This window comes from Quyinboa ferrireducens (genome assembly GCF_042436675.1).
Lineage (GTDB): Bacteria > Bacteroidota > Bacteroidia > Bacteroidales > UBA5342 > JBHJHP01.
Genome location: NZ_JBHMVA010000001.1, coordinates 519044 through 576714, shown reverse-complemented (window position 1 = coordinate 576714; position 57671 = coordinate 519044). Strand labels below are relative to the sequence as shown.

General features: G+C 41.0%; 40 protein-coding genes (1 of these 40 cut by a window edge). 17 read left to right on the top strand and 23 right to left on the bottom strand.

Translation table 11 applies throughout. The features are described 5' to 3' along the window. Nucleotides 1-276: 276 nt before the first annotated feature. From ACE01N_RS02130 to ACE01N_RS02120, 3 genes are all read left to right on the top strand, one after another. Entirely contained in the window at nucleotides 277-1638 is a 1362-nt protein-coding gene (locus ACE01N_RS02130; protein WP_380584345.1) for an NAD(P)/FAD-dependent oxidoreductase, read from the top strand. 173 nt (nucleotides 1639-1811) lie between these two features. After that, the gene (locus ACE01N_RS02125) at nucleotides 1812-2300 is read left to right on the top strand and encodes an RNA polymerase sigma factor (RefSeq protein ID WP_380584343.1); all 489 of its coding nucleotides are present in this window, start codon (nucleotides 1812-1814) and stop codon (nucleotides 2298-2300) included. 10 nt (nucleotides 2301-2310) lie between these two features. Then, a complete protein-coding gene (locus ACE01N_RS02120) occupies nucleotides 2311-2925 on the top strand; it encodes a hypothetical protein (RefSeq protein WP_380584341.1) in 615 nt (204 codons plus the stop codon). Nucleotides 2926-2929: 4 nt separating this feature from the next. On the opposite strand, the gene ACE01N_RS02115 is transcribed toward ACE01N_RS02120, so the two are convergent. Both ACE01N_RS02115 and ACE01N_RS02110 read right to left on the bottom strand, forming a co-directional pair. Further along, a complete protein-coding gene (locus tag ACE01N_RS02115; RefSeq protein ID WP_380584339.1) occupies nucleotides 2930-4288 on the bottom strand; it encodes an MATE family efflux transporter in 1359 nt (452 codons plus the stop codon). Continuing rightward, entirely contained in the window at nucleotides 4272-4748 is a 477-nt protein-coding gene (locus ACE01N_RS02110) for a MarR family winged helix-turn-helix transcriptional regulator (protein WP_380584337.1), read from the bottom strand. The genes ACE01N_RS02115 and ACE01N_RS02110 overlap by 17 nt, the downstream gene beginning before the upstream one ends. Before the next feature lie 573 nt (nucleotides 4749-5321). Here ACE01N_RS02110 and ACE01N_RS02105 point away from each other — a divergent pair. From ACE01N_RS02105 to ACE01N_RS02070, 8 genes are read left to right on the top strand one after another with little or no spacing between them, the layout of a single operon-like run. Further along, the gene (locus ACE01N_RS02105; RefSeq protein WP_380584335.1) at nucleotides 5322-7076 is read left to right on the top strand and encodes a hydroxysqualene dehydroxylase; all 1755 of its coding nucleotides are present in this window, start codon (nucleotides 5322-5324) and stop codon (nucleotides 7074-7076) included. Nucleotides 7077-7101: 25 nt separating this feature from the next. Further along, entirely contained in the window at nucleotides 7102-7785 is a 684-nt protein-coding gene (locus ACE01N_RS02100) for a transmembrane-type terpene cyclase (RefSeq protein ID WP_380584333.1), read from the top strand. Between the two features lie 15 nt (nucleotides 7786-7800). Further along, complete coding sequence (locus ACE01N_RS02095; protein WP_380584331.1) at nucleotides 7801-9264, top strand: sensor histidine kinase; 1464 nt, start codon at nucleotides 7801-7803, stop codon at nucleotides 9262-9264. A gap of 4 nt (nucleotides 9265-9268) precedes the next feature. Further along, on the top strand, nucleotides 9269-12958 hold the full coding sequence (locus ACE01N_RS02090) for a two-component regulator propeller domain-containing protein (protein WP_380584329.1): 3690 nt from the start codon (nucleotides 9269-9271) through the stop codon (nucleotides 12956-12958). Next, a complete protein-coding gene (locus ACE01N_RS02085; RefSeq protein ID WP_375719937.1) occupies nucleotides 12955-13329 on the top strand; it encodes a response regulator in 375 nt (124 codons plus the stop codon). The genes ACE01N_RS02090 and ACE01N_RS02085 overlap by 4 nt, the downstream gene beginning before the upstream one ends. A 1-nt stretch (nucleotide 13330) precedes the next feature. After that, nucleotides 13331-14371 carry an adenylate/guanylate cyclase domain-containing protein gene (locus tag ACE01N_RS02080; protein ID WP_380584327.1) on the top strand — a complete coding sequence of 347 codons (1041 nt, stop codon included), beginning with the start codon at nucleotides 13331-13333 and terminating at the stop codon, nucleotides 14369-14371. Next, nucleotides 14371-15336: a YitT family protein gene (locus ACE01N_RS02075; RefSeq protein WP_380584325.1), complete on the top strand. Its 966-nt coding sequence runs from the start codon at nucleotides 14371-14373 to the stop codon at nucleotides 15334-15336. The genes ACE01N_RS02080 and ACE01N_RS02075 overlap by 1 nt, the downstream gene beginning before the upstream one ends. Continuing rightward, nucleotides 15333-15914: an HD domain-containing protein gene (locus tag ACE01N_RS02070; RefSeq protein ID WP_380584323.1), complete on the top strand. Its 582-nt coding sequence runs from the start codon at nucleotides 15333-15335 to the stop codon at nucleotides 15912-15914. Before ACE01N_RS02075 ends, ACE01N_RS02070 begins: the two co-directional genes overlap by 4 nt. Before the next feature lie 4 nt (nucleotides 15915-15918). Here ACE01N_RS02070 and ACE01N_RS02065 read toward each other — a convergent pair whose 3' ends face one another. Next, nucleotides 15919-17685 carry an ABC transporter ATP-binding protein gene (locus tag ACE01N_RS02065; protein ID WP_380584321.1) on the bottom strand — a complete coding sequence of 589 codons (1767 nt, stop codon included), beginning with the start codon at nucleotides 17683-17685 and terminating at the stop codon, nucleotides 15919-15921. After that, nucleotides 17669-19417: an ABC transporter ATP-binding protein gene (locus tag ACE01N_RS02060; RefSeq protein WP_380584318.1), complete on the bottom strand. Its 1749-nt coding sequence runs from the start codon at nucleotides 19415-19417 to the stop codon at nucleotides 17669-17671. The genes ACE01N_RS02065 and ACE01N_RS02060 overlap by 17 nt, the downstream gene beginning before the upstream one ends. Nucleotides 19418-19701: 284 nt before the next feature. Between ACE01N_RS02060 and ACE01N_RS02055 the strand changes: the two genes are divergently transcribed. Continuing rightward, nucleotides 19702-20538 carry an SDR family NAD(P)-dependent oxidoreductase gene (locus tag ACE01N_RS02055; RefSeq protein WP_380584316.1) on the top strand — a complete coding sequence of 279 codons (837 nt, stop codon included), beginning with the start codon at nucleotides 19702-19704 and terminating at the stop codon, nucleotides 20536-20538. Here the strand turns inward: ACE01N_RS02055 and ACE01N_RS02050 are convergent, their stop codons facing one another. The 6 genes from ACE01N_RS02050 to ACE01N_RS02025 form a co-directional block, all read right to left on the bottom strand. Continuing rightward, on the bottom strand, nucleotides 20539-21525 hold the full coding sequence (locus tag ACE01N_RS02050) for an SDR family oxidoreductase (RefSeq protein ID WP_380584314.1): 987 nt from the start codon (nucleotides 21523-21525) through the stop codon (nucleotides 20539-20541). A gap of 15 nt (nucleotides 21526-21540) precedes the next feature. Next, nucleotides 21541-22254, bottom strand: a complete 714-nt coding sequence (locus ACE01N_RS02045; protein WP_380584312.1) for a CPBP family intramembrane glutamic endopeptidase — start codon at nucleotides 22252-22254, stop codon at nucleotides 21541-21543. Between the two features lie 133 nt (nucleotides 22255-22387). Then, nucleotides 22388-23767 (bottom strand): MGH1-like glycoside hydrolase domain-containing protein, encoded by a 1380-nt coding sequence (locus tag ACE01N_RS02040; RefSeq protein WP_380584310.1) that lies wholly within the window; start codon nucleotides 23765-23767, stop codon nucleotides 22388-22390. A gap of 8 nt (nucleotides 23768-23775) precedes the next feature. Continuing rightward, complete coding sequence (locus tag ACE01N_RS02035; protein ID WP_380584308.1) at nucleotides 23776-25965, bottom strand: glycoside hydrolase family 3 N-terminal domain-containing protein; 2190 nt, start codon at nucleotides 25963-25965, stop codon at nucleotides 23776-23778. Between the two features lie 104 nt (nucleotides 25966-26069). Beyond that, nucleotides 26070-26600 carry a DUF3124 domain-containing protein gene (locus ACE01N_RS02030; RefSeq protein WP_380584306.1) on the bottom strand — a complete coding sequence of 177 codons (531 nt, stop codon included), beginning with the start codon at nucleotides 26598-26600 and terminating at the stop codon, nucleotides 26070-26072. Nucleotides 26601-26740: 140 nt separating this feature from the next. After that, the gene (locus ACE01N_RS02025) at nucleotides 26741-29917 is read right to left on the bottom strand and encodes a BspA family leucine-rich repeat surface protein (protein WP_380584304.1); all 3177 of its coding nucleotides are present in this window, start codon (nucleotides 29915-29917) and stop codon (nucleotides 26741-26743) included. A gap of 437 nt (nucleotides 29918-30354) precedes the next feature. Between ACE01N_RS02025 and ACE01N_RS02020 the strand changes: the two genes are divergently transcribed. The 3 genes from ACE01N_RS02020 (at nucleotide 30355) to ACE01N_RS02010 (ending at nucleotide 33346) form a co-directional block, all read left to right on the top strand. Further along, nucleotides 30355-31350, top strand: coding sequence for a c-type cytochrome (locus ACE01N_RS02020; protein WP_380584302.1), 996 nt, complete (start codon nucleotides 30355-30357; stop codon nucleotides 31348-31350). Nucleotides 31351-31453: 103 nt separating this feature from the next. Then, complete coding sequence (locus ACE01N_RS02015; protein ID WP_380584300.1) at nucleotides 31454-32008, top strand: DUF4251 domain-containing protein; 555 nt, start codon at nucleotides 31454-31456, stop codon at nucleotides 32006-32008. A gap of 342 nt (nucleotides 32009-32350) precedes the next feature. Beyond that, nucleotides 32351-33346: a glycoside hydrolase family 43 protein gene (locus ACE01N_RS02010; RefSeq protein WP_380584298.1), complete on the top strand. Its 996-nt coding sequence runs from the start codon at nucleotides 32351-32353 to the stop codon at nucleotides 33344-33346. Nucleotides 33347-33430: 84 nt separating this feature from the next. Here ACE01N_RS02010 and ACE01N_RS02005 read toward each other — a convergent pair whose 3' ends face one another. The 5 genes from ACE01N_RS02005 to ACE01N_RS01985 form a co-directional block, all read right to left on the bottom strand. Continuing rightward, a complete protein-coding gene (locus ACE01N_RS02005) occupies nucleotides 33431-34690 on the bottom strand; it encodes a spondin domain-containing protein (protein WP_380584296.1) in 1260 nt (419 codons plus the stop codon). Nucleotides 34691-34831: 141 nt separating this feature from the next. Beyond that, a complete protein-coding gene (locus ACE01N_RS02000; protein WP_380584294.1) occupies nucleotides 34832-35779 on the bottom strand; it encodes a bifunctional methionine sulfoxide reductase B/A protein in 948 nt (315 codons plus the stop codon). A gap of 216 nt (nucleotides 35780-35995) precedes the next feature. Further along, nucleotides 35996-36988, bottom strand: a complete 993-nt coding sequence (locus ACE01N_RS01995) for a Gfo/Idh/MocA family protein (RefSeq protein WP_380584292.1) — start codon at nucleotides 36986-36988, stop codon at nucleotides 35996-35998. 26 nt (nucleotides 36989-37014) lie between these two features. Beyond that, entirely contained in the window at nucleotides 37015-37476 is a 462-nt protein-coding gene (locus ACE01N_RS01990) for a hypothetical protein (protein WP_380584290.1), read from the bottom strand. Nucleotides 37477-37605: 129 nt separating this feature from the next. Beyond that, on the bottom strand, nucleotides 37606-38406 hold the full coding sequence (locus ACE01N_RS01985) for a cation efflux transmembrane domain-containing protein (protein WP_380584288.1): 801 nt from the start codon (nucleotides 38404-38406) through the stop codon (nucleotides 37606-37608). Between the two features lie 224 nt (nucleotides 38407-38630). Here ACE01N_RS01985 and ACE01N_RS01980 point away from each other — a divergent pair, with 224 nt between their 5' ends. After that, nucleotides 38631-41522, top strand: a complete 2892-nt coding sequence (locus ACE01N_RS01980; protein ID WP_380584286.1) for a PAS domain S-box protein — start codon at nucleotides 38631-38633, stop codon at nucleotides 41520-41522. Between the two features lie 29 nt (nucleotides 41523-41551). On the opposite strand, the gene ACE01N_RS01975 is transcribed toward ACE01N_RS01980, so the two are convergent. The 8 genes from ACE01N_RS01975 to ACE01N_RS01940 all read right to left on the bottom strand — a co-directional run bounded on the left by ACE01N_RS01975 (nucleotide 41552) and on the right by ACE01N_RS01940 (nucleotide 55710). After that, nucleotides 41552-45076: a beta-L-arabinofuranosidase domain-containing protein gene (locus ACE01N_RS01975; RefSeq protein WP_380584284.1), complete on the bottom strand. Its 3525-nt coding sequence runs from the start codon at nucleotides 45074-45076 to the stop codon at nucleotides 41552-41554. A gap of 154 nt (nucleotides 45077-45230) precedes the next feature. Then, nucleotides 45231-47267, bottom strand: a complete 2037-nt coding sequence (locus tag ACE01N_RS01970) for an alpha-glucuronidase (protein ID WP_380584282.1) — start codon at nucleotides 47265-47267, stop codon at nucleotides 45231-45233. Between the two features lie 37 nt (nucleotides 47268-47304). Further along, nucleotides 47305-48456, bottom strand: coding sequence for an endo-1,4-beta-xylanase (locus tag ACE01N_RS01965; RefSeq protein ID WP_380584280.1), 1152 nt, complete (start codon nucleotides 48454-48456; stop codon nucleotides 47305-47307). A gap of 20 nt (nucleotides 48457-48476) precedes the next feature. Beyond that, nucleotides 48477-50657, bottom strand: coding sequence for a polysaccharide lyase family protein (locus tag ACE01N_RS01960; RefSeq protein WP_380584278.1), 2181 nt, complete (start codon nucleotides 50655-50657; stop codon nucleotides 48477-48479). A gap of 68 nt (nucleotides 50658-50725) precedes the next feature. Further along, nucleotides 50726-51148 (bottom strand): VOC family protein, encoded by a 423-nt coding sequence (locus ACE01N_RS01955; RefSeq protein WP_380584276.1) that lies wholly within the window; start codon nucleotides 51146-51148, stop codon nucleotides 50726-50728. A 33-nt stretch (nucleotides 51149-51181) separates the two neighbouring features. Then, the gene (locus ACE01N_RS01950; protein WP_380584274.1) at nucleotides 51182-52453 is read right to left on the bottom strand and encodes a DEAD/DEAH box helicase; all 1272 of its coding nucleotides are present in this window, start codon (nucleotides 52451-52453) and stop codon (nucleotides 51182-51184) included. A gap of 274 nt (nucleotides 52454-52727) precedes the next feature. Beyond that, a complete protein-coding gene (locus ACE01N_RS01945) occupies nucleotides 52728-54698 on the bottom strand; it encodes a DUF362 domain-containing protein (RefSeq protein WP_380584272.1) in 1971 nt (656 codons plus the stop codon). A gap of 76 nt (nucleotides 54699-54774) precedes the next feature. Continuing rightward, a complete protein-coding gene (locus ACE01N_RS01940; protein WP_380584270.1) occupies nucleotides 54775-55710 on the bottom strand; it encodes a permease in 936 nt (311 codons plus the stop codon). 191 nt (nucleotides 55711-55901) lie between these two features. Here ACE01N_RS01940 and ACE01N_RS01935 point away from each other — a divergent pair, with 191 nt between their 5' ends. After that, on the top strand, nucleotides 55902-57671 hold the 5' portion of the coding sequence (locus tag ACE01N_RS01935; protein ID WP_380584268.1) for a family 43 glycosylhydrolase. 2517 nt of this gene lie beyond the right edge of the window; only the first 1770 of its 4287 coding nucleotides appear in the window; its start codon is at nucleotides 55902-55904; its stop codon lies beyond the right edge, outside the window.

Sequence of the window (57671 nt, the reverse complement as noted above, 5' to 3'; positions counted from 1 at the left end):
TTAAAGTATTACAGCGTGTAAAAACTCCACAGTTGAGTTTTTATGTTGGTGTTCAGAGGCTATTACAAAACTTAATTAAATAAAAATTTCACTAATTATGACCTCTGAAATGAACCTATCCAAATAACTGTTGTTTTGTGATTGAACTTAAAAGGAAAAACGTAGTATGGTATTTGCAACATAAATAAAAAAACTCTTAATCATAGTTTCAACTTCCTCCCCACAGAAGATTGAATAAGTACTCAAGGATTATTTTTAACCATTAAATTTTTTAAAATGTCAGATCAACATCTGCTTTCCGTAAATATACCTGAATCAGATCTGCCAAGAGTTGTTATTATAGGTGGTGGCTTTGGGGGAATACGCATGGTTAAGCATCTTGATAACACAAAGTACCAGGTTGTTTTACTGGACCGATATAACTATCATACGTTTCAGCCATTGCTGTACCAGGTAGCCACCGCAGGACTAGAACCTGATTCTATTGCAGGTCCATTGCGTAAAGTAACCAAACACCATAAGAATACATATTTCAGGATGCTGAAAGTGAACCGCATTGATCCTGAAAATAAGACTTTGCAAACATCCGCCGGATCATTGCACTATGACTACCTTGTAGTGGCTACAGGCGCCAGAATAAATTATTTCGGAAACAAAAGTATCGCAGAGCATGGCTTCCCTGTAAAACAGGTAACACATGCACTTGATTTGCGAAGTCATATCTTTCAACAGTTCGAAAAATCAGAATTTCTTACCGATGCCAAGGAAAAAGAACGTTTGATGACTTTCGTGGTTGTTGGTGCCGGACCAACCGGTGTTGAGGTATGCGGGGCTTTGGCTGAACTCAAAAATAATGTGCTGCCCAAAGATTATCCTCAGCTGGACATGAACAGTATGCGTATTTTCCTTATCGAAGGTGAAGATTGTGTAATTCCTGCGATGTCCGGTAAATCGGGCAATACAGCGCGAAAATACCTTGAAAAAATGGGTGTACAGATTATCCTGAAATGCAGAACAACATCATACGACGGTAAAGTTGTGCATCTGGATAACGGACAAAAAATTGAATCTGAAACGCTTATCTGGGCGGCTGGTGTTCGCGGAAACCTGATAAAAGGATTTGGAGAAAACAGCGTCAGCAAAGGAAAAATTCACGTCGATGACACCAATCATGTATTCAGAAATTATGAAGAAAAAGAAACTTACGACTGCATCTTCGCTATTGGTGACATTGCATTTATGCACCATAAAAAGTACCCCGGAGGTCTTCCGGGATTAGCTCAACCAGCCATTCAGCAGGGAACACAACTGGCAAAAAATTTGAACAATTTAGCCAGGGGAAAGAAAATGAAAACCTTTAAATACCTTAATAAAGGCGTATTGGCCACGGTAGGACGGAATAAGGCCGTTGCCGATTTACCGGGAAACATTAAGCTAAGCGGTATGGTAGGCTGGATGATATGGATGGTTGTACACCTCTTATTTCTTATTGGTTTCAGAAGTAAGGCTGTTGTTTTTGCCAACTGGTCATGGAACTATATTACCTACGACAGAGGTATCCGTCTGATTCTACGACCTTCATCAAAGAAAAACGACACAGTAAGTAAAGAGATGATAGAGGAAATGCTTGAACGATAATATGTTACTATAATGATGAAAAAGGGAAGCCTGTCTTCCCTTTTTTTATTTCAGATATTTAACGGTATTTCCTGTTATACTTCAAATATGCCTTTTTACTTTTATATTTTTTTCGAAATTCTGTGATTTTGCAGATCAATTTTCGAATAATATAGTAAAACCAGATACTAACAGTGGATAAAGAAAAGTTCATCAGCATAATTGGCAACCACAAAAACCTTATCTATAAAATTTGTCGCACGTATTGTTCCGACGCTAATAAACGAAAGGATCTGGAGCAGGAAATTCTTATTCAGTTATGGAATGCATATCCAAAATTTGACGGTAGGGTTAAAATAACCACATGGCTTTATAAGGTTGCACTCAATACGGCTATTTCTTTCTACAGAATGGATATCAGATATACAAAAAACCTGATCTACTTTGACAGGACAGTTATCTCTGAAATTCCTGACACGCAAACCGTGCAAAACGATAATTCAGAACTGCTTTACAAATATATAGATCAGTTCTCTGAATTTGACAAAGCACTCATGTTGCTCTACCTGGATGACTTGTCGTATAAAGATATCGCAGGAATTCTGGGTATTACTGAGTCCAATGTAGGAACTAAACTAAACAGGATCAGGCAAACGTTAAAACATCAATTTAAAAAACTTTAATCAGGAAAAGATGGATCTGGAAGATTTAAAACAAAAATGGAGTGATCAGGAGAAGAAACTTAATAACGTACTTCGGTTCAACAAGGAATTATTAATGCAATTGAATCTGGAAAAGTCAGGTAGTAACATTCGTAAACCTCTGATAACGGAGATTATAAGTCTTGTAATAATGACAAGCACAATTATTCTGATTACCATCCTGTCTTTAAATCAGTTTAAATCACCCCAATTCAGCATCACTGGCTTTGTGTCCATAACTTTGTCAACCGTGTATCTTTTTTTCTCTGTAAGAAGATACCGCATGCTTGCCGGAATTGATTTTTACAATTCTGATATTATATCACTTCAGAAAGAACTGGTTATATTAAACTCTTTTATTCTAAGAGCCAGGAAAACAGAACTGACTCTTCTACCATTTTTCACCATAACATTGATGCCGGTAGTATTTATTGAATTGGCAGGAATTGATCTGTACAGGAATTTACTAATGTTTGGCATTGAAATCCTCATAATTCTTACGGTTGGTTATCTTGTGGGTGCCTGGATCAACCGCAAAGTATACGATGAAAAAATTAAAAAGACCGCAGCCCTACTGGATGAAATCCGACGGTATGAAGCTGAATAGTCACCTAAGCCGGCTGCGCAGCCAGTTCCAGTTTTCTGACCGTTTTACGGAGATAACTGTAAGACAGTAAGCCAACAAGGAGATTGGCGGTAAAACCTGCCCAGAACACACCTGTTATGCCAAGTATTTTTGAGCCAATCCACGCTAACGGAGCATAAAGTACCACCATTCTTACCACCGAAAATATGGCTGACGGATAGGGTTTATTGATCCCGTTAAAACTGGACGCACTCAACATAAGCAGTCCCTGAAATCCATAGCTTGAGCCAACAATATAGAAGTATTTGCGGGCTATATCGATCACCATTGCATTATCGGTGAATACCGACGCGATAAATTTACCGAAGAATACGAACAGAACAAAGACCAGAATGCCCCATGATATGGAAAATTTCATGGAATAACTGAGTGACTGAAAGATCCTCCCAAACTTATTCTTACTCACGTTCTGACCAATGAAGATGATCAGAACTGAGCCTAAAGAAACTATCACCATCAGGGCAAACATTTCAACACGTGATGCCACTCCAAAGGCAGCAACAGCTTCTTTGCCAAACCCGGCAATAATCTTGGTGATGAATCCAATGGATATAGGGGTTATCAGCATGCCGATTGCAGCCGGACCAGCTATGTACAATACGTTTCGCCAGGTTTTCAATATTTCTCTGATCTTTCCGAATTTAAGCGTCAGGAGTTTTTCTCTGCGGATCAGAACAATTAAAATAAATATCAGTCCAATACTCCTTCCTATTACCGTTGCCAGGGCAGCACCTTTTATACCCAAAGCGGGAACCGGCCCCCAGCCAAAAATCAGAATCGGATCCAGTATAACATTGGCAACTGCCGATGTGAGCATCAGCATGCCGGGTAAAAATGTGTCACCTGTAGCTCTTACGATGTTGTTTCCAATCATCGGAATCACCACAAACGGAACTCCAAAATACCACACTCCCATGTAATCTACAACATACCCCAGAATATCTTCACCAGCTCCCAGTGATCTGAAAACAGGCCGCATGGTGTTCAATCCTACAGTCACGAAAATTGCGACCACAATTACACCCAGCAATATGGAACGGCTTGCCATTAGCTTTACATTTTCCCGGCTCTCAGTGATAAAATTTCTGGATACCAGAGAACTTGTGCCTATTCCTATTCCCTGCGACAAACTGTTGATAAACATCACAATCGGAAAGCTGAAACTCATGGCAGCTAACTGTTTTACGCCGAGTTTACCTACAAAATAGGTATCCACAAGATTGAATATCACCATACCCATCATCCCAAATAACATGGGCCAGGTCAAGGTATATAATTGCTTTTTTATATTTCCTTCCGTTAGGTTTTTACTTCTCTTCTTCATTTCTGTTCAACTCTTCCATTGCTTTCTCAGCATTACAAATCAATTTCCCTATAAGAGAATATACCATTTCTGTCTCCTCTTTGCTGAATCCGTCCAGCAGTATTTTGCTCCACTCAGAAAAACGCGCATACAGTTCAGGCAGCAATGCTTCTGTCTTTTCTGTGATAAAAATATTACGTCCACGTGAATCATTCTCGTCCGGTTTACGCTCAATATATCCGTTTTTTTCAAGGATATTCAGTTGCGATGTGACTGAAGATTTATCCAGGTTAAAATATGTTACCAGCTCATTTTGGCTCAAACCATTGTTTCTACTGATAAAATTCAGGGTCAACACCTGTGCATGTCCAATAGAATAATCCCTGAATCTGTGCTTCAGATAACGGTGTGCCGATCGGGATAAAAACCCGATGTTTCTCCCTATAGATTTTCTGTTCTGCTCTTCTTTTGATCCAATCATGCTGCAAAATTACAATTTAGTTTGAATTCAAACTATTGTAAAATAAAAAACAACATAATGACTATATTGTTTTGATCGGTTCCATTTTACAAAAACAATACTGTTGCACGCACTCCGTTTCATAAACTGAGGCTATCCGATTCTTCAATGATCTGCTCTTATTGCTTTTTATAAAAAATTCACATATTTACATATTTGTTAAACAACTCTATACATCATAGTGTTATTAGGTGTAAGTGTTTCAATGTACTCTCATACTAAATGTTGATTCACTAAGCTTACCCCTTAAAGTAAAATTCTCCGGCTCAAATACGACCACTCTATTCTCTTTATGCATCGTATCATTCAATGTTTTTTGATGATTATGATCCTTGGGTTCAGTGCACTTATATTATTTAATCACTTTATTTTTCTGATTAATCAGGACCGGAAAAGGTCAGCTTAACCAGGTTGCATTGCAATTCAGCCGCTTCTGGATTTGCAGTTTAGTAAAGCTGCATTTATTACGATTTGGATACTTACATAAAGATGATTTAAAACCCATTCAATTTACTGTTAACTAATTAACGTTTTATGTCCGAAAAAGTCATTGTTTTAGGTGGTGGTGTAGCCGGTATGAGCGCCGCACATGAGCTGATAGAAAGAGGGTTCGAAGTAGAAGTCTATGAAAAACATCGCATATATCCGGGAGGAAAGGCCAGAAGTATAAATGTCCCCGGAACCAATAAACCCAATCCTGAGCTTTATCTGCCCGGAGAACACGGATTCAGGTTTTTTCCTGGTTTCTACAAGCATGTAACCGATACCATGAAACGGATTCCGTTTAAAAACAACAGCACCGGTGTTTTTGACAACCTGGTTGAAGTAAACCGGGTTGGCCTGTTAAGATCGGGGAAGGCTCCCATAATGGCAACGGTAAACTTCCCGAGATCCTTATCCGACCTGAAAGCGCTTATTCACAGCATGCATGCCAATACCGGACTAACATCTGAAGAGAAAACGTTTTTTGCACATAAAGTCTGGCAACTTATGACATCCTGTTATGACAGACGATTAAATGAATACGAAAAACTGGGATGGTGGGATTTTCTGGAAGCAGACAGGTTTTCAAAAACATACCAGGCCTTACTGGTTCAGGGTTTAACGCGTACCCTGGTTGCCGCCAATGCCAAAAAAGCCAGTACCAAAACGGGCGGCGATATTTTTCTGCAGCTCCTTTTTAATATGTCAAATCCGGGTATAAATACCGACCGCGTTTTAAACGGTCCAACGAACGATGTATGGATCAACCCATGGCTGGATTACCTTAAATCGAAAGGTGTGACCTATAATTTCAACTGGTCTGCTGTTGCACTGGATATGAAAGATGGAAAGATCAGTGGCGCATGGGTGGAAACCTATAAAAAAGGTGTCCCTCAGAAAAAGCTGGTGACGGGCGACTACTATATTTTAGCCACACCGGTTGAAGTTGCCTCCGGGCTTTTGTCGCCTGAGATACTTAAGGCTGATCCAACACTTGAGGGTGTTCAGAAGCTGGCACCGAGTGTCGCCTGGATGAACGGAATGCAGTTTTATCTATCGGAAGAGATTGACATTGTACATGGGCACTGTATTTACTCCGACTCGCCGTGGGCAATTACATCCATTTCACAATTACAGTTCTGGAATGATTTTGACATGACAGACCGGTATGACGGAAAGGTGAAAACGATTTTGTCCATTGACATCTCGGATTGGGAAGCAGACGGAATTTTAGAGTTCGATATCACAGATCCCAAAACCGGAAAGACAAAAAAAGGAAAAAAACCGGCCAGGGATTGTACCTATACAGAAATTATGGAAGATGTGTGGGCTCAATTGAAGCAAAGTCTGAATGTAGATGGGAAAGAGGTGCTGAGGGACGATCAGATTCTGCATTGGTATATTGACCATGATATCACAGTTGAACATCACAAGGATGACACCAACAAAGAGCCGTTGCTGGTAAATACCATCAATTCGTGGGATTTAAGACCCGAGGCCTACACCCGCATTCCGAACTTTTTCCTGGCATCAGATTATGTGCGAACATTTACAGATCTGGCAACGATGGAAGGAGCCAATGAAGCTGCTCGCCGGGCTGTTAATGCCATTCTGGAAACTACAGATTCAAAATCTGAGCTGTGTAAAGTGTGGAACCTCCATGAACCGGATATTTTATCTCATCTCCGGAACAGGGATCAAAAAAGATACAACCAGGGATTGCCATACCAGTTTCATTTACCATTCTGGGCAAAGCTTTTGGAAAAGATCATTATGTTTTTCAAAAATCTGTTCAGCAAAAATTAGCTATTGAGAATTAAAATTAAAAATCATGGCACAGCCAATTATAAATCTTGAAGATTACACCGTTTTGCAACACATCCTTTTTGCACTGGGATGTTTGCTTTGGGTTTTTACATACATCGTGGTTCTGAAAGTCATCAAAAAAAGTGCATTCATTGAGATCCCTCTGATTGCTGTTACGGCAAATTTTGCGTGGGAGTTTCTCTGGAGCTTTGTTTTCATGACAAATATGGGCCTTCTGTATGTCTGGGGTTACCGCATCTGGTTCTTTCTGGATTGTTTTATTGTATTTAACCTGTTCAGGTATGGTTTTAAACAAATTGAGCTTCCGTCCTTACGCAAAAGAGCAGTCCTGATTATTGCATCAGGAATCGCATCCTGGTTCCTTATCCTGTTTTTCTACATTAAAAACTACGATCATCCCATCAGTCACAATGGAGCTTATTCAGGTTATATACTTAATGTAATGATGAGCGCTATGTATGTTCCATTGTTACTTCGCCTGTCTCGCACTCAACCGTTCAATGTATGGGCGGCGTGGCTTAAAGGGGTTGGAACTTTGCTTATTTCAGCCTTTTGCTTTTTAAGGTACACCGATGGATTTTTGTTAAGCATGTGTGCCGTTACGACTATCCTGGACGCAACATACATTTATTTAATCATGAAACGCGGAAACCTTAATACGGCAACTGTAAATGAAGCAGTGATCTGATAAACAATGGTTAATATGAACTACAAAACCAGACTTGCACACACATTTGCCTATTCCAATCTGGATGAGGAAGAAATACAACGACGAAGTATATTGATATTACTTGTCGGGTTAACGTCTTTCTTTGGCCTGATATATTCGTTTATCTATGTATTTCTGGGCGTAAGCAAAGCCATGACGGCTATTATGTTCTACATTGGTTTTTCCATTGTAAATCTGCTAGTATATTATCTGACGAAAAAATATAACCTCTTCAGAAGTGCACAACTGATCGGCATCCTGTTATTTCCAACCCTGACCCATATTCTAAATGGTGGATTTGACCAAAGCAGTGTGGTGGTTCTGGCAGCTATGCTAAGCCCGCTTGGCGCCCTGATGTTTCACACCCCAAAAACCGCACGGTTATTCTTTTTCTTCTTTATTGCTGTGGTTTTTATTTCCACCGTGGTCGATATTTTTTATCCCTTACAACGAATAGAAATACCTAATCAGATTCGTATGGTATTCTATTTTTTCAATATCGCCATTATCACCTCCATCAGCTTTTTCCTCCTGCTGAAATTTGTATCAGACAACGAACGGTTTAAATCTATACTGAAAATAAAAAACAGAGAATTAACCAACGAAAAGATTAAAGTTGAAAAAGCGCTCAATGATCTGCAACTGACCCAAAAACAATTAATACATAATGAAAAGATGGCCTCGTTGGGTGAGCTGACCGCAGGCATTGCACATGAAATTCAGAATCCGCTCAACTTTGTCAATAATTTTTCTGAAGTGAGCCATGAATTAATTGATGAACTGAAGGAAGAGATGGAAAAGGGAAACCAGAAAGCAATAAATGAAATACTGCAAGATATCACCGGAAACCTTGAAAAAATAACGCATCATGGAAAGCGAGCCGAGGGCATAGTAAAAAGTATGCTGCAACATAGCCGTGGTAGCACAGGCCAGAAAAAACTGACTGACCTGAATACCCTGGCGGATGAATGCCTGCGCTTATCCTATCATGGATTACGGGCGAAGGACAAATCGTTTAATGCTGATTTCAAGCTGCATGCAGATGAGGCGCTTCCAGAACTTAATATCATTCCACAGGATATAGGTCGTGTATTGCTGAACCTGATAAATAATGCATTTTATGCTTGCACTGAGCGTAGTAGAAATGCAGTTAACGAAGCTTCAGCAAAGTCTGATGACGGATTTAGACCAAGTGTTATTGTGAGTACAAAAAAGCTGGGAAACAAGTTGGAAATTCGTGTGAAAGATAACGGGACTGGTATTCCTGATAATGTGAAAGATAAAATCTTTCAGCCATTTTTTACTACCAAACCAACAGGTCAGGGAACCGGATTGGGCCTGAGCCTGAGCTACGACATTATTACAAAAGGACACAATGGTTCTATTACATGTAACAGTAAACAGGATGAGGGAACAGAATTTATTGTTTCTCTGCCTTTGGATAACATTAAAAATTAAACAAATGAAAAAGAGCAGGACATATTTTTATATTGGAAGCATAGTGTTGATGTTGATCCCAACCGCTTGTTTAAAAAACAAATCTGTTCCCTTTCCTGAAAATGCGTCAGGTTTTACAGCTCCTGTTTCCACACCTTTTAACTACCCGGAACTAACGCCCATTGAATGGCAGGATGTCAGCAAGGATACTATACCTGTGGAAAAAATTTACCCTTTCGAATTGTATAAGCTGCCATCAAAAACATTTACTATAAACACCTTTAAACACGAAAAAGAACCGCTTAAAACGATACCACTCACATGGGATAAGCTACAACTTTATCCGTTTAATATGGATACAATAAAAAAGGATACGTTTAAAACCAAAACATTCCTGCTGCCAAAACCTGTGATTACAAAATCAAGCCTGCCAACCCAGTATCCCCGTTCAACATCAGGGATAATCCAGATGGGACTGGAAGAGGGCTTACCGGGTAACTACATCAGTGAAACTGTAATGGACAGCACCGGCAATATCTGGATTGCTACCGAAAGAGGACTGGCCTGCTATAAGGGGACCTTTTTTGAAACGTATCATTTTCTGCCTACACTGCCTAACGGCAATCCTGATTTCATTATAGACTTGAAAGCGGACCATGAAAATAATCTCTGGTTAATAACTTCGATCGGCAGTATGTATAAACTGAATCCATCTTTAGGCGTAGTTCAGCTTCTTAAACTGAATGTACCCTTTGCAAGACTTGATTTTGATGCCAACGGGATGCTATGGTTTACAGCCTTTGATGGTCAGGCTGGTGTTCTTGATATGAAAAGAAAAACTATTCAACGCTTTAGGTTTCCTGAATTGGGTAAAGAAAATAATTTTTACGTCGGTATCATAAAAGACCGGAATGACAACATCTGGATTGGAACCAGTGAAGACATCTTTATAATCAATAAAAATCATAGTGCTTATCGTATTTTAAACAAAAAGAACGGATTGGAAAATGCTACGGCATTTGATTTTTATGAGACAAAATCAGGCGATATCTGGATTAACTCATTTGCCAAAGGTGCATATTCCGTAACTGCAGACAGAAAGAATATCCGGATACTAAACAATCAGCAGGGCTTTTTTGATGCCAGTGCCCTGGATGTTGTGGAAGACCATACCGGGAAAATTTGGGTGATAGATAATGATACCATCTATGTCCATAATCCTGAAAAAAAACAACTAAAAAAAATACCCACGGGAGTCTTAATGTTTACCAGCAGAATACCCTGCAGCGCCTCAACAGACATGGATGGAAATTTATGGATTGGAACACCTCAGAACAAGATGCTGATTATTGACCCTGAAGGTGCCTTACCGGAACATCTGAATATGAACAACGGACTTGCCAGTAATGATGTCTGGGGCATTTTGGAGGATAATGACGGTCTGATGTGGCTTGGGACCTATAACGGCATAAATATTTATGATCCTGAAAGCAATACAATTAAACTCATTACAACAAACAATGGCATAGGAAATAACAGGAGATACCAGCTATATCTGTTGAAAGACGGAAGTATACTGGCAGGTGGAGGCAACGGGTTTGCAATATTTGATAAGAAAAACAAACACATGACAGAGTACAGTATGCCAGTTTTCATCTCTGCTGTATTCCAGCAACAGGACGGTTCAATATGGTTAGGATCAAATTTGGGTATCTATGTGTTCAATCCACAGGACAAATCAATTAAAAAAATGACCCGCTATAAAGATAAACTAATGGACCGGATATGGGGCTTTCTGGAAGACAAAAACGGGAAACTCTGGGTTGGCACAATATCAGGTATTTATGTGATAGATCCGGCCGAAGACCGTATCTCGAAATTTGAAAAAGAAGATGGGGCAATGCTTGAATATAATACAGCCATGCTGAGAACAGCATCAGATAAGCTGTGGATTGGCGGTTTGGGCCTTAAACTTATTGATACCGATAAAAAAACAATCACAAGTTTTACGGGTCACCAGGGGCTCTACCCTGAAACCATGTATGATCTGGCGGAATCAAACCGGAAAATTTACATCGGATCACAGGATGGATTGATCGTTGTGGAACCACCGGAATCATTTGACAGCACCGGGATATGGCATTTCTACAATTATGGTAAACGTGATGGATTCCCTTTCAACGACTACAATCAAATGGTTTCCACAACCACAAAAACCGGACAGATCTGGTGGGGTGTTTCTCCGCAAATGACTGTCATAAACCAGGAACCAACCATCAACAGAAACAAGCCAACTGTTTATATATCCGGAATCAGTATTATGGATCAGAAGCCTGATTTCTATGACCTCGTAAATAAAGAAAAAATATTCCGCCATATCGATACCTTATGGAATATTCAATCGAGTACTTTTTATTTAAAAACCAGTGAATTTTCTGACTCGGGTTATTATACTGAAAATAGCATAAAATGGGATAGCATTTCCCCTGATTTTCATTTGCCGGTTGGATTGAAACTTCCCTATAATCAGAATTCATTAAGTTTTTCTTTCACGAATCCGGAAATAAGAGGCAGGGATAAGATAATCTACCGGTATATTCTTGAGGGAGCAGACAAAGACTGGTCTAGGACAACTAATGAGCCTGTTTCGCGCAATTATTATAATCTTAAATTCGGCGATTATGTCTTCAAGGTAGCAACGCGGGGGTTTAACGGAGTATGGAGTAAGCCGGCAGTATATGAGTTTACAATCCTTCCGCCATGGTGGTTTACATGGCCGGCATATGGTCTTTATCTCCTCTTGTTCATTGGGCTTATCGTCATAATCGATAGAGTTCAGAGACGCCGCTTACTTAAGAAAGAAAGAGAAAGGTCGCGCGAAAAAGAGCTGGCTCAGGCAAAAGAAATTGAAAAAGCCTATAATGAACTCAAGGCAACGCAGGACCAGTTGGTACAGTCTGAAAAGATGGCCTCACTTGGAGAACTCACTGCTGGTATTGCACATGAGATACAGAATCCCCTGAACTTTGTCAATAATTTTTCAGAGGTAAACAAAGAACTCATTACTGAGATGAAGGAAGAGATTGACAATAAAAATTTTGATGAAGTTAAACTTTTGGCCAAAGACATTGAAGACAACGAAGGAAAAATTATTTCACATGGTAAACGGGCTGATGCCATCGTTAAAAACATGTTGCTGCACAGCCGTGGTAACAGCGGCCAAAAAGAATTAACTGATATAAACGCTTTGGCTGATGAATACCTTCGTCTCTCCTATCATGGATTGCGGGCCAAAGACAAATCATTTAACTCCGATTTCATGTTGGATGCTGATCCCGATATGCCTGAAGTAAAAATCGTTCCGCAGGATATTGGCAGGGTCCTGATTAATCTGATTAACAATGCATTCTTTGCGGTTACAGATAAAAAGAAAATGAGCCCGGAAGCTTATAAGCCGATGGTCACAGTAAGCACTAGATATAACGATAACAGGGCTGAAATCATCGTGAAGGATAATGGAAATGGTATTCCTGAAAGAGTCATTGAAAAAATTTTCCAGCCCTTTTTTACCACCAAACCTGCCGGTCAGGGTACCGGTCTTGGGCTAAGCATGAGTTATGATATCATAACAAAAGGGCATAAAGGAGAGATCAAAGTAAATTCAAAAGAAGGTGAAGGAACTGAGTTTATAATCATAATACCTGTATTAAAATGAGAAAGATACTAGTAGTAGACGATGAAAAGGATATTCAACCCTTGTTTCAGCAACGGTTCAGAAAGGAGATCAGGTCAGGTGAGATTGAATTTGTCTTTGCCTATTCAGGTGAAGAAGCACTTCAGCAAATAGAACATTACAGACATGAAGCCATATTAATTCTTTCGGATATCAATATGCCTGGCATGAGCGGACTGGAGTTGCTGGCAAAAATTAAGCAAAAAATGCATGAACCACCGCCAACAGTCATGATGATTACGGCGTACGGTGATGATGAAAACTACAGGAAAGCTATGGAACTGGGAGCAGATGACTTCCTGACCAAGCCGGTCGATTTTGGTTCATTGAAGGAAAAAATTAAAACATTGTAGTATGACAAAGATTTTAGTTGTAGACGACGAAACTGATTTGGAAATCCTGGTCAAGCAGAAGTTCAGGAAACAGATCAGAGACAAGGTATATGATTTTGTATTCGCAATAAATGGGGTGAAGGCACTGGAGCAGCTGAAAAATAATCCGGATGTCGACATTGTGCTGAGCGATATTAATATGCCGGAGATGGATGGGTTAACCCTGTTGAGCAAACTGGCAGAACAACATTCTGTGTTAAAGTCCGTCATCATATCTGCTTATGGTGATATGGACAATATTCGTACGGCCATGAACCGGGGAGCATTCGACTTTATCACCAAACCGGTCGATTTTAAGGACCTGGAGATAACCCTTGAGAAAACCATAAAACAGGTGACCCAGGTCAGAGAAACGTTACGGGCGATCAAAGAGAACAATATCCTGAAAATGTATGTAGATGAAACGGTGCTCAACTTCATGGATACCAAGGAATTTGAATCATCTATCATGACCAATGAGACCATTGAAGCAGCCGTGGCATTTATAGATATCTGCGGATTTACCTCGATCAGCGAAAATGAACAACCCGATACGGTAGTGGAATTGCTGAACAGTTATTTCGATATTATGGTAAAAGAAATCATCAGCCAGGGTGGATTTGTGGATAAATTCATTGGTGATGCCATCATGGCTGTCTTTCGCGGTGACTATCACATGGACCGGGCTATCGATGCTTGTCTGGCAGTAAGAAACAAAATAGCGGACCTACCGGAAATTTCCGAACATGTCACGTTTAAACCCAGCGTATCTATCGGCATCAACAGTGGTGAAATGGTCTCCGGAAACATTGGTTCATCCAGTCTTAAACGATTGGATTACACAGTTATCGGTGACACGGTAAATGTAGCACAGCGCTTGCAGGCATCAGCCGGGCCGGGACAGATTCTCATCAGCGAAAACTCATATGAAAAGATCAAGGAATTTTTTAACTGCAAACAAAATGGTGAACTCAGCCTGAAAAATAAAGCGAAAACGATGGTAACATACGAAGTGATAGAGTAATGCGTAAAAAAAATAAGACACAACTAAAAAGTAAGAAAAACCGTATCGACTGGAAATCCATATTCTCATTGCAGTCCATGCTAACAACCATTATCGGCGTATTTATTTCGGTGGTGGCATTAAAGGGCTTTATGATCCCCAATAAATTTCTGGATGGAGGTGTTACGGCAGTTTCCATATTATTTAACCTGGTATTTAAAATCAATTTCAGTATCTTACTGATTGTGATCAACCTGCCGTTTATTTACCTGGGATACAGAAAAATAGGTAAAACATTTGCTGTACAGTCCCTGATTGCCATTTTGCTGATGGCCACTTTGATGCTTGTACTGAATATACCTACGGTAACGCAGGACAAACTTTTGATTGCCGTATTTGGCGGATTCCTCATGGGCCTTGGCATTGGCCTGGTTATCCGTGGAGGTGGCGTTGTGGATGGGTTGGAGATCATTGCCCACTATACCAAACGAAAAGTTGGATTTACGACAAGCGAGATCATCATGTTGTTCAATTCCCTGGTCATATTGACCGCTGCCATTGAGTTCGGGATTGAACCGGCAATGTATTCCATTCTGGTGTACTATACCGCCATGAAGACATCAGATTATGTAGTAGACGGATTCGAGGAATTTACAGCGCTCACGATAATTTCGAAAGAATACGAGGAGGTAAAGAACCAGATTGTCAACGAATTCGGGAAAGCCATAACTGTATACAAAGGTGAACGGGGCTATTTACCCGGATCATACCATGTTAAGCACGATGTGGATATTGTTGTAACGGTTGTTACACGCCTTGAAATTCACCGCATCAAACAAGCCATCATGCAGATCGATCCCAATGCCTTCTTCTATGTAGAAAGCATAAAAGAGGTAAAAGGCGGATTCCTGGGAAAGAAAAAGATCAGACCCTTAGGAACAGTTAAAACAAGACGAACCAAAGCTGAAAAAGAAAATAACCCATGAAGAATATCGCAGGACTGAAACACTACATTACCCGGATGCTGGAAAATGAACTTTCTGATCTGTTAACCTATCACAGGGTTCACCATACCCTGAGTGTGCTGGATGTCTGTCAGCAATATATCGAACGCATGCATGTTCCGCCACCTGACGCATACCTGTTGCGAACTGCCGCTCTGATGCACGACACAGGTTACCTGGTAAGCAGCAAAAATCACGAAGAGGAAAGTGTACGAATTGCCCGGAATATCCTGCCGGAATGGAATTACAGTGATCCGGAGATTGCACGCATAAATGGCATGATCAGGGCAACCAGAATACCACAGAAACCATTAAATATACTGGAATGTATCTTATGCGATTCGGATCTGGACTACCTTGGAACCGATCGGTTTTATCCGGTGAGCCAAACGCTTTTTCGCGAACTGATGAATCTGAATGTTATCGGCTCAGAAAAGGAATGGGATGAAATGCAGATTACATTCCTGCAAAACCACAGCTACCATACGCCTTATGCAAAAAAACACAGGGAACCTGTTAAACAACAACATCTGGCAGAGCTGATCAAATTACACACCTAATCATTTAACTCGCCATATTACCGTGCATCAGCATATCAATGGCATCGTTAAGTGACCCTGCCCTTACTATTTCGCCGGTATTCACAAAGTAGATTACATCTGCATTGGCAATGGTATTCAGACGGTGGGCAATAATGACCTTAGTTGTGGTTTCAGGCAGCTTCTGAATAATTTCGTCCAGTAACTGCTCGGTAACCGTGTCGATGTTGGCCGTTGCCTCATCAAGAATCAGTAACTCGGGTTGACGAAGAATGGCTCGCATAAAAGCTATCAGCTGTTTTTGTCCCAGACTGATGCCATTATCCGACACATTTACATTGGTTTCCAGACCATCATCAAACCTTTTTAAAAGTTTTTCCAGACCGCTTTTTCTGAATATCTCAGCAAGCTCGCCGTTTTGCAGGTCTTTATATGCTTCGTTTCCATACAAAATGTTATCCCTGATAGTACCACTGAACATAAAGGGATCCTGCAGAATAAACCCTATCTTTTTCATCCGTTCAGATGGAGAATATGAACGAATATCTTTCCCGTCCAGTAAAACTTTCCCTGCGGTAGGATCGTACAATCTTGCGATAAGCGATGCGGTTGTTGTTTTCCCTCCTCCGGTAGGACCTACGAATGCATATGTTTTACCCTTCTTCAGATTAAAATTGATCTGATTTAATACTTTGGTTCCGTTTGGATAAGAAAAGGATACATCTTTAAATGTCAGCAAGGTTTCTGTTTTTTCCTCTTCTTCCGATTCTATTACATGCATATTACTTTCCATGGACAGAATTTTCTGAATGCGTTCCCAGGCAGCCAGTGCCAATTGAAAACTGGCCCAAAGTGATGCCAGTTGCCTTAATGGATTGTAAAAACTATTGACGTATGCAATAAAACTGATGAGAAAACCAACAGTAAAACTCCCCTGTGAGATAAGATAGATACCATAAGTCAGTACAATCAACATTCCAACATTCGATAATATGGTGTAAACAGGCATGAACAGTGCATTTGCCACACCGGCTTTAACAGATGCTGAATAATTCTTCCGGTTGGCCTTTTTAAATCGTTCCCTGAAATAGTCCCGGCGGTCAAAGGCTACAATCACTTTAAAATTGTTCAGACTTTCCTGCACTTCAGAACTCAGGAACCCGGTTGTTTTCAGACTTTCAGAATTTCTCTTTTTGACCCAGGGAGATACAAATTTGGTGAAGATCCAGATGATGATAGCGGGAGATAAAGCGGCCATACCTAAACGGAAGTTAATAGACAGCAAAAATACTCCGGATCCAATCATAATGAGGACTGACATTAAGAACTGCATAAGCGACTGGGAAAAAAACTGATTAACCTTATCGGTATCATTATTTATTCTTGATATCAGGTCTCCTGCTTTATTCTGATTAAAAAAATCGTACGGCAGTTCCTGAAGTTTGTTAAACACTGCATTGCGGAGCGTAAATAACATACGCTGTCCTACCGATCCCATTAGCTTGGTTCTTAAATAACCGGAAAACAACGCAATAACATACATTACCAACAATATTCCACTGAAAATCAATACGCCATGAAATTGTTTGGTCTGCACATAATGATCGATCGTGTATCCGATTAACATCGGTCCGGTCAAACTTAATGCTGCCGTAATAAACATAGCAATAAAGGCAATCAGCAAGGTTCTTTTTTCCTCTACCATGTGCCCCACCAGACTCTTTAGAGAAGCAAAGCGGAACTTTTTCTTCTTATTTTTCTCTTCTGCGAGTGTATTAAGATTGTAGTTCATAGTGGCTTGTGCTTCTTTGTGATTCGTAGATCTGAATATATTCGGGACACGTTCTTAAAAGTTCATCATGCTTCCCTGCTGCAACGATTTCTCCCTCCATCAACAATATGATCTGATCGAAATCCTTTACCGGATCAATCTTTTGTGTGACGGAAATAAGGGTAATATCGGGATAGTTTTGCTGTACATTAGTCAGAATTTTCTGCTCCGTTTGCTGATCCACACGTGCCGTAAAATCATCCAGCAATAGAATTTCAGGATCCAGCGCCAGTGCCCTTGCTAACATGATGCGTTGTTTCTGACCTCCGGAAAGGCTGGTTCCCCGCTCTGAGACAATGGTGTCAAGCTTATTCGGTAATGTATTGATAAACTCTTTAAGTTCTGCCGTTTCAATGGCTTTATCCAGTGATTCATCCGTTACCTGATCGCTAAAGGCAATATTTTCGCGTACACTCATCTGGAACATCACACTGTCCTGAAAAACAAATCCCAGTTGATTGTGAAAACCCTTCTTTTTGTAATCGTGAATGCTGTTTCCATCAAATTCCACCACACCGCTATCGGCATTAATTAATCCGGTAAGCAGATACAACAACTGACTTTTCCCTGCCGCAGTAGGTCCAATAATTGCGGTTCGTGTTCCCGGGTCAACCGAGAACGACACATTTTTAAGTGCCGGTTTATCGTCGTAATACACCGATACATTGCGCAGATCAATTTTCCCACTTAGTTTAGTTTCTATGAATCCTGTTTCCTCTTTATCAGGAACCTTTAAAACCTTATCGATACGCTCATACGATGCTGAAGCCTGTGCTATCAGGTTACTCATAAAACCAATTACGATAATGGGAAATATGAGAATGGTAATATAGCTGTTGAATGCAGCGAATTCCCCAAGAGTCAGCTTCCCGTTGATTACAAAATGACCACCAAGGGCTAAGATGGTAAGTGTAGCAAGATTAGACACAAAGGTTATTATCGGGATTAAGGTTGCAAATAAGGTGACAATTGAAATTCCAATATCCTTTGCTTCTGTATTAGCTTCGAGAAATTTTTTGTATTCCAGCTGCTGCGAATTCAGTACGCGAATTATGGCAGAACCCAGTATACTTTCGTTGATTACCTTGTTCAGCCAGTCGATGACTTCACGGCTTCGTCTGAAATACACTCTCACCTTTTTCAGAATAATAAAAAACGTTACTCCGATGATGGGAATCGCTAAAATAACCGGAATAGCCAGCTCCCAGTTAATCGTCAGCAATAAAATGCAGATTCCAACAATCATAAATGCAGAGGAAATGATATTGGTTACTCCCTGTGCAACAAACATTTTTACCGAATCCATATCTGATGTGAGATTGGTGAGCAGTTTGGAAGGATTGGAATCCTGTATGAACACAAAACTTTGTTGTGAAATTTTGTCTGACAATTTATTCCTGAGATTCATTGCCACACGCTCTGAGGTATAAGCCTGCGTTACAGATTGCAAAACAGTGAACAAAAAAATGGCAATTGCAGCCAGTATAAAATAAAAAATAACAGTCTTTATCTCATACGAGCCCCCTGAAAATGAATCAATCCCGTAAGATATAATCTTGGGAATGATGAGGTTGGCGCCATTACTGATAAGTGTAAACAGTATTAGCAATACAATAAGCAACTTATATGGTTTAAGTAAGCTAAACAAATTTGGTTTGTCCTTCTTAGACTTTTTATCACTTTTGCTTTTCATGGTTGCCTATTGAACTTTCCTGCTGAATTATTTACAAACAGCCTCGTGAAATAACTGAAAATACCATTAACTGAGCAGGATTATTTGAGGAATTATTGTTCTGTGTTGTTAGTTTCAGCAATTACAACTCTTTAGACTACTAAAAGGTTCAGATGAGGCAATATTGAATTTTATTCATTTTACATTTTTAAACTAACCAATAATTTCCGTAATTTATATCATGAAACATCAACAGTGGTGATTATATATGATGAAATTGCTGAGAAAAACAAAATCATTATATCATGACATCTGAAAGAGAATTTGTATTAATAACAGGAGCAAGTAAGGGTTTTGGACGTGCAATTGCGATCGAACTTGCATCAAGGAAGCATAACCTGCTTTTACTTTCCCTGAAGAATGAAGGACTGGAAATGCTCTGCCAGCAAATCCGTAACCTGCATCAGGTGGAAGTGAATTTTCTGGAAGTTGATTTTATGAAATCCGACACCATTGACCTCATTAAAGAGTGGGCCAAACAATTTAAGATCAATATACTGGTAAATAATGCCGGTTTAGGCGGAACCAAAAAATTCCATACCTCCAAGATTTCATACATTGAACGGATTATTCAGATAAACATCAGAACGGTTGCTGTACTTACGCATACCCTGTTGCCACAACTGATGCAGAATGAAGAGGCTTATGTTTTGAATATTGCCAGTATGGCAGCTTTTAGTCCCATTGGTTATAAAACGGTCTACCCGGCATCCAAAGCTTTTATATATTCCTTTTCACGAGGATTATCAGAAGAACTTCGCGGAACAGGTGTTTCTGTTACGGTTATCTTTCCCGGCCCTATCCGCACCAACAGCGAAATTATCAGCAGAATAGAAAAGCAGGGCTGGTGGGTTCATGCCGGGTTACAATCCCCTGAAAAGCTGGCGAAAATAGCGATCAACAATTTATTGAAACGACGGAAAGTTATTGTACCTGGAGTAATCAATAAAATCAACTGGTTAATGATTAAGATAATCCCTCCACGCATTTTAATTCCTATGGTTTCTAAACGTATAAAAAATGAAATTGCTGAAAAAACTAATCCCAAAGATATTACCGGGAAATCAGCTCAGACAAATTAATTACCCATTATTATTCTTTAGCCATTTAACGGTATTCAGTAAGCCAAAATTCAATGTTACAGGTGTATATCCCAATTCCGTTTCTGCTTTTTCGCAGGATACATTCCAGTTATACATAAAGCGTTTTAACCATTGTTTTGTAATCAGCGGAGGTTTGCCTGTGACTCTTGTCCAGCCTTCAAATAATGTAGCAACAAAAGATAACAAGACGACAGGGATGTGGAGCATCCTTTTCTGAACGCCGGAAACTTCTCCAAGGATTTTAAAAAAATCATTAAACGATGTGTTTTCTCCCGCTAACAGATAATTCTCCCCACTTTTCCCTTGCTTCCAGGCTAAAATATGTCCTTCCACCACATCATCAATATAGACGTAATTTCCAACACTCTCCCCATCACCGGGAATCACATTATATTTTCCGTTCACGTACATATCCACCATCCGGGTCACACCGTTGCTCTCGCTAAGCAATCCCGGTCCGTAAACCCGGGTTGGATTAACAATGATGACCTCGAAATTTTTATTCGCCAGATCTTTTGCTTTTCGCTCCGATATATCCTTAGTTTCCTCATAAGCCGTTAAATAAGGCACCGTACGTTTGGTTTCTTCAGTCACAATTCCATCGGTAGAAGGTCCGTATTTCCCAGCCGTAGAAGTGAGAATAAATCGCCTAACTCCTGCTTTCTTAGCTGCCTGTAATACGTTTTCGGTACCGGTGACATTAATGCGGTACCAGCTGTCCGGATCTTTGTCCCATAACTTTGCAAATGCTGCCAGATGAAACACGATCTCACATCCGGCTAATGCCTTATCCAGTGAATCAGGATCCAGAATGTCACCCTTAAAAAACTTTATCCCGGGTTGAACCAACTCCTTTTTCTTTTCGGGAGAACGGAACAGTGCATGCACCTCATGACCTTCATCAACCAGTCTTAAAACCAGTTGTTTGCCAATAAATCCAGTTGCTCCTGTTACAAAAATCTTCATGGTTATAACAGGTGTTTAATGCATGTCTGATTTTGACAAAAATGTAACCTTCATTTCCTTATGATAATATAATGAGAACCACTCGTTAGACAGTGCCATTACCACGTGCATCCCGAAAGCCACCCAGAATGAACCGGTATTAAACGTAATTATACATAACAGAATTCCTAAAGGAATCGCCCCGATTGTTTCAAATTTACCTTTCGGAATATGAGCCATAGCATATAAAACGGTATTTATAACGACCGCCCAATAGGGTCCTACAGCATCCTGCGCAGCAAATAATAAAAAGCCCCGAAAGAAAAACTCATATGCCAGCAGATAAAGTATCCATGTAACAGCGCTTAACGTAAATACGCCAATATTCCAGTTATCTATCCTGATCTGCGGATAAACGTTCAGGTTGGCATCCTTCCTGGCCTGAAAAAAATTCAGCGGAATTATTATAACTGACAGAATAATAAACCAAAGTAACGATCTGTATGGCATAACCAACGCTGCACCGTAATCCTGTAATCCGGTTGAAAATGTATAATTCATGATGCCTATCGGGAAAATTCCGAAAGTAATGACTCCGGTTAAGCGCTGTAAATAAATAAATGTTGCACTGCGCTTATTATCAACAGATTTGGATTTTCTGTTAAATTCGATAAAAAAGACAGAATAAATCACCAGCAGAATAACCGAAGATAGCAAAACGATCCAAAATATTCTGTAATTCGAATCCATAGAACATTTACAATTGGTTCATCAAACCAAATATATTGAATTATATGAGTTTATGGAAATATTTACAGATTGTTCCGTTTATTAATCATCATAAGAAATAGAATTAGCATTTATTCCTTTCATCCTCAAAACCCTAAAATTCAGTTACTGCAGATTTCCCATCCAGCCAGGCCGCCATGTTCAGTACGAGAAAATTCCAGTTTTGAAACCCTTTATTTAAAACAGGCTCACCATTGTCGGGCAGGTAATATTCATGAAGTGCGCCAAACCGTTCAAAGTCACGTCCCAACAGCAAAATCGTTTTCTCAGCCAGTTCCTTCGCTTCCTCATTATAGCCATACTCCACCAAACCACGGAATACCAGGTAATTGACATTAATCCAAATCGGTCCCAGCCATGACGAAGGATTTCCACTGCCCCTTGTATCATACATCTTTTCAAGCGGAGAGAGTGTTCTGATTCCTGCCGGTGCATTGAACGACGTTGTATCATGAAAGTGCTTTTCAACCATTTGTTCAGCCTGATCCGGCGTGGCTATGCCTGCCCACATGGCCATAAATCCGCTCCAGACACTTAGCCTTTGAATCAGACAATCGTAGGTCCGTGGCTGGCCCACATGAAAAATAAGCTTTCCTGCTTTGGCATCTGCATCGTCAGGTTTTACTACAGGTTTTAGATTCAGATCCACACTGTAATAAAAACCATCGCGAGGATCCCAGCAATGTTCCCTGATCCGGTCAGAAAGAACGTTAGCTTCTTTTTCGTAGTAACCTGCTATCTCCCCAAGATTCAGACACTGCGCAAGATAAACCATGGCTTTCAGCTCTTTATACATCAACGCATTTAAAAAGACGGAGCCGGAACTTTCATCCGGTCTGTAAAACGTGCTTGGGTCATTATCCACGCCAATAGCTTCGTCCGTTTCCCAGTACATCAACCCTGTTGCTTTATGCCTCTGAAAATTGAGGTATCTGTCCACAAATGCCTGCAGGGTATAAAAGTCATCCCGCAACCATTCGGCATCACCATCCATGTTCTGTACAATAAATGCTGCATGCTGAGCCAGGGTAGGCTTATGCATGTTATGTTTATATGCATTCACCCCTTGAAGCATTTCGTTCCGTGATGGTGCACTGCGTTCAATCCAGATAGGGATCCAGCCATCCATGCCGCCATAACTCAGGGAATTCAAAACACAACCCTGCTCATATTTCAATGCTTGTTTCCGGTCCTTTTCAGTTCCGTTTTCCAGCAGGATCTGTCGTAATGCCACATCACTGAGCCAGGAATCCCAGTCCCATAACATATCCAGGTACTGATTACTTCCGGGTGCGAGAAACGGAAACTTAAGTGCGCCTCCTGCTTCCCGGTACATGCCCTTCATTTCGCTGTAAATATTGTCGCGACAGATCTGTTTGTATTTTTCAACATTAGCAGTATTGCGTTCCGGCATCTGACAATATGCAAGATTCAGAAAGCATAATCCCAATAATATGGCTAAGCTTCTTATCATTTTACAGGTTATTTATAATCAACCACAACTTCCCTTACCGATGCTCCCAGTTCTGCACTTCTTTCTCCGGGTGAGGCATTACCCACCATAATCTTCACTTTCCCCTTATAATTTACCGTTTCACCTTTATCGTTGATGTATGATATCTCTCCTGGCGTCAGTCTAAAACTCAGGTATTGTTTTGATTCCGGATCAAGCGTAATCCGTTGAAAGGCCTTAAGATCCGCCTGTGGTACTTTTGCTTTTGCATCCGGTAGAGTGATATACAGCTGTATCACTTCGTCTGTTCGGACCTTACCATTGTTCTGAACCGGTACACTTATAGTCAGTTGTTTGGATTTTCCTTTTCCTGTTTTCTCAACAGCAAGTTCACCAAGTTCAATATCTCCGTAAGTCAATCCGTACCCAAACGGATACATAGGCTCCGCTTTCATGTATTTATAGGTCCGGTTCTCCATGTTATAATCATCGTATGGAGGCAGTTGATCCAATGATTTGGGAAAAGTGATCGGTAATTTACCCGATGGAGATGCATCGCCAAATATGATATCCGCCACGGCGTTTCCACCTTCCTCACCCGGATACCAGGCATAAACGATGGCATCAGCCAGATTGCTTATTTCTGTCAGATCCAAAGGACTTCCTGCAAACAACACCACGACAAGCTTCTTATTGCCTTTGCGTTGAACTATCTTTCGTAGATACTTCATCTGTGCTTCAGGTAATTTCATGCTCAGATTGTCCCCTTTAAATTCCGATGCAATGGCTTCACCTTCCTCTCCTTCTATTAACATGGTTAATCCCATACCTACAATGGTGACATCCGCCTCGCCTGCCTGTCCGCTGTACCAGTCTATGGGATTCTTATTCTCAGTGGCAGCTAATGTGCCGGCCCGGTAACCCACACGTGTTGAAGGTGATGTTTTCGAAACCACACCCTCCACAAGCGTTACCATGTTATCACTTAACCCGTGGTAGTTACCAATAAGGGAATGAATATCCCCTGCAAACGGACCTCCGATATACACAAAGTTCAGATCCTTTTTTAATGGCAGCGTATTGTTCTTGTTCTGCAGCAAGACAACCGACTTAAGTGCTGCTTCCCGGGCCAGCGCCCTGTTCTCTTGACTGTTAATGACGGATACCGGTATTTTTGTATACGGATTATCTGCCGGAGGATCAAAAAGTCCGAGTTCGAACCGTGTACGCAGCACTTCCCTTAAGCGGTTATTGATATCAATTTCCGAGATCAGTCCGTCGTTTACAGCTTTTACAAGTGCATGGTAGGTACTACCGCAATTGATATCCACACCACTCTTTATGGCCATAGCAGCAGACTGCTCTGCCGTTTCAGTAACATGATGAGTTCTGTGAAAATTGGCAATAGCACCACAATCACTCACAATATGTCCGTTAAAGCCCCACTGATTTCTTAAAATATCAACCAAGAGCGGATTGCTGCCACAGCATGGCAGATGGTTGGTACGGTTATAAGCACACATCACGGCTTCCACACCTGCATCCACACACATTTTAAAGGCGGGAAGATAGGTTTCGTAAAGATCCTTATCACTCACCACGGCATCAAAATGGTGGCGATCTGCTTCGGGTCCGCTATGAACAGCAAAATGTTTGGCACAGGCAGCAGTCTTCAAATACTTTGGATCATCGCCCTGCATCCCTTTGATAAAAGCGGCTCCCATGCTACCGGATAAGAATGGATCTTCGCCAAAGGTCTCCTGACCGCGGCCCCATCTGGGATCACGGAAAATATTGACATTCGGGCTCCAGAATGAAAGTCCCATATATTGTATATAGGGTTTCCCGGAGGCAACAAGATCGTTATTGATGGCTCTGGCTTCATCCGAAATGGCATCGCCGATGCGGTATTCCAGATCCGGATCGAAGGTTGCAGCCAGACCAATGGCCTGAGGAAATACCGTGGCGCGTCCGGATCGGGCCACACCATGAAGTGCCTCACTCCACCAGTTATATTGAAATATACCCAGGCGTTCTATGGCCGGACTGGCGTTCAGCAGCTGGCTGGATTTCTCTTCCAGCGTCATTTCCTGCAACAAAAGATCTATCCTTTCATCAAAGGATTTTGAACCATCAAACCAGGGAAAATCGTTGGAAAGATTCTGGGCAAAACCTGCACTGCTTAACATCAGCAGGCAGAACATAAGGACTTTATTCATGATATTATAAGGTTAAAACATACTTAAGGGTTAAAAATAGGGAATATTTAGGAATGCGAAAACACAAAAATAATGACTAAGTCCCTGAGAACTGACAATTCCATTTATTTCGTGTATGCGCTTTTAATTATTTTGGCATCGGCCGTAAACGATATCCCCTGTTGTCCATAAGAACCAATCATAACAGTCTGTATCAGCAGTTGATCCGAATTATCCCTGGCTGTCCAGTCAACCAAAAAATGAGCTCCGGCACCACCCTGAGACTCTTTTTCGCCGACCACAAATTCGATAGATTCCAGTGGTGAAAGAAGAATAGTTGAATCAATGTATTCGGCCAGTTTTTTCCCATAAGAATCGTTATATACTGCAGACACAATGTAAGCCGAATCTGTGAATGAAGTGTTTCGGATGCTAAGTGTGGTGGTCAATAAAAACCTTTCCGAACCATCTTTGTGGTAAATGTCAGAATACACGGGCACATAGTCCGTTTCCTTGTAGCCAAGTTTTTGATGTGTAATATCAACAAAATTGTAAATATGACTGGGATGGCTACGTTTCTTAATTTTCGTCTGTCTATCCAAAGAACAAGACGAAAATACCAGCAGCATGGCTAAACTCCACATTAAAGTTTTCATGGCTCTCAATTTTTATCTAAAATACTGATTTTTTTTGAACCGGAACAGTGGTAAAATAGCCTTATAAAATTTGACTTGCCGGGATTCACTTTTATTGAACCCCACGATAGATTTATTGCTTCTGTTTAATATTATCCGAATTACTTTTTCAGAATTTTCATATTAAAAAATAAGTTATTCTGAGTACTCTCCACTCTTACATAAAACAGTTCCCCGGAATCATATTTATTCATTTTAATTTCCGTTCTGTTCCCGTTAACAGTTGACTGATAAATACAATGTCCCATAACATCAAATATCTGAACATCGAAGCTATGGATATCCTTGTTTGTTAGTTCAATAGTAAACCGTTCATTGACAGGATTTGGAAATATTGAGATCCCATTATCATTAATCTCCGTGTTAATATTGGTTCCGGTTTCCAAACCACCATCGAAAATTGTCCAGTTAAAATGATCAATGATATATTGCCGGGATGATTCAGCCTCCTTTGTATACGTTGAATAGCCAGCATCAAACACAACATCATCCTGAAGATCCTGTGATGACCAGTTAATCAAAAGCTTTGAGTATTTCTCAGTATTTAATCTGCTGCCTGCAAACATATTTGACATGTCGGTTACATTAGACACATCCCAGTCTGAAATATCAAAACTAACAGTTGAAAGATCTGAAAACATGGCGCTTGTTATTGACACTGATTCCGGTATATCGTGTGGTATCTCTGACAGGTTGGTGGCTCCTTTTAAAGCATTACTGAAAGAAGTTACTCCCAGCTGCCCAAAATTATCAATGCCAATCAGTACTTCTTTTAAATTCTGGGACAGAGTCAGTGCGTTCAAACTTAATGACATTCTTATCGTATATTCTCCATCCGTAACATATGTATGATAGGCATCCCTGTTAATAAATATTTCTACAGCCTGATCTCCCCAATCTACCCAAACACTATCACCCATTTCCATATCAAAACCGATACTGTCAAGGCTTCCCAATTCCGTATTGATCCTGAAAATCATCATAGCCGACAAGTCATCATCGCAATCGTCTCCAATCCAGTCACAGTCAATGTCTGCCTGGCCGGGATTATAGTACCCCAAACAATTGTCATAACTGTCATCTACACCATCACCATCCGTATCATTTTCTCCAAAATTACCATCGTAAATGGTCCAGTTAAAGTTATCAATGATATTCTGTCTTGCATCCCTGGCCTCAGAACCACTAAAACGGGATTCTCCTGCATTTAAAATGACGTTTTGTTGAAGTTGTAAGTTAGACCAACCAGTTAAAAGTGAATTATAATTTTCTGTACTGAGTGCAATACTTTTAAACATATCAGTCATATCTTTTACATTGGAAACATTCCAGGATCCCAAATCCTGATCGAAAGATGTAGTTTCCTGAAACATGGAAGACATATCAGTCACATTACTAACGTTCCATAAACCTATATTCTGGTTAAATAATGGAGCTCTTCTGAACATCTGAGACATATTTTTTACAGAGGAAACATCCCATATACTCAAATCCTGATTGAAACTATCAGCTCTTTCAAACATTAATTCCATGTTGGTCACATTACCCACATTCCAGGATGCGATATCCTGATTAAAGGAAACTGCTCCCATGAACATCCAGGCCATATTTGTAACACTACCTACGTCCCAACCACTTATATTGCTATTAAAATTTCTTGCTTTATAAAACATCCTTTCCATATTTGTAACATGACTGACGTCCCATGCTTCCAGTTTTTGATTAAATGAACCTATGGCTGAAAACATATATGACATGTCCTCTACATTTGATACGTCCCATTGCCCTATTTGCTGATTAAAATTTTCAGCCCCATTGAACATGTAACTCATATTCCTGACTCTACTCACATCCCAGTTTCTAATATCCTGATTGAAATTATTCGCGTTTTTAAACATACCTTCCATATTAGTTACATTTTCAACGTTCCAGGAACTGATGTCCCCATTAAAATTGTAAGCATTGAGAAAGGTATAACTCAGATCTTCAACAGATTCAGGCAAATTGTCAGGAACTGAAAGTAAATTGAACGCGGCATAAAATGTATGATTTAAAGATTTTAAACCCAAATTGCCGAAACTACTTACAGAATCCAGTGGGGAAAGTGCTCTGATATTAAAATTCAGGGTATCCATTACCCCTGTAACTTTTATGGTATATATTCCATCTACTGAATAGGTATGCGTTTTTAGGTCTTCACGGACAACAGTATCAAGAATTCCATCACCCCAGTCAATTATTACGCTGTCAGTTAACCCTAAGATAAATGTAAATCCATTAAATCTGTCAATGGTATTAATATGCAACATCAGAAGGCTTGATAAATCATCATCACAGACATCCCCGATACCGTCATTATCCATATCAATTTGTTTGGGATTGTAGGTATACGGACAGTTATCTTCTGCATCAATGATCCCATCTTCGTCGCTGTCATCACATACGTCACCTTTTCCATCTCCATCAATATCAGCCTGGTCCGGATTATTTGTTTCAGGGCAGTTGTCATAATTGTCACTAAATCCATCTGAATCCATATCCTCCAGTCCACCGTCTATGATTGTCCATGCATAATTATCGATAATTGTTTGTCTGGCTGTATCACCTTTGCTGTCAAACATTGAATTTCCTGCATTAAACACAACACCGTTCTGAAGTGATAATTCAGACCACGTTACAAGCATCACCGTATAATTATCCGTACTCAATTTACACCCATTGAAGATATCTGTCATATCGGTTACTCTGGATATATTCCATGAACTCAGGTCCTGATTAAAATTCTCTGCACCTGCGAACATTCCTTTCATCAGGGTGATGCTATCTACCTTCCATGTTGAGATATTCTGGTTAAAAGCTGTATCTCCGGCAAACATGTAACTGAGATCCTTCACTGTTTCAGGGATTGCATCAGGTACAAAAACCAGATTTGAATCATTTTCAAAGGCGTGACTTAAAGTTGTTAATCCAAGATCACCAAAACTCAAAACCGAATCAACCTGAAAACACAGGCTATCCCGCATTGAAAGCTTGTTCATCCTTCCGGTTACACCGATATTATATTCCCCTGATGCTATATAAGAATGCCGGGCTATATCTGAATTCTTTACAGTATCCACATTACCGTCACCCCAATCCACTCGTATACTATCCTCTGGTTCAAGGTTAAAACCTACACTATTATAACCGTATGTTGTTGTGTTAACGCTCAAGGTCATTTGAGCCAGAAGAAAAGACGGAAACGAAACAACGAGCAAGAATGCGAAAATCTTTTTCATGATAAATGGTTTAAATCTGACTGACATTTTTAAAAGTTTCCGGTAGTATCATCAATGCTGATGAAATTCTCGAAAACCACTTCAACAAAACGGTTTAAAAGTAACTTATTTAAACGTAAACTCTAAGCCCAAAGATAATAAGCAAAGCATACATCCGGAACAAAAACCTTATAAAGTAATTTTCTTACATCTGTTACTTTTAATTCATCATTTTGTAATCTGCCAATTTCATCTATCTTTTTTAAGTCTGTCCATCAATGCTCTTATATGTTCAGAAATATCTTTCTGCTGTTTCTATTTTTCTTAATTTTATGTCAGGTTACGGGCTATATAACCGAATCAACTCAACTCCGTTATTATACCTCCAAAATTGAATCTCACTTATTCTTTTGCATTTGCGTTGTACTCTCCTGATGGAAACCTTTAAATATAATGTGATGAAAAAGTTTAAGAAAATTCTGGGTTATGGATTCCTGGTTATTGTGATTGTTGTGGCCGGATTTGTGTTGTATCTTAAATATGCACTGCCAAACATCCCGGTTCAGGAAAATGTAAATGTGGAAATTACACCAGAACGGGTTGCCCGGGGCGAATATCTGGCCAACAGCGTTATGTTGTGTATGGATTGCCATTCACAACGTGACTGGAACTTATTTTCGGGCCCACCTGAATCAGGCACTCGAGGCAAAGGTGGTGAAGTTTTTGATCAGGAAATGGGCTTTCCCGGCAAGTATTACACACCAAATATTACACCTGCTGCGCTTTCAGACTGGACTGATGGTGAATTGCTCAGAGCTATTACCAGCGGTGTTAACAAAGAAGGCAAGGCGTTGTTTCCTGTCATGCCTTATCCCAATTATGCCAAGCTGGACAAAGAGGACATCTATTCAGTAATTGCCTACCTGAGAACCATTGAACCAATAGAACATACGGTGCCTGCATCAAAATCTGATTTTCCTATGAGTCTGATCATCCATACAATTCCTAAAGAACCAGAATTCACTAAAAGGCCGGATAAAAGTGACTTATTGGCTTACGGGGAGTATATGATTACAGCAGCATCCTGCACCGATTGTCATACGCCAATGAAAAACGGTCAGTTTATTATGGATATGCAATATGCAGGCGGTATGGAATTCCCATTACGCACAAGAGGGAAAGTCTACTCTGCCAATTTAACACCCGACAAAGAGACAGGAATCGGCAATTGGACTGCAGAGAGTTTCGTTGCCCGGTTCAAGGTTTATGCGGATAGTTCTTACTCACCTCAGGAGATACACCATGGTGATTTTAACTCTGAAATGCCATGGATGATGTACAGTACCATGGATGAATACGATCTGAAAGCAATTTTTGCCTATTTGCAAACGCTCAAACCAAAATCAAATAAGGTCACAAAATTTGTTCCTGAACAAAACAGCACTATTAATTAGTGTTGCTTACTGCTAAATATTCTGAATTTAAGACTATTAGGACTATCGGAACATAACTTTGGAACTGATTTTGAAGGGAATATTATCAAAAAAAACGAAAGTCATGAAAAAGAGATTTTTGATAATGTTGTTGGTACTTATGCCATTTGCTTTCGTTGCAAATGGGATGGGTCAGGTAAGCAGAGCCGAAAAAAAACAAATTGACAAACGTGAAGAAAAAGCTCAGCAGGAAAAGGACTATAATCAGACCCGGAACATGCTTCTCAACAGGGATTTTGTTCTGGAAGCTGATCATCTGATGGACAAATGGGGTAATCGTGCATGGGTTAACTCTTCCATTAATTTTGTAATGGTAGATTCATCCACTGCAGTTATCCAGGTAGGATCAAACTACAGAATAGGCCCGAACGGCGTTGGAGGTATTACAGCTAAAGGTAAAATCACTAAATGGACTGTAAAGGAAAATCCTAAAAACGATTCGTTTTACGTACAAATGAATGTAATGACGAGTATTGGGATCTATGATGTGAGTTTCAACGTAAATGCCGGAAATATTTCCAGCGCCAGTGTCACCGGTTTACGTCCGGGACGACTGACATTTGAAGGTGACGTTGTTCCTTTGGAACATTCAGGCGTATTTGAAGGCCAATCTATTTAAACAGTTATCCTGAAGTTTATGCAGTCATACAAAATTGCAGAACGAAAGGATACTGATTGTATAACGGAAATTGTTATTGTTTCCTGGTATTTTAGTAACAAAAGAAAGTCAGCCGCTTAACTGAGGCTGGCTTTTTTTAATGGAATTCAACCTTAATTTGTTGTTCCCTATTAACCACAACCTTAAACATCACGGATTTTGTTAACTTTACGGATAATGGTCAATTTTGAATATGGCATGATGAAAATATGTAACTTTAAATTTCCCATAGTTTAAAGCAGAGAATTTTCCTGCTTAAGCAGCACATACCAAAAGAACACAAACATAACATTATACAAGCACATGAGAACACTGTTAACTTTAATTTTAACCGCAGCAAGCTTCTTTCAGCTTTCTGCACAACGCTGGAAACCAGAAGTTAAGGAGAATATACCGCTGGATTCTATCCGTCTTAGTGATCCAAGTATTCTGGCAGATCAAAACACTCAGATGTATTACATGACCGGAACAGGTGGTCTGCTTTGGAAAAGTAAAAATCTGAAAGAATGGACCGGCCCGTATATTGTAGCTAAAACAGATCCGGATTCCTGGATGGGACCACGCCCTATGATCTGGGCTGCAGAATTGCATCAGTACAAAGGAAAGTATTATTATTTCGCCACGTTTACCAACAGAAGTGTAAATATAGACACTGTGCGTGGCAATGTCATTAACAGAAGAGCCAGTCACGTACTGGTCAGTGACACACCGGATGGTCCTTATGTACCCATGAATGATCCAACCTATCTTCCGGCGGACAAGCCAACACTTGATGGCACTTTCTGGGTGGATAAGGATGGTAAACCATATATGATTTACTGCTATGAATGGTTGCAAAACTGGAACGGTACAATTGAGAAAATAGAACTTAAACCTGATCTTTCAGGCTCTATAGGGGAAGGTAAGGTACTGTTCAGAGCCAGTGATTCACCATGGAGCAGGGAACGCGATGAAAATGGAAATGTTAAACCGAATAAGGTTACGGATGGTCCGTATCTGTTTAAAACCGGAACCGGCAGACTTGGAATGATCTGGACCAGCTGGATTTACGATGTGTATACACAAGGTGTGGCTTACTCAGAAAGTGGCACACTTGATGGCCCTTGGATTCAGCAAAAAGAACCAATAACGGCTGCAAATTTTGGCCATGGCATGTTGTTTAAAACACTGGATGGAAAAGATCTGATGTCGGTGCACAGCCATAAAAAAGTAAACGGACGCACTGTAAGAATTCCACATTTGTTCGAAGTGGATTTGTCCGGTGATAAGTTAGTGGTTAAAGGGCCATATCAACCTTAAAGCATTAAAAGAGTCAGCCTGATATCAGGCTGACTCTTAGATTAATCCTTATAGAGATCATATTTTTTTGTTCTCCTTCGACCATTAATTCCTCATGATGGTCACTTTAATCATCTCATCCACCATTGGATAAGGGAATCCGTCATTCACCATCATTACATTACCGCCTTCAACTGTATTGGCCTGAGTTTGTGTTCCGGGATATTCATTCACTTCCGTTCCGGCATCCCACAGACTGAACCATTTCGTGATGTCTTTCATACCCGGTGATGATGATAATGTGAATCCGGTATCGCCTGTACCAAGGAACAGGTCGTTAGAGGCACCCAGCATACTGGCTATGCTCAGACGTTGTCCTGGATAGGCTTCAAAGGAAAATGTAAATTTTTCTCCCGGGAAGATTGGAGCAGGACCCGCAGCACCATCCGGTGTATTGTACACGCCAGTCTGGTAACCTTCGCCCATCAGTGACGTATGAACAACGGAAGGATCGCCCATTTCTGCCAGCTGTTCCAGGCCTTCACCATAATCCGGGGTGTTGTTCGTAAATATTGGCATCTCCTTATTATCATGGATCACCCAAACCCCTGGTGCGATTGGAGATACATAACCACTGTTCATCGCCAGATAATCACCAAGTACAGATGCATTTCCCGTTTCAGCCAAATCCTCCAATCCTTTACCGTAATCTGCCATGCCTTTTTCAAATAGCGGGTTATCCATGCTGTGAACCACCCATGCTACAGGTGATATGGCTGTTGTACTTCCACTCATGTTGTCAATAGTTACCGTAAACATGTGGTTCCCGTTGTATGCAAGCGTAACCATCAGATTTGTTGCTACGGTTCCGTAATTATAACCATCCCCCACATCCGACATGAGCATGACCGCACTGTTTTCATCTGCGCCATCATGCATATTGCTCATTCCGGGCATCTGATTCATTTCGGTTCCCGCATCCCATAGCATCACCTGCGATGTAATGTCTCCTGTAACGGGTGTGCCGCCGCTGTACAAACTAATTCCCATCCCATCCGGCGCATAGAATCCGTCATTCGAAAATCCGTACATAGTTGCAAAAGACAACATATGTTTCGGGCCGGCATAAAATGAAAATTTATAGGAATGACCCGGTAAGGCAGGGCCGGGATCCGAAGCACCTTCCGGAACAGCAACAACACCGGACTGGAAATAACTGTACGCATTAAACACATTTTCAACGGTTACCGTATACATTGCTTTTTTATGAGAATGTTTACCGTCATGAATCTGATTATATTTTTCGCATGACACAAAAAATAATCCAAACATCGTAAGTCCTAAAGTTAAACGTAGTAGTTTCATAATACTGATTTTTAAAATTTATTCACGACGAAGTTCCGGGAAAACTATCACAGAAAAGTCACGGAAAATTCAAGTTTTTATAAAAAAAAGTCCCGAAATATTATTCCGGGACCCTCATTATTAATTAGTTATATTTTCAGTTTAAAATCGTTTTGTATATCCGTGGCAATAAGGCTTTCCTCCTTTTCTGTCATAATGATCCTGGTGATAATCCTCTGCTTTATAGAACTTGGTCGCCGGAGTTAACTTCGTCACTACATCGTAACCTTTATCTTTAAGCATTCCAATCAGCTTTTCTCCCGTTTTTTTCTGATCCATATTCCGGTAAAAGATCTCAGAACGGTACTGATCTCCAATATCCGGTCCCTGGCGATTCAGTTGTGTCGGATCATGAATTTCAAAAAACAGCTTAGCCAGCGTTTCATAGTCAGTTTTCTTTGGGTCATATACTATTTCAACAGCTTCGGCAAATCCTGTTGTATGGCTGCATACCTCTTCGTAGGTGGGATTTTTGATATGACCTCCAATATAGCCATCCACTGCATCAATCACACCCGGTGCTTTTTCCATATAATATTCCACACCCCAGAAACAACCACCGGCAAATATGGCAGTATCGGTAGTAGCATTTTTGGGCGGATGAGCCGGAACGAAAACCAGACCGATTGAATTTACACAATGTCGTGTGTTTTTAGGTGTAAAGCCTTCGCCCGTAAATACATGTCCAAGATGTGCTCCACAGTTTGTACATGTAATTTCTGTTCGCATGCCATCCGGATCAGGAGTACGGATCACTGCTCCCGGAATCTCATCATCAAAACTCGGCCAGCCACATTGCGCATTGAACTTATCTGACGACCTGTACAATTCGGCTCCGCAGCGTTTACAAACATATACACCCTCCTGCCAGAAATCCTCATATTTACCGGAATAAGGTCTTTCTGTCCCTTTATTTACTATCACACGTTCTTCTGCCCTTGTTAACGGACGAAAGTAACGACTATCTTCTTTTTCCTGTTTTTTCCCCGTCTGAGCGCATCCGGTCAGCGTAATCAGAACCAGAACCATTAAATTTATTATCCGTTTCATCTGTTTCTCCTTTTCTATTTATTTCATTTTATCGCTAAGCGTTTTTTCTCACTTACAAAATTCACAATCAAATATCACAGGAAGATCACAAAGCATTCAAATTTTCATCAAAATGACAATGAATTGCATGAGCATAATGGTACGCATCAGTTAAAACCAATGTTAATACAGAAAGTTGTATAACTTAAACTGAAAAATGTATAAAATAATTAACGGTCAGAACCGGTTTTTATAAACATCAAGGATGATTTCTGTGGCATTACGCGCTGATTCTCCTGTTATTAATGGTTCCTTGCCGGAAAAAACGGCTTCTACAAAATCCTGAATAATCAATTCATGATTAGAGGTATCGTTTACTACAGCGGTTGCTGATCCGGTATGGCCATTCATACTTTTATCAGCTACTGATGGATTTTCAAGATCTTCCATCTCCCATTGCGTAATCACATCATTCTCCATCACCAGGTATCCTTTGTCAGAATAGATTTCCAGTTTTGCCGGAAAGCCGGGTTTTGTTGCCGTAGATGCCGTAATGGTACTTATCATTCCATTCTGGTGAACACAAATAACCACTCCGTGATCCTCTACTTCAATGTTATGTACAAATGTTCCCAGGGTACTGACCAGCTTTTCGGGTCTTCCAAAAAACCAATAGTACAAATCAATGTAATGCGAAGCCTGCTGAATAAACGGGCCACCGCCATCAATATCCCAGGTTCCGCGATATGCCCCGGAATTGTAATAGCTGTCATCCCTGTAATTTTTTATGGAAAGATCAACAGAAAAAATCTTACCCAGACTTCCATTATCAATCAATTCTTTCACAACCGGATTATCAGAACTATACCGGCGCTGATATGCTACACCCAGCTTCACATTGTTTTGTTTACAGGCAGATATCATATCATCAATGGCATCCGTTGTAATGTCTATAGGCTTTTCACACAATACGTGTTTGCCAAGTTCTGCCGCTTCAATAGTACTGATATGATGATATCCATTTGGTGTACAAACAATAACTGCATCAAATTCCACCGTAACAGACTGCAAGGAATGAAATACAGGAAGGTGTTCTGCCTGTGAAGGTTTTTTTGAGCTTCTTGATATAATACCTGTCACTTCAGCTTTCTCAATTTTTTGAATGGCTGAAATATAGGTATTGGCAATATTGCCGCTGCCAATGATTACAAATTTTATCTTATCAGTCATAATATTTAGAATACAGGATTAATCGTTCATTTTATTTCAATATCCAGCTGGCGCCCCTCCTTAAAAGCTTTTCGGTCCATTTCAGACCCAACGGCCATGCCTACAGCCATACCAATCGGAATTCCGATTCCGATAAAAGCCATATTTTTCAGGCTGGCCCCGAATGCTACACCAAGAGGTATCCCGAATGCAGCCATGCCGAGCGCCAACCACTGATTACGGTAGTGATTTTGGGGAACAATTTTAAGTTCTTTCTCCAATAGTTTAATCAAAAGGGTCTGTACAGCTCTGATCTTTCGATGGAAATCCGATCCGGGAACTTTAACCGCATTTATCTTTTCTGTTTCAGCATTAATTATGGCAACAATCCTGTCAGGAATATCCTTTTTCTTCATTGCTGTTAAAAGATTGTTGAGTTGCAGGTGCGCTTTATGCATTTTCGCATTGCCAGAATAATCCGGTAAAGGGAGTAGTTCATTAATTACCATTGACACATATCGTTTAAAGTCTTCTATAAATTTATGAACAATCACAGGGATATAAAAATATATACGATAAAATAAAGCGGTGAAGCTTATATTCAGGATTCGAATTCCTCAGGTGTAATATTTATTATTCTATTCTTTTTTGCCAAGTTTAAGTATACGGATGGCTCCTCGCATTACTATTATAAACACGACTGATCCAATTACAAGATCCGGTTTATTGGAATCAAGAACATTTACTAAAATACCTGCAGCGATTACGCCCAGATTAATGACCACATCGTTTGACGTGAAAATCATGCTCGCCTTCATATGTGCCTCCTCTTTACTGTTGGACTTTTGCAGCATGTAAAGACAGATACTGTTGGCTATGAGAGCAAAAATGGATACTACGATCATGGTTGTAAAATTAGGAAGGTGTTCACTTCCCATAAACCGTCTGATAACTTCTAAAAAGCCTGCCACAGCCAATAAAATCTGAAAATATCCTGCAAGCCTGGCAATATTTTTTTTACGTACAACGGTACCGCCTACTGCAAAAAGACTTAATGCATAAACAAAAGAATCGGCTAGCATATCCAGACTGTCTGCCACCAATCCCATGGATTTGGAAATCAGGCCTGTAGATATCTCAATGATAAAAAATACGAAATTAATGACCAGAACTGCCCAAAGAACAATTCTCTGGTTTGAAGCTTCTTCTACATCCGACGGTTCAATTTGTTCGGTTGCTAATTTTTTCATCCCTAAATTCAGACTGTTTATTGCCTGTTCTATAGGATGAATATGTCCGTTATGGTAGACTGTCAGTTGCCGGTTGGATAAATCAAACTCCAGATTTTTAATATCCGGGTTCCCGTCAAGTTTCATTCGGATAAGCCTTTCCTCCGATGGGCAGTCCATTTTAGCAATACTATATATACTTTTATCCATTTCATTCCAGCTTTTTATAGGTCTAAAACGGATGAGCAGGTTTATTTGTTGAAAGGTAAAATGAATTAACATCGATTCAGAATTAAAATTAAGCCTTGCACAACGTCAATTCCCTTTAATAGAGCCAGCACATTAAAAAATGAATTATTTCGATTTCAATTAAATTCAAAACCAATTGAAGCAGAATAAATTATTAAATTTGGGGCAAATTCTAATTCATCCTAATGACACAGGAATTTATTAAGAATGCCACGTTGCTTATTACGCTTTCATTTCTCTATGGCATTATTAGATGGTATAGAGGCGATTTGAAAAAGATGTACCATCCGCTGAGTGGATTACTTTTTGGTTTGATAGCCGTTGCAGCTATGATGACCCCATTTGTGTACACCCAAGGAACAATTTACGATGGAAGATCAGTAGTACTTACCCTTGCAGGTTTATGGGGAGGAGGTTACACCGTTTTGATTTCAGCAGTTATTTCATCCGCTTACAGAATCTATTTGGGTGGCGCCGGTGTAGTTCCGGGGCTGGCAACCATTGTCTTCTGCAGTGGAACCGGCTTACTTTTCAGATATTTTTTCAAAGAGAAATTGACTAAACTAAGCTTTTGGCATTTCCTGTTTATCGGAGTTATTGCACATATTGTCATGCTAGCCTCACAGGTTTTACATCCTGTGCTGAACTTTGCATATCTCATGGAACAGTTATGGTTACCTGTTCTGACAATATTCCCAATTGCATTTGCCATTATTTCCAAAGTCATTCAGTTGACAGAAAAATATATCGCTAATTATCAATCCATTATAGACAGTGAGGCATTATACCACACTACCCTGCTAAGTATTGGCGACGCGGTAATATGTACAGATGAGAAGGGAATGATTACTCAAATGAATGATGTGGCTGAGAAGCTTACAGGATGGAACATTAATAGTGCGAAAGGAAAAAATCTTGAAACCGTGTTTCATATCATTGACGAAGAAAGTCATCAAAAAGCAGAAAGTATTGCAAATAAAGTTATTAAAAGTGGTACAATTATGGGTCTCGCTGATCATACACTTTTAATTTCAAAAGACGGGAATGAGTTTCCTGTGGCTGATAGCGGAGCACCTATCAAGAACAAGGATGGTAAAATAATTGGCGTAGTTATCGTATTCAGAGACCAGACCGAAGAGCGTAGATACCAGAAAGTTCTTATTGAAAGTGAAGCACGGTATAAGGAGCGTGAGTTCTGGCTGAGAGAGTCCCAAAGAGTTGGCAAAATTGGCACTTATGACTTAAATATTTTAAACAATCACTGGACTTCATCGGAAGTGCTTGATGACATATTTGGAATAACCAGAGATAACCCTCACAATGTAGATAGCTGGAATGATATGATTCATCCGGATCACCGCGAAAAGATGATAGATTATTTTCTGAATTATGTGGTTAAAGGCAAGCATTCATTTGAAAAAGAATACAGAATAATCCGGCAGAATGATCAGAAGACCAGATGGGTTGTGGGACATGGGGAACTTGAGTTTAACGAAGAAGGTGACCCTGTAAGAATGATTGGCACGATACAGGATGTTACAGATCGTAAAAACTATGAGATTCAGTTGGAAGAAAGTGAAAAATCCTATCGTAATCTGTTTGAAAACCATTCTGCAGTTAAACTACTTATAGATCCGGAAACCGGTAATATTGTGCATGCCAATAAAGCAGCTTCGGATTTCTATGGCTGGAGCATAAATGAGCTTGAACAAATGAATATTGGCGATATCAACCCTATCAGCCAGGAAGAAGTCTATAATAATATGCAAAATGCTCTTAAAGAAAGACGATTATATTTTGAATTGAAACATCGTTTAGCCAATGGAGAAATTCGCGATGTTGAGGTTTATACAAGCAAGTCCGAATACAGAGGCAGGGTCCTTTTACACAGTATTATACATGATATAACTGATAAGAAGAAGCTGCTGGAGGATCTTGTTATTGCAAAAGAAAAAGCGGAGGAAAGTGAACGATTAAAATCTGCGTTTCTGGCAAATATGAGCCATGAAATAAGAACTCCTTTAAACGGGATATTAGGGTTTACAAATCTACTGACAGAAAATAATACGCTGACAAAGGAAAATAAAAAGGAATTCGGAAGAATCATTAATAAAAGTGCTGAGGGATTGCTTAAGATTATTAATGATATTCTGGATATATCCAGACTTGAAACAGGAAAACTGGTTATAGATCAAAGTATTTTCGACGTCGGAATTATGCTTTCAAATATCAATTCCATATATCAGAACAAAATCAGAGAATCTAATAAACCTGAGGTTGAAATAAATCTCATAAAACCAGATCATCAGATATTTGTTAAAAGTGATGAGAACCGGATAACACAGGTCATTACGAATCTTTTAGACAATGCGATTAGATTTACCCACAAAGGAAACATTGATTTTGGATTACGTATTGTCAGTAGTACAACTGTAGAATTTTTTGTGTCTGATACCGGAATTGGGATCCCCGATGATAAGCAAAAACTAATATTTGAACGTTTTAGCCAGGCTGATGATAATACGACCCGAAGTTATGGAGGAACAGGACTGGGGCTGGCCATTGTTAAAAGACTTACCGAACTCATGGGTTGCGAAATAAACCTGGAATCCAAACACGGCGCAGGATCAAAATTCTGGTTTCAAATGCCTGTTGTAGTTCCAAAGAACAGCATGAAGCCGGAAGAAATATCAGTAAACGGATTGAAAAATGTTCAGCTAAGCAGCGAAAAAATACTGGTTGTTGAAGATGATCCTGCCAGCAAAGCCTTCTATGAAGAGGTCCTTCAGGAATCCTTTTCGAATATTTTTTATGCTGAAAACGGACAGAAAGCAATGATGCTTTACAGTACAAAAAAACCGGACATTATATTAATGGATATAGGATTACCGGACATTAACGGACTTGATCTTGTAAGAAAAATAAGGGAAAAAGATCTTAATGTTATTATTATTGCACAAACTGCCTATGCCTTACCAGATGATGAACAAAAGGCTCTAAAGGCAGGATGCAACGGCTATATCCCTAAACCCATAAAAAAAGATCAGCTTATTCAGACCATTAAAAATTATTTGTAATGCGAATTAAATATCGCGTTACAAATAATTTAATATATAACAACTTTCTCTGCCTGTGCTTTACCGCCGGAGTAGACTCTGACAATTTTAATTCCGCTCTCCCGGCATTCAAACTCTTCATAAGAATTCATTATAGCACGTTTTTCAATAAGTTTTCCCTGAATATCATAAATAGCAACCGTTCCATTTTCGGGTAATGCTGTGATCCTGATTCTTTTATCAACCACTTCGGCTTTCCAGCCCATGTTATCCACTACCTCGTAAGAGATTGCGGTCTCTTCTGAAGGTTGCAATATGCGAACGTAAAACAATCCACCGGCTATGTTAGATGAATTGATGGCCTGAAATTTTACCGTAATCTGTTCCTTCCCTTCCGTCATGGAATTCGGAATAGGGTATTCCACATTTTTAAATTCATCGACATTCCACTTCCCAATGAGGTTTTCAGTCGTTAATTTAACGTCGTCAATCAGAATGTCGAAAGTTCGGCTACCATACGTTTCATTACCCCAGTAACGTACCATGAGAGAAAGGTCTGATTTACCCTGAGTACTAAACGTGTAACTGATAAAGCCACCGTTATTGGCGTCGCGCCAAAATTCATTCTGCCAGTTTCCGGTAGTGGAATTAGAACTTTGCAGGTTGTGGTCTGCCTCAGGCTGTTGTTCACCCGGGGCCACCTGATCCACTGTCCGTGCATCCAGTTCCAGTTCTGCCTTCTCAATTTCAGCCAGACTATCCAGTACGCTCTGATACTCATCCTTGTTCAGCGTCAGCCAGTACATCATATACCTTGCATCATGAATTTTATAGAACGGTTCCAGTACCAAATCTGTATCTTCTGCATCAGGAAAGAGATCACTTGCTTTAAAGTGAAGAGGTTCCCCTTCTACAGGAACTATTTTTGCAGTAATGCTGTCCCTGTCAGCAACCAGCACAGGTGCCTGATCCAAAGGCATCAGGCTGCCACTGGCAATATGCCCCCAGCGACTGTCATCCGCAATCAAACCTGCCAGATCCTGGGTTCCTGTTTTTGCCCCCAGCAGTACAGGACCGTGCATTATGGCCACGTAGCGGGATACGTTGGGAAGCTGTTCAATTGCGTTATGCATTGGCAGTAAAATCTTCACAGTATCTCCGTCACTCCATGTACGCTGAACCGGGATATAGGTCTGTGGAACTGACTGCACATCAAGCGTATCGTGGTTAACAATAATTTTCAGTGCACCTGCATTAACCCACCCTGGGGAACGAACTTTCAGTGTAAAATCGGTTGGTGTGGCCGCAGATATTATTAATACCGTTTGCTCCTCATCAGGAAAAGATGTCTCCTGTCTTAGCGTTAAACCTTTTTCTTTCCAGTTAAGCTCTGATGCAATAAAGAGGTTGAGATACAGAGATTCGTCATCATGCGTATAGATAAACTCTCCATATTTACCGTGATTTTCCATGCCGGTTCCAACACAACACCACATGGCCTGGTTGGGCGCAGAATACACCCGGTAGTGCTGAGGACGTGCCGGCGTAAAGTATACATATCCACCATGTTCCGGATGCTGTGTGGAAAGGATATGATTTAACATCGCCCTCTCATAAAAATCAGCGTATTTGGCCTGCGGATCAACACGAAACAGATCTTCTGTCAATTTCAGCATATTGTTGGTATTGCAGGATTCCGGTCCCTCCACATCATTTATATAATCGATACAGGCAGAAGCCTGTGGAAAATATTCCTTCCGGCTGTTGCCTCCAAGTGCAAGGCTACGGTTTTGGGTCACAGTCTGCCAGAAAAACTGACCTGCATTCGCGTATGCCACATCTTTGGTCAGTTCTGCAATTCTTTGAAATCCGACAGCTTTAGGAACCTGCGTATTAGCATGTTTGTTATCCAGATTGTCTACCTGAACAGCCATACTGTTTAAAATCTGCTTATGTGAAAACCGTTTCGCCGCTGTAATATACTTTGCTTCACCGGTTATCTGGTATGCATCAGCCAGTACCTCATTCATGCCACCATGTTCTGTGTTCAGCATGGTTTCCATCTGCGCATCAGATAAACCGGAAGTGATCGAAATGGCCCAGTCACAAAATTTCAGGAATACTTCCTTCGCGGTTTCATTATTACCATACAGCCAGGCATCACGTAACCCTGCATAGGTTTTATGCAGATTGTACCAGGGAACCCAGGCTGAGGTATAGTTGCTGAAATTCCCTGTTTTAAATGTTGACCATACCGAATTACTTGAAGGAACACCCCCGGCATAACCTACACCCCATGCTGGATATTTAACTGTGTTTGCATCCTGACAGGATTTCAATTCATCCACCATATAATCCATGCGTTGTTTGCAGGTTGTATTACCGGTAGCAGCATAATTGATAGCCATTGCCGTAAGATAATGTCCCCCGATATGACCGTCAAGTCCAGTCCAGTTGGGATAACTGGTTGCTTTTGCAGACAAACCAGCTTCCTTGCGGTAAGGAGCAAGTAAGCGATCCACATCATATTCCAGAAGCGACTGGATATTCAGATCCTCCGCATGTTTAAACGGACCATCCAACAGCGTAACATCTCCCAGTGGAAACTCATTGGTGTAAAGTTTATCCTGTTGATCACCAGTTACTTCAAACGGGTTTTCAACGGTGTAATTCAGGGTGTAGATTTTTGATTCTAAGCCACCGACAGATGTGATCGTTATAACAGATACCCCTGTTCCTGCAGTGATATCAACCGCTTCATTTCCTGAAACAGCAACACCGGGTACAGCAGGAACCACTTCCGGATTGACCGATGTGGCACCAACAGGTAGTGTCACCGTATAAGTCAGAGAGTCAGGATTAAAATCCGGTTCAAACTGCCCATCTGTAACCTTAATATTTAAGAGAGAGGCATTGGCTTTCACTTCTGCAGTTAACTCACCAATATATGTCAGCGTAAAATTATCCACCTTGAACCATCCATGACCATCACCTGAAGTAAGGTTTGGAAAAGCGTATCCCTGCTGGGTTGTTTTACCATTTGTACGGACACCCAACACTAAATTACCATCGGTTACCGGAGCCGTGACCGTCAATGTTAAAAACGGTCCCCTGTCGTTCTGAGTTTCAGAATATCCGCCGAAAGAATACGTCTCTGCCCTGCCTAAAATTTTAAGATTATCGGTAGAATAGTCGCTTTCGGATCCGAATAACTGCGAAACCCCGTTGGCAAAAATACGCTGGGTCGTTAGCCGGCTTGTAGCAGCATTGCTGCTTCCCATAAGATCTCCTGTGACGGTGTACATACCGTCCGGAAGCCCCGTGATGGTTTGTGAAAGCTCTACATCGCCAATGCTCGCATTCCATGTGCCGGCAATATACGTCCCTGTTTTTGTATCATCTCCATCGTTGTTTACTCCAACCCATACATAGCCACCGGTTCCGGTCCAGGTCCAGCCATTAGCATTGCCGGTTTCAAAACTAGGATTGGTAATGGAATCAGTATAATCTGTTTGTGCATTTGCAGTTTGCAAACCAAGCATAACTACAAAGGCATAAAAAATGGTTTTCTTCATATTATGAGCACATTGTTAATTCAGGGCAAATTTAAAAACTTATAGGTATTATCCGGTTCAGGTTGTCATTAAACCAAGAAAATTATTAGATTCTACATAAGAACTAACCTCCGGCTTTTAATGTGTTCATCTGTTAAAATGCTGTGCATCAATTTTACTCTACCTGCATCAGTTCGTTCAGCTTATAAACTGGAGCTTCTACATTATCAGGTAGAGGCATCGCGCTGAACTGCTGAAAATAGAGCAGACAGGCATCCTTCCAGATACGTGCATTCCTGTATTGTTCCCGCAATTTACCCTGAACCTGATAAAAGCGTTCGGAATCTAAATATAATCCCATATTATTCCAGGTTTTTTGAAACCTATCTACCTCTTTAACACCACGATCATACCTGTTACACAACTCATTCCACAAGGTATTACCATTATGCAGCTTGTAATCCCATGGCACATGATGAAACCAAAGCAGATACTTTTCAGGACAAGTTTTCAAATCGTTAAAAACAGATGGCAATAGTTCATGATACTGGCTCACAGCATTGCTTCCGGTCCGGGTCCGGTCGAACCCGATCCCTTTGTCATCAGCCTGGTGATAATATGGCGGTGTCCAGTCTTTTCTTGCACCTGCAGGTGCCCACCAGGGGCCTGGTCCATAATGATGATTAGCTGCGAAGATATGATGCAACCCGAGTGGCATCATATAATTCACTGCTGTTTCACGGCTTTCAAGCATCATTTGTTTTACCGGCTGCAAAAAATGTTGGGCCCATAAAGATGTATCCGAAAGTTCTTGTCTTTCATTCACGAATGTCATCTTCAGCCATTCATCGGCGATCTGTTCACTCGTTAAGGAATGGTTCCATGCCATTCTGCCAAAAGCATACCAGTTGGCCTGTGCAAAGGGATGACCACACCAGTTTGGGTCAGAACCAATATTTGACACACCGGCGATCAGCGTATGTTGAAAAGGGATTATGTCACCACCCGTGTATCGGGCAATGGTACTTCTGGGACCCTCCATATAAGTGTCGCTGTTAAAAAACTCCTCCCACATGGGCGCCAGAAAAACCAAGTGTACATTTTGCCCAAGGTATTCCTGTGTGATCTGCAGCTCCGGCATCACAGCCGTTTCTTTCATCCCTCCGAATAGCGGACTGAAGGGTTCTCGCGGTTGAAAATCCAGCGGCCCGTTTTTGGACTGGATGATAACATTATCCCTGAACTTTCCGTCCAGAGGGACAAATTCCTTGTAAGCCTGTTTGACGCGGTCGTCTCCGGAAGGTTTATAAACAAAGGCGCGCCACATCACAATTCCACCATACGGCTTTAATGCATTGGCCAGCATATTGGCCCCATCGGCATGGGACCGGCCAAAATCCTGTGGCCCCGGCTGTCCCTCACTGTTAGCTTTGACCAGGAATCCACCGAAATCGGGGATAAGCGCATATATTTCACTGACTTTTTCCTGCCACCATCTTATAACATCAGTATCAAGCGGATCAGACGTTTTAAGTCCGCCGATCAGCGAAGGAGAGGAGAATTTAACCGCCAGATAAGGTTTTATACCATAAGGCCTCAGTACATCAGCAATCTCCTGAACCCTTTTCAAAACCTTTGGACTTAACATTTGAGGTGATGCATTGACATTATTCAAAACAGTCCCGTTTATCCCGACCGACGCATTTGCCCGCGCGTACTCCGTCCATAGGTTTCTGTCCTGTGCTGTAACAGTAAAGGCATCTTTGCCTTTGCGCCAGAATATGGATGAACCGGCATAGCCACGTTCGATGCTCCCATCGAGGTTATCCCAGTGGTTCAGCAGACGAAGATCATACGATGGATTTTGAATAACCTTGTCAATGGGTGCTCCGGTGTGCTGACGACGCAGCAATTCATATACACCGTAAAGAATACCCAGATCTGTTTGAGCGTAAATCCTGTTTCGTGTCAGCCGGAATCCATCTCCTGTAATCCTTTTGTCCAGCTTTATCTTCAGTTTGATGCGGGCGCCATCTTTACCCTGCCATCCCTGATGTAACTCCTGTGCTGCAATATCAAGTGCAGGAGAACCTGTTTTGCATTTTACGGTGATCTGACCGGTGTTTTGTGCCCTGAGCCAAAGCTGATGACCGTCTTCTGCAGTGATGTTCAGGCATAATAGCAGCGTGAGAAGTAAAAGTGTTCGTGTCATGTTATGACATTTTAACCGGATTGTGTTGTTTGTTACTTTATTTTTTGGTTTCCTGTATGATTTCCGTAACTACCGGTTTGGCTCTGCCACTGCGGTCAAACAGCAAGGGATAATCCGTTCGTCCTCTCACCGGCCAGTTATTGCGCCAGGAATTGGCATCGGTCACACCCCAGAAGGTAACCCGTGAAATCTGATCCTGATGCTTTAGAAAGAGACCAAAGAAATCAAGGTAACGGTCATTGAACTTTTGCAAAACAGAATCAGGCAGTCCGTCTTTATAGGGATTGATCTTTTCCTGGTACGCCTTGTTTTGAGCAACATCAGCCCCTGTATTTCCCCATGGTGAAGGCAATACCGTCAGATCCATTTCTGTGATCATGACCTTAAGCCCCAGACCTGCGAAGGCTTCCAGACTTTTTTCATATCCTGCCAAATCCGGGTAACTTAATCCGATGTGTGTTTGCATACCAATGCCATCAATCCGAATGCCTTCCTGCTGAAGTTCCTTCACCATTTTGACAACACCTTCACGTTTTCCGGCATTTGCCATTGAATAGTCATTGTAATACAACTCTGCTTCAGGATCAGCCTGATGTGCCAGCCTGAATGCCAGTTTGATGAAATCCTTACCCAGTATCTGATAAAATTTACTTTGTCTGTATGATCCGTCGTCCAGGATGGCCTCATTCACCACATCCCACCCTTTCACACGTCCTTTAAACCTGCCGACAACAGTAAGGATATGTTGTTTCATGCGCTCCTTCAATACCTCCGGTGTGACATCCTTTCCAAGGCTGTCTGTAAAAAACCATCCGGGAATCTGGGAGTGCCATATAAGGGTATGACCCGTAATGAACATGTCATTTTCTTCCCCGAATTTCACAAACTGATCAGCCAGCGAAAAGTTAAACCGACCTTCTTCCGGCTGAAGTGATGCACTCTTCATGCAGTTCTCAGCCACGATGGCATTAAACTGTTCCTTTACAATACGGACAGCTAAGGTATCCCGACCTGTTATCTGGGCTCCGTTCAGGGCTGTTCCAATATAAAACTTACCCTTGAACGCATCCTTTAATGCCAACTCATCTTGATTCAATTTAGGCACACAAGCAACGGTCAATATTACCATTTGAATCAGTAACGCATAAAAAAGTCCCGGGGCCTTCTGTCCTGAGGATTTTGTTTCCATCAATAGATTTATTTTATTGCTTATTTTGATTCTGTAACAACTACTTTTTTTTGTCCTACAATGTATATTCCATTTTCCAATCCCTTCAGTGCATTTTCCTTTTCAACGCCTGAACGTAAACGACGGCCTGAAACCGTATAAACATCTACCCTCTTGCTTTCATCTTCCACATCCATTTTAGCAGTTTGAATTGATGTTGCATAATCAAAAATAATCCTGTACGTCGCGTTGGATACCCCATCATCCGCGGTGACATGCACATATGCTGTATCCGGAATTTCGGTCACGTTATCAATATGAACCATGGCATTTTCGTTTACAGCAAGGGCTGATACGGTTGGTAACACTGTAGTACCCTGTGGGACAGAAACAACGTAGGTACCGATTCTGTAATTAAATGCCGGGCTAAGCTGTCCTGCACTTACCGTAAGTGATGCCAGCGACGGGTCGTGCACACTTTTGCTGGTATCGGCTTCCAGGATGATCGCATCGTACATTATTCCTTTATATTCCTGAGCTGAGCCGTAACTTCTGAGTTGCAGGGTGTTTTCACCTTCCTGTAAAAGCCTTTTATCCACATCGCAGCTTATACATTTGTATTTTCCACTGGTCAGTGAGGATCTGCGGATTCCGCTGTCACTCCAAAGATCGTTCACAGAAACGGTTTCACCGTTCAGGATAAGATCGAGGTGTGGCCCGGCATCCACACCAGCCAACGCTACTTTAATTACGGGATCATTCAAGACAGAAATATCCGCTATGTTAAATTTTATATCCCAGGTGCTGTTCACCCGCTGACAGTAATACCAGTTTTCACGTGGAGTATCGACTTCACAGCTATAGGTCAGCTCATAGGGTGATTCTTTCCAACGGCCATAGGCTCTTGGCAGGTTTCCCAGCTTATATTCGCCGGATTTATGATCTGCTATCCCTATCTGAAAAATTATCTTTTCTCTGTCTTTAGCATCCCACTGAATGATGCCTGCATCATTATTCCCTTCGTTGATAAGCACATTATCCTGTCTCAGCTCATCAATTAATTTGCCTTTTTGCGTATAGGCATACAGGGTATAGGTTCCGGGAATGATCTTTTCAATTTTAAAATTCCCGTTTTCATCGGCTTCAGCCCAAAAGAAATAGTCGTAAGGTTGCCGTTGCCAGCGCCCTTCTTCAGGTATCCAGGATGGCCCGGCTTTGCACAGCACCACCATGGCACTATCCACCGTTCCACGGCCTTTTATATCCAGCTTTCCGTTTAAGTTGCCACGGGAGCGCGCAAACAAATCATGTTCAAGCCACTGGTACGGCCATTCTGATTTCAGTTCTGCAGTCTTTTGCCTGGCATCCGCAATAATTTCTTCATTGGTTCCACTGTTGATATAAATAAATGCAGGGCCAAAGATCTTGCTCCATTGTGTATATTCATTCTGAAGCGTAATGGTCTCGCTCCCGAAATGGCCCGTTAAAAAGGGACAAAGCAATATTGGCGTTGTATTGGTCCCATGGAGTGTGGTCTCCTGCATGGTTGGACCGCCGGAAATGTATTCATGGCTGGCTTCTATATTCCAAACACCTGTTCCGTTCCCCATAAGGCCATGCAGGTCATCATAAATTTTATAGGTACACCAGTCGTATTTGGTATAGATGGAGCCATCCTGAAGCAGGAAGGTCGCATCCTGAATCTCCTCCACATAATTTGCCAGTACATCCGGATGAATCATGGGGCCCTGGCGTTCAACGGTCCAGGCATAATCAAAAATGTCCTTATCCACGCGAAAGGCAAACCGCAACTGTCCAAGCGATTTACCGGCAAGTCCGGCATCCGAAACCACGAAGTAAGTATAAAACCCGCACTCGTTCTTTCGAAACACAAAGTGCATTTCAATATCAAAATTATCGACTTTCCGAAAATAGATATCTGCTATTTCGGCTGTATTTACTTTTATGCCAGGCTGAAGAGCTGAAGGAGAAAAAAAGCCGTTATCGTCATTGTAGGAAAAATAACCGTATCCGCCATTATTCAGAAGATTGGCTTCTCCCTTCATATTCACCGAAATCATCTTTCCACCATCAATCTGAGCTTCAATCATACCGTTATCTACAGCAACCGTGTTCCCGCTAACCACAGCAATATTCTGAGCTGATATTCCGACGAACAGAATCTGTATAAGCACAAGAAGAATAACGTTCAAAAATCTCATTGGTTGCAATTAATCCATTGCAACCAAGATAATAAATCCGTCTTTATTTACAATGATTTTCTCCCCATTTAAAGGTTGCAGACAATCTCGTATTTAATGTTTTCGGTATCCTTAAAATAAACAGCATAATACGTATCGCTGTATTCCGGATGAATCTGTGGTTCAGACACAATGTCAGCACCAATCTTTAATAGTTGCATGTATGCATTATCAACTTCAGCTCTTGATTCTGCTCTGAACGCCAGGTGATGCAAGGCGCCAGGTTTTCTACGGTTTATACTGTCGTTCTGAAAGGCTTTTCTTGGCGAGGTAATGGCAAAAGCAAGATTATCGTGCGTATATTCAATCACATGAAAGTCATGCTCCCTGATATATGCCTTAACCTTTCTGTTGATGTCAAAACCCAGGATAGGCAGAAACTTATCGTAAAATGCTTCTGCTACTTTTATGTTTTTTACTGTAATCTGTATATGATCGATAAGCGGTTGCATGGGATATTTTTAAGATTCCATACAAAGTTATCATTATTTCTTTTGCCTGCCCGAGTGTGATTTATCCGGTCTTTTCTGATTTTTATGTCTGTTGGCAAAATATTCCTGCTTTCTCAGCAACTTCTCCTTTTCGAACTCCTGCTTTTCACCTGCTGTCATTGGGCGGTCCGTCTGCGGAAAAGGATTATCGGTAATGATCTCAATTTTCTGATCAATCAGTTTTTCAATATCCCTGATCCAGTCGTTTTCTTCCGGTTCACAAATAGAAATGGAAACGCCTTCATCTCCGGCGCGGCCTGAACGTCCAATTCTGTGCACATAGGTTTCAGCGATATTCGGGATGTCGTAATTAATCACGTATTTCAGCTTGTTAATATCTATTCCCCGTGCTGCAATATCAGTAGCCACCAAAACCCGGATCTCACCATCCTTAAATTTACCCAAAGCTTTTTGCCTTTGGTTCTGCGATTTATCGCCGTGAATGGCAGCAGCAGACACCTTCTGCTTAAACAGATTGCGTACAATTCTGTCAGCACCATGCTTGGTCTTACAGAACAGCAAAACCTGATCCATCTTCCGGTCTTTAAGAATATGTTGCAACAGATCCTTTTTTGTTGATTTGTTGGTGTAATAAAGGTATTGCTGTATGGTTTCAGCGGTAGACGACACCGGACTAACCTCAACCTTAATCGGATTATTCAATATCTTCCGTGAGAGATCCACAATGTTTTTCGGCATCGTAGCAGAGAAAAACAGGGACTGCCGTTTGCCGGGAAGTTTAGCGATGATCCTTCTGATATCGTGAATAAAACCCATATCAAGCATCCGGTCTGCCTCGTCCAGCACAAAATATTCAATATGGTTTAAGCGTATATAATTCTGATCCATCAAATCGAGCAGTCTGCCCGGTGTTGCCACCAGGATATCCACGCCACTGCGTAACCTTCTGATCTGGGCTGTCTGATTCACTCCGCCAAAGATGACCGTATTTTTTAATCCCGTATACTTTCCGTAGGTAGAAAAACTCTCTCCGATCTGAATCGCCAGTTCCCGCGTAGGTGTAATAATCAACGCGTTAATCTTACGCGGACTATTCTGATTCTGACGGTCCTGATACAGATGCTGCAGAATTGGGATAGCAAATGCGGCGGTTTTGCCCGTTCCGGTTTGTGCACTGCCCAGTACATCCCTGCGTTTCAATATATGTGGTATCGCTTTTTCCTGAACCGAGGTTGGAACCTCATATTTTTCGTCCTCTAATGCCTTAAGTAAAGGCTCAATTAATTCCAGATCTTCAAATCTCATGCTACTGACTGTTCTGTATAAAATGTAAGCTGTGGGAGTAATTTCAGGGATAGAATCATAGGAGGGCAAAAGTAGTGACTCTTGCTCTTAAATCAGCTTAAAACGCAGAATAATTCTATTTTTAACTACATCCCTTTATTTAAAAGGGTTACAGCCGGGATGTAAATGAATTTAATGATACAGAAATACTGAAAATACGCGCTACCATGCTCAAAATCATCCATAAAACAGTTGATAAACGGTCCTGTTGATCAGATAATTATTCCGTTCTAAACTATTTAACCATAAACTTTATGGTCTGCCTTTTACCGTTGCTTTCCCAGATGCAAAGATAGGTGCCTGCCTGAATTTTACGATTTGTTTCATCCTGCAGATCCCAGTTCAATGTTTGTGAACCACGAATTCCGGCAAATGATTTTATGGTTTGACCTTTAAGATTTGTAATGATTATCCTGACCGGTTCATCTGCTCCTGCAGCAACACTGATGTTAACAAAATCCCTTGCAGGATTAGGTGCCAGCGTGATCTTCAGCTTACCCTCTCCTGTTATATTCTGCAATGGAGTAGAACCGGAAGTCTGGTAAAACTTAAGACCTTTCACACGGTTTCCGGCGTAACTGGAATTTGTTTCGGGCTCACAGATGTTGAGTGCAAAACTGTAATCTCCAAAGCGGTTCAGTGTTTTAACCATAAGGGCATTTTCCCCTTTAGCCAGCTGAATAGTGGCCACTTTACTCCCAATGTCGTTATCTCCATAGGTCGTTGTGGTTGTAGAACTGTAAACCTGTTCGCTGTTCAGATATACGTAAATTGCTTCCTGTGCACCAAGCCATAACTCCGCCTCCTGGGCTTTGGGTGCATAAACATTAGTGTATGCATAACTTACAATGTTGGTCTGATCGCTGTAAAACGATGAAAGGTCTATCCTGTCATCAAAGAAATACACCGGCTGTGTCCATCCGTCCTGACCCGGAACAGCTTTTACAGATGCTTCTTCCGGGATATATTCTGTTGCAATACTTGTTCCCTCGTAAGGTCCTGATAAAATCCACGTTCTGTTGCTCTGACCGAATTTCCCGTTTTCAGATGTATTCTTTTTAACGCGTTTGGCTACCTCGCTGATTGTCGCACCCTCCACATTGATTTTATCCGGATCGTTTGTTCCCAGCCCCGCTTTTTCGGCCAGGGTAATGTGGGCTATATCGTCAGGGTTTAATCCCATCAGTTCTGCACAAACATGATCTACCGCAACCGGGTCAACGCCTGCAATAATGGTATTCATTCTGACCTGGTTATCACCTTTGAATGATTTATAGGTCTCAAGACACATCAACGCATCCACCACCACAAAGTCAATATCGGCAATATTACACAGGTCGACAATCATTTCTGTTGTCCATCTTCTGAAGCCTACATCGTGATACAATCCGGGAGAATGCGTTGTGCCGGCCATTTTGTTGTAGCCGTAGTAGCAACCCGGTGCTGTTCCTACCTGTAGCTTTAAGGCATTTGTTATTCCTGTATCATGTATTTTCAGTACCGGGACCACAATATAAACATCTGCCTGAAGTTCAGCAGCATGAACACCATAAACAGAACCCTGTATGGAAGACATCCCTTTATCTCCCAGATCCACTTCCACCACATCATCGATGGATTGGTTCAGGTTCAGAAATCTGAAATTAATGCCATTCAGATAAGTATCACTTTTTAGAGCTGTATAACCAGAGTTTGCCCAAACGCTTGAAGATGACTCCGGATCATCGTTGGTTCTGGCCGAACCCTCTGCCACCACGATCTCTACATCTCCTTCTGTAAACTCATCAATAATTTTTATCAACGCTTTAACAACACGAACATCGGTATTTTCTCCCTGTCCGGATGGACTGTCCGCCCCCACAAGGTTGACCTTCAGCATCACGTTGTCGCCTTTATCAATTACCCAGTGGAAGCCACCCTGTAGATCAATGGCCTTTCTCACCATATCTTCTACCTGTTCATAAGTGATATCCGCATCGCGTGAAGAAGGATTTTCAAGACCATCATAATCAGAGGGAACCAATCCAACCTTTACCGTAGCTGCCGTTACGGCATCGAATTCTGATTCATATTTATACGTGACCAGATCGTCGGCAACATGTGAAACCACGAAATCCAGTGATATCGCAGCAAGAATTAGTATTGCGTATTTTAAATATTTCTTTCCACCCTTTTTTGAAGGTTTACGGGTTACATTCCGGTTCATAAGATTATAAATAGATTTATTGCGGAAAATTAATAAAAACACCGGAATAAACAACGGTTTTAATGCTGGCAATCAACTATTTAAACAGTGTATAAATAAGACCCAGAATTGCGGCTCCTCCGATGCCGGTAATGAGATAGATGCTCAGGATGTTTTTTTTGAATGCACTTTGCATCATGGCAATGTTAGCAATTTTGGTTACAGGACCCGAAATAAAAAATGCCAGTACAGCTCCATCGGACAAACCCAGTTCTGATAACTGCTGAACCACAGGAATTGCGGCTCCACCACAAACGTAAAACGGGACGCCCGCACCTGTTGTGATCAGCACAGATAAAAAGGAGTTTTCACTTAAAAACCGAACCACGTAATAGGGATTGACCAGAATCTTGATTGCTGCCGCCAGAACGATGGCCAGAAAAAAGTATTTGCTGACATACCTAGTCATCCGGTACAGATCCCTGAAAAATGCCTTAAAACTGATATCCTGCTCCGTCTGTATCCAGGCTTCCAGATCGGGTGAAGATTTTAAAATTGCTTCTGTCGTAAGTTTTTTCTTTCTGATCAGAAACTGTGTAAGATAGCCTGCGGTCACACCCAGCAAAAAAGCAGATACAACCCGCATAACAGCCATTTCATAACCCATGGCTCCGGCTGTAAGAAAAAAGAGATTCGGATTTATGATAGGAGAAGAGACCATTAATGCCATCAATACGGGCAAAGGTATACCAACAACAAACAATGCGGCACTTAACGGAATAATGATATAACTTCCAAGTGGTGACAGCACTCCAAGCATTGCCGCAAGTACAATGGTCATCGCATTTCGACGCCCGGTAAAAATAGCTGCGATGGCTTGTCGTGATACAAAAACTTTAACCAGTGATGACAGCACAATTCCGACAACAAGGTAGGGCCAAAGCTGATTTAACAGATCTAGCGCCTCAATGAGTATTTTTTGCGTATAACTGCCCGAATAAAGATCCAGAAATTTGTACCAAAGATTATCCATGCTCTAAAAAAATCGGAGATGAAAGTACAACATTTCTTCCTATCCATATCATTCCCGGCATATTATTGGTTCTTTATAATCGAAAAAATGAAACTCTTTGCACAATTATTCTCTTCTTATATGGCTTTGAAAGCTTATTTTTGCAACTGTGGTAAAAAAACACATCATTTAACTATTGAAAATATACAGAAATGGCTAAAACCTGCAAACACATTTTTAAACTCGTTTTGTTAACCGTAGTTCTTTTTTCGTCGGTTAATATTCTTTCGGCACAGACACTTAAGTTACATTATAATCCTGCAACAGAGGCCTTAAATGCCACAACCATCAGTGATGCATCGGGGAACGGATTTTCCGCCAATCTAATGAATGGAGCATCAATCGTTTCGTATGACAACATGCAGGTTATTGAACTGGGAAGCGGAAACGGTTATGTTAATATGGGCACCGGATTGGGTGATCTTGTAACGACCCTTAATGACTTCACTGTTTTCTGTAAACTATATATTCCTTCATCTACTTCCATTACGTCCAACGGGAACTTTGTTTGGACAATAGCCAATTCAAATAATATTGCAACAGATGCCAATGGGTGCCTGTTTTTTAGTGCAAAAAACGGCAGGTATGCCATAACGCCAAACCGGTGGACCGGTGAAGAGGGCATTCAAACCGGTTCAGCACTGCAAAAAGGTGCATGGATAACGGTTACCTATGTACAGCAAAACGGTACAGGATCACTGTACTACAATGGTCTTCTGACCGTTAGCGGAGAAATTGCCATGACACCGTCAGAACTTGGCAAAACCAGCTACAATTACCTGGGAAGATCCTGTTACGCTGCAGATGCTTATCTGAGAAATGCCAAATATGCTGACTTCAGAATTTATGACGGTGCGCTCAGTTCAGCACAGATAGAAGCATTATCCGGCCTTAAAACCAGTTCTGATGCCGTTGAATTACTGGCAGAGTTTGATTTCAGTTCAGCATCAGACAGCAAAGATACATATACCGGATCGCTGCATAACGGTGCACAACTGACTGCCTTTGGCGCAGTTCCTGTACTGGATCTTGGCAACCAGAACGGTTATTTTGACTTTAGTGCTGCATTTGGTGATGTCATTGCCACACTGGATAGTTTTTCTGTTTCAACGAATATTTATATCCCTGAAAGTACTTCAGTGACAGGAAACGGTAATTTTATCTGGACATTTGCCAATTCAGATAATATGGGGACGGATGCTAACGGAAATATGTTTTTTACTGCTATCTCCACCCGCTATGCTATTTCGAACACCGGGTACCGGAACGAAGAAGAGCTTGATGCAGGTGTGCCTATGATGAAAGGCAAGTGGGTAAATCTTACCTACACCCAGCTGAACGGTCATGGTTATATTTACCTCGATGCGGATCTGATAGCCAATGGCACCATCAGTAAACTTCCCGGATCGCTTGGTTCAACAGGATATAATTTCCTTGGACGTTCCTGTTATGCCGGTGACGGTTATCTGAAAAATGCTGTCTACAGTAATTTCAGAATTTACAAAGGGGCCATTAACAGAACTGAAATAGAAAGTGTAAGTGCTGAAACATCTGTACTGAACCACACCCTGGACAGCATGATTGTTACAGCAGCATTAAGCAGTGTTACCATTGAGAATAAGGATGAAATCCGTTCTAAAATTGCCTTGCCTGGAAGTCTGAGTAACGATATTTCCATATCCTGGTCAAGTTCTGATGAATCAGTTGTAACTTCGGACGGAACGGTGTACCGGCCTTCTTTCGGATCCGATCCGATAAGTGTGACCATGACAGCAACACTCACACGTAATGCCTACTCGGCTTCCACACCAGTTGTAATAACTGTTTTACCCCAATATTCCGATGAAGAAAGTGTGGATATTGATCTTTCGGGACTTGAAATTGGAGGCAATACAACAAATGCAAGAAGCAGTGTTATCCTG

Coding starts and splice junctions, on each gene's coding strand:
- ACE01N_RS02110 (WP_380584337.1), bottom strand. CDS start 4,748: ATGATTGGATCAAAAGAAGAGCAGAACAGAAAATCTATAGGGAGAAAC.
- ACE01N_RS02065 (WP_380584321.1), bottom strand. CDS start 17,685: ATGAACTACAATCTTAATACACTCGCAGAAGAGAAAAATAAGAAGAAA.
- ACE01N_RS02105 (WP_380584335.1), top strand. CDS start 5,322: ATGTCCGAAAAAGTCATTGTTTTAGGTGGTGGTGTAGCCGGTATGAGC.
- ACE01N_RS02020 (WP_380584302.1), top strand. CDS start 30,355: ATGAAAAAGTTTAAGAAAATTCTGGGTTATGGATTCCTGGTTATTGTG.
- ACE01N_RS02115 (WP_380584339.1), bottom strand. CDS start 4,288: ATGAAGAAGAGAAGTAAAAACCTAACGGAAGGAAATATAAAAAAGCAA.
- ACE01N_RS02010 (WP_380584298.1), top strand. CDS start 32,351: ATGAGAACACTGTTAACTTTAATTTTAACCGCAGCAAGCTTCTTTCAG.
- ACE01N_RS01940 (WP_380584270.1), bottom strand. CDS start 55,710: ATGGATAATCTTTGGTACAAATTTCTGGATCTTTATTCGGGCAGTTAT.
- ACE01N_RS02035 (WP_380584308.1), bottom strand. CDS start 25,965: ATGAATAAAGTCCTTATGTTCTGCCTGCTGATGTTAAGCAGTGCAGGT.
- ACE01N_RS02015 (WP_380584300.1), top strand. CDS start 31,454: ATGAAAAAGAGATTTTTGATAATGTTGTTGGTACTTATGCCATTTGCT.
- ACE01N_RS02050 (WP_380584314.1), bottom strand. CDS start 21,525: ATGAAGATTTTTGTAACAGGAGCAACTGGATTTATTGGCAAACAACTG.
- ACE01N_RS01960 (WP_380584278.1), bottom strand. CDS start 50,657: ATGAGATTTTTGAACGTTATTCTTCTTGTGCTTATACAGATTCTGTTC.
- ACE01N_RS02040 (WP_380584310.1), bottom strand. CDS start 23,767: ATGATAAGAAGCTTAGCCATATTATTGGGATTATGCTTTCTGAATCTT.
- ACE01N_RS01965 (WP_380584280.1), bottom strand. CDS start 48,456: ATGGAAACAAAATCCTCAGGACAGAAGGCCCCGGGACTTTTTTATGCG.
- ACE01N_RS02080 (WP_380584327.1), top strand. CDS start 13,331: ATGACAAAGATTTTAGTTGTAGACGACGAAACTGATTTGGAAATCCTG.
- ACE01N_RS02090 (WP_380584329.1), top strand. CDS start 9,269: ATGAAAAAGAGCAGGACATATTTTTATATTGGAAGCATAGTGTTGATG.
- ACE01N_RS02000 (WP_380584294.1), bottom strand. CDS start 35,779: ATGAAACGGATAATAAATTTAATGGTTCTGGTTCTGATTACGCTGACC.
- ACE01N_RS01980 (WP_380584286.1), top strand. CDS start 38,631: ATGACACAGGAATTTATTAAGAATGCCACGTTGCTTATTACGCTTTCA.
- ACE01N_RS01955 (WP_380584276.1), bottom strand. CDS start 51,148: ATGCAACCGCTTATCGATCATATACAGATTACAGTAAAAAACATAAAA.
- ACE01N_RS01995 (WP_380584292.1), bottom strand. CDS start 36,988: ATGACTGATAAGATAAAATTTGTAATCATTGGCAGCGGCAATATTGCC.
- ACE01N_RS02120 (WP_380584341.1), top strand. CDS start 2,311: ATGGATCTGGAAGATTTAAAACAAAAATGGAGTGATCAGGAGAAGAAA.
- ACE01N_RS02005 (WP_380584296.1), bottom strand. CDS start 34,690: ATGAAACTACTACGTTTAACTTTAGGACTTACGATGTTTGGATTATTT.
- ACE01N_RS02055 (WP_380584316.1), top strand. CDS start 19,702: ATGACATCTGAAAGAGAATTTGTATTAATAACAGGAGCAAGTAAGGGT.
- ACE01N_RS02060 (WP_380584318.1), bottom strand. CDS start 19,417: ATGAAAAGCAAAAGTGATAAAAAGTCTAAGAAGGACAAACCAAATTTG.
- ACE01N_RS02045 (WP_380584312.1), bottom strand. CDS start 22,254: ATGGATTCGAATTACAGAATATTTTGGATCGTTTTGCTATCTTCGGTT.
- ACE01N_RS01945 (WP_380584272.1), bottom strand. CDS start 54,698: ATGAACCGGAATGTAACCCGTAAACCTTCAAAAAAGGGTGGAAAGAAA.
- ACE01N_RS02070 (WP_380584323.1), top strand. CDS start 15,333: ATGAAGAATATCGCAGGACTGAAACACTACATTACCCGGATGCTGGAA.
- ACE01N_RS02130 (WP_380584345.1), top strand. CDS start 277: ATGTCAGATCAACATCTGCTTTCCGTAAATATACCTGAATCAGATCTG.
- ACE01N_RS02100 (WP_380584333.1), top strand. CDS start 7,102: ATGGCACAGCCAATTATAAATCTTGAAGATTACACCGTTTTGCAACAC.
- ACE01N_RS01990 (WP_380584290.1), bottom strand. CDS start 37,476: ATGGTAATTAATGAACTACTCCCTTTACCGGATTATTCTGGCAATGCG.
- ACE01N_RS02075 (WP_380584325.1), top strand. CDS start 14,371: ATGCGTAAAAAAAATAAGACACAACTAAAAAGTAAGAAAAACCGTATC.
- ACE01N_RS02085 (WP_375719937.1), top strand. CDS start 12,955: ATGAGAAAGATACTAGTAGTAGACGATGAAAAGGATATTCAACCCTTG.
- ACE01N_RS01975 (WP_380584284.1), bottom strand. CDS start 45,076: ATGAAGAAAACCATTTTTTATGCCTTTGTAGTTATGCTTGGTTTGCAA.
- ACE01N_RS02095 (WP_380584331.1), top strand. CDS start 7,801: ATGAACTACAAAACCAGACTTGCACACACATTTGCCTATTCCAATCTG.
- ACE01N_RS02025 (WP_380584304.1), bottom strand. CDS start 29,917: ATGAAAAAGATTTTCGCATTCTTGCTCGTTGTTTCGTTTCCGTCTTTT.
- ACE01N_RS01985 (WP_380584288.1), bottom strand. CDS start 38,406: ATGGATAAAAGTATATATAGTATTGCTAAAATGGACTGCCCATCGGAG.
- ACE01N_RS01950 (WP_380584274.1), bottom strand. CDS start 52,453: ATGAGATTTGAAGATCTGGAATTAATTGAGCCTTTACTTAAGGCATTA.
- ACE01N_RS02030 (WP_380584306.1), bottom strand. CDS start 26,600: ATGAAAACTTTAATGTGGAGTTTAGCCATGCTGCTGGTATTTTCGTCT.
- ACE01N_RS01970 (WP_380584282.1), bottom strand. CDS start 47,267: ATGACACGAACACTTTTACTTCTCACGCTGCTATTATGCCTGAACATC.